Source organism: Manganibacter manganicus, assembly GCF_002075885.1.
Lineage (GTDB): Bacteria > Pseudomonadota > Alphaproteobacteria > Rhizobiales > Rhizobiaceae > Mesorhizobium > Mesorhizobium manganicum.
On sequence record NZ_MDET01000013.1, the window covers coordinates 1 to 54437 of the forward strand.

At 59.3% G+C, this 54437-nt stretch carries 62 protein-coding genes and 6 pseudogenes (1 of these 68 running past the window's edge); 18 read left to right on the forward strand and 50 right to left on the reverse strand.

All coding sequences use genetic code 11. The features are described from left to right. From BFN67_RS10245 to merA, 6 genes and pseudogenes are all read right to left on the reverse strand, one after another. Window positions 1-294: pseudogene (locus BFN67_RS10245) on the reverse strand (IS21 family transposase); the annotation flags it as partial. Between the two features lie 58 nt (window positions 295-352). Next, the gene (locus tag BFN67_RS10250; protein WP_080919545.1) at window positions 353-697 is read right to left on the reverse strand and encodes a heparan-alpha-glucosaminide N-acetyltransferase domain-containing protein; all 345 of its coding nucleotides are present in this window, start codon (window positions 695-697) and stop codon (window positions 353-355) included. A gap of 21 nt (window positions 698-718) precedes the next feature. Then, window positions 719-1279: a L,D-transpeptidase gene (locus tag BFN67_RS10255; RefSeq protein WP_080919546.1), complete on the reverse strand. Its 561-nt coding sequence runs from the start codon at window positions 1277-1279 to the stop codon at window positions 719-721. Between the two features lie 237 nt (window positions 1280-1516). After that, on the reverse strand, window positions 1517-2236 hold the full coding sequence (locus BFN67_RS10260) for a L,D-transpeptidase family protein (RefSeq protein WP_425349770.1): 720 nt from the start codon (window positions 2234-2236) through the stop codon (window positions 1517-1519). Between the two features lie 180 nt (window positions 2237-2416). Beyond that, window positions 2417-2812, reverse strand: coding sequence for a hypothetical protein (locus BFN67_RS10265; RefSeq protein WP_139789119.1), 396 nt, complete (start codon window positions 2810-2812; stop codon window positions 2417-2419). Between the two features lie 283 nt (window positions 2813-3095). After that, window positions 3096-4505: pseudogene (gene merA, locus BFN67_RS10270) on the reverse strand (mercury(II) reductase); the annotation flags it as partial. A 625-nt stretch (window positions 4506-5130) separates the two neighbouring features. Here merA and BFN67_RS10275 point away from each other — a divergent pair. Further along, window positions 5131-5559, forward strand: coding sequence for a MerR family transcriptional regulator (locus BFN67_RS10275; protein WP_080919548.1), 429 nt, complete (start codon window positions 5131-5133; stop codon window positions 5557-5559). A gap of 109 nt (window positions 5560-5668) precedes the next feature. On the opposite strand, the gene BFN67_RS10280 is transcribed toward BFN67_RS10275, so the two are convergent. The 13 genes and pseudogenes from BFN67_RS10280 to BFN67_RS10335 all read right to left on the reverse strand — a co-directional run bounded on the left by BFN67_RS10280 (window position 5669) and on the right by BFN67_RS10335 (window position 16354). Continuing rightward, entirely contained in the window at window positions 5669-6265 is a 597-nt protein-coding gene (locus BFN67_RS10280) for a class I SAM-dependent methyltransferase (RefSeq protein ID WP_080919549.1), read from the reverse strand. A gap of 191 nt (window positions 6266-6456) precedes the next feature. Next, a complete protein-coding gene (chrA, locus tag BFN67_RS10285) occupies window positions 6457-7674 on the reverse strand; it encodes a chromate efflux transporter (protein WP_139789132.1) in 1218 nt (405 codons plus the stop codon). Then, window positions 7643-7957 carry a PadR family transcriptional regulator gene (locus BFN67_RS10290; protein WP_080919551.1) on the reverse strand — a complete coding sequence of 105 codons (315 nt, stop codon included), beginning with the start codon at window positions 7955-7957 and terminating at the stop codon, window positions 7643-7645. Before BFN67_RS10290 ends, chrA begins: the two co-directional genes overlap by 32 nt. Before the next feature lie 339 nt (window positions 7958-8296). Further along, complete coding sequence (locus BFN67_RS10295) at window positions 8297-8758, reverse strand: DUF411 domain-containing protein (RefSeq protein WP_080919552.1); 462 nt, start codon at window positions 8756-8758, stop codon at window positions 8297-8299. Then, window positions 8755-9387: an SCO family protein gene (locus BFN67_RS10300; protein ID WP_080919553.1), complete on the reverse strand. Its 633-nt coding sequence runs from the start codon at window positions 9385-9387 to the stop codon at window positions 8755-8757. Before BFN67_RS10300 ends, BFN67_RS10295 begins: the two co-directional genes overlap by 4 nt. Next, the gene (locus BFN67_RS10305) at window positions 9384-9884 is read right to left on the reverse strand and encodes a copper chaperone PCu(A)C (RefSeq protein ID WP_080919554.1); all 501 of its coding nucleotides are present in this window, start codon (window positions 9882-9884) and stop codon (window positions 9384-9386) included. The genes BFN67_RS10300 and BFN67_RS10305 overlap by 4 nt, the downstream gene beginning before the upstream one ends. Before the next feature lie 10 nt (window positions 9885-9894). Further along, window positions 9895-11323 (reverse strand): annotated as a pseudogene (locus BFN67_RS10310) (heavy metal translocating P-type ATPase); the annotation flags it as partial. Window positions 11324-11398: 75 nt separating this feature from the next. Further along, window positions 11399-11572: a hypothetical protein gene (locus tag BFN67_RS25115; protein WP_342587444.1), complete on the reverse strand. Its 174-nt coding sequence runs from the start codon at window positions 11570-11572 to the stop codon at window positions 11399-11401. 15 nt (window positions 11573-11587) lie between these two features. Beyond that, the gene (locus tag BFN67_RS25120) at window positions 11588-11713 is read right to left on the reverse strand and encodes a heavy metal-binding domain-containing protein (RefSeq protein ID WP_080919555.1); all 126 of its coding nucleotides are present in this window, start codon (window positions 11711-11713) and stop codon (window positions 11588-11590) included. A gap of 438 nt (window positions 11714-12151) precedes the next feature. After that, entirely contained in the window at window positions 12152-13099 is a 948-nt protein-coding gene (locus tag BFN67_RS10320; RefSeq protein WP_080919556.1) for an arsenic resistance protein, read from the reverse strand. 428 nt (window positions 13100-13527) lie between these two features. Beyond that, the gene (locus tag BFN67_RS10325) at window positions 13528-13893 is read right to left on the reverse strand and encodes a c-type cytochrome (protein ID WP_280951321.1); all 366 of its coding nucleotides are present in this window, start codon (window positions 13891-13893) and stop codon (window positions 13528-13530) included. A 119-nt stretch (window positions 13894-14012) separates the two neighbouring features. Continuing rightward, the gene (locus BFN67_RS10330) at window positions 14013-15224 is read right to left on the reverse strand and encodes a ZIP family metal transporter (protein WP_245295218.1); all 1212 of its coding nucleotides are present in this window, start codon (window positions 15222-15224) and stop codon (window positions 14013-14015) included. Beyond that, a complete protein-coding gene (locus BFN67_RS10335; RefSeq protein ID WP_080919558.1) occupies window positions 15221-16354 on the reverse strand; it encodes a multicopper oxidase domain-containing protein in 1134 nt (377 codons plus the stop codon). The genes BFN67_RS10330 and BFN67_RS10335 overlap by 4 nt, the downstream gene beginning before the upstream one ends. Window positions 16355-16551: 197 nt before the next feature. Between BFN67_RS10335 and mntR the strand changes: the two genes are divergently transcribed. Further along, the gene (mntR, locus tag BFN67_RS10340) at window positions 16552-17028 is read left to right on the forward strand and encodes a manganese-binding transcriptional regulator MntR (protein ID WP_080919559.1); all 477 of its coding nucleotides are present in this window, start codon (window positions 16552-16554) and stop codon (window positions 17026-17028) included. A 294-nt stretch (window positions 17029-17322) separates the two neighbouring features. Continuing rightward, complete coding sequence (locus tag BFN67_RS10345; RefSeq protein ID WP_080919560.1) at window positions 17323-17598, forward strand: metal-sensing transcriptional repressor; 276 nt, start codon at window positions 17323-17325, stop codon at window positions 17596-17598. A 584-nt stretch (window positions 17599-18182) separates the two neighbouring features. Here BFN67_RS10345 and BFN67_RS25290 read toward each other — a convergent pair. The 6 genes from BFN67_RS25290 to BFN67_RS10380 form a co-directional block, all read right to left on the reverse strand. Then, window positions 18183-18302 carry a zinc ribbon domain-containing protein gene (locus tag BFN67_RS25290; RefSeq protein WP_483423524.1) on the reverse strand — a complete coding sequence of 40 codons (120 nt, stop codon included), beginning with the start codon at window positions 18300-18302 and terminating at the stop codon, window positions 18183-18185. Window positions 18303-18456: 154 nt separating this feature from the next. After that, a complete protein-coding gene (locus tag BFN67_RS10360) occupies window positions 18457-18894 on the reverse strand; it encodes a YqaA family protein (RefSeq protein WP_080919561.1) in 438 nt (145 codons plus the stop codon). 7 nt (window positions 18895-18901) lie between these two features. Next, window positions 18902-20212, reverse strand: a complete 1311-nt coding sequence (locus tag BFN67_RS10365) for an MFS transporter (RefSeq protein WP_080919562.1) — start codon at window positions 20210-20212, stop codon at window positions 18902-18904. After that, window positions 20212-20487: a metal-sensing transcriptional repressor gene (locus tag BFN67_RS10370; protein ID WP_080919563.1), complete on the reverse strand. Its 276-nt coding sequence runs from the start codon at window positions 20485-20487 to the stop codon at window positions 20212-20214. The genes BFN67_RS10365 and BFN67_RS10370 overlap by 1 nt, the downstream gene beginning before the upstream one ends. Then, window positions 20480-20845: a penicillin-binding transpeptidase domain-containing protein gene (locus BFN67_RS10375; RefSeq protein ID WP_080919564.1), complete on the reverse strand. Its 366-nt coding sequence runs from the start codon at window positions 20843-20845 to the stop codon at window positions 20480-20482. Before BFN67_RS10375 ends, BFN67_RS10370 begins: the two co-directional genes overlap by 8 nt. Next, entirely contained in the window at window positions 20842-21087 is a 246-nt protein-coding gene (locus BFN67_RS10380) for a hypothetical protein (RefSeq protein WP_080919565.1), read from the reverse strand. Before BFN67_RS10380 ends, BFN67_RS10375 begins: the two co-directional genes overlap by 4 nt. 246 nt (window positions 21088-21333) lie before the next feature. On the opposite strand from BFN67_RS10380, the gene BFN67_RS10385 reads away from it, so the two are divergent. Further along, a complete protein-coding gene (locus BFN67_RS10385; protein ID WP_080919566.1) occupies window positions 21334-23874 on the forward strand; it encodes a heavy metal translocating P-type ATPase in 2541 nt (846 codons plus the stop codon). Between the two features lie 50 nt (window positions 23875-23924). Next, window positions 23925-24023: pseudogene (locus BFN67_RS24810) on the forward strand (cytochrome c biogenesis protein CcdA); the annotation flags it as partial. 398 nt (window positions 24024-24421) lie between these two features. Here BFN67_RS24810 and BFN67_RS10395 read toward each other — a convergent pair. After that, a complete protein-coding gene (locus tag BFN67_RS10395; RefSeq protein WP_080919567.1) occupies window positions 24422-24835 on the reverse strand; it encodes a MerR family transcriptional regulator in 414 nt (137 codons plus the stop codon). A 147-nt stretch (window positions 24836-24982) separates the two neighbouring features. On the opposite strand from BFN67_RS10395, the gene BFN67_RS10400 reads away from it, so the two are divergent. Next, entirely contained in the window at window positions 24983-25498 is a 516-nt protein-coding gene (locus BFN67_RS10400; RefSeq protein WP_080919568.1) for a copper chaperone PCu(A)C, read from the forward strand. Between the two features lie 148 nt (window positions 25499-25646). After that, window positions 25647-26303, forward strand: coding sequence for a transglutaminase-like cysteine peptidase (locus BFN67_RS10405; RefSeq protein ID WP_080919569.1), 657 nt, complete (start codon window positions 25647-25649; stop codon window positions 26301-26303). A 208-nt stretch (window positions 26304-26511) separates the two neighbouring features. On the opposite strand, the gene BFN67_RS23970 is transcribed toward BFN67_RS10405, so the two are convergent. Beyond that, complete coding sequence (locus BFN67_RS23970; RefSeq protein ID WP_139789121.1) at window positions 26512-26703, reverse strand: hypothetical protein; 192 nt, start codon at window positions 26701-26703, stop codon at window positions 26512-26514. Between the two features lie 200 nt (window positions 26704-26903). Between BFN67_RS23970 and BFN67_RS10410 the strand changes: the two genes are divergently transcribed. From BFN67_RS10410 to BFN67_RS10435, 6 genes are all read left to right on the forward strand, one after another. Then, window positions 26904-27890 (forward strand): L,D-transpeptidase family protein, encoded by a 987-nt coding sequence (locus BFN67_RS10410; protein ID WP_080919627.1) that lies wholly within the window; start codon window positions 26904-26906, stop codon window positions 27888-27890. 447 nt (window positions 27891-28337) lie between these two features. Then, window positions 28338-29054 (forward strand): L,D-transpeptidase, encoded by a 717-nt coding sequence (locus tag BFN67_RS10415; RefSeq protein WP_245295219.1) that lies wholly within the window; start codon window positions 28338-28340, stop codon window positions 29052-29054. Window positions 29055-29120: 66 nt separating this feature from the next. After that, window positions 29121-29753: a DsbA family protein gene (locus tag BFN67_RS10420; protein ID WP_080919570.1), complete on the forward strand. Its 633-nt coding sequence runs from the start codon at window positions 29121-29123 to the stop codon at window positions 29751-29753. Window positions 29754-29763: 10 nt separating this feature from the next. Continuing rightward, a complete protein-coding gene (locus BFN67_RS10425; RefSeq protein WP_080919571.1) occupies window positions 29764-30639 on the forward strand; it encodes a peptidylprolyl isomerase in 876 nt (291 codons plus the stop codon). After that, a complete protein-coding gene (locus tag BFN67_RS10430) occupies window positions 30629-31240 on the forward strand; it encodes a L,D-transpeptidase (protein ID WP_425349767.1) in 612 nt (203 codons plus the stop codon). The genes BFN67_RS10425 and BFN67_RS10430 overlap by 11 nt, the downstream gene beginning before the upstream one ends. Then, window positions 31240-32298 carry a flavin-containing monooxygenase gene (locus tag BFN67_RS10435; RefSeq protein WP_080919573.1) on the forward strand — a complete coding sequence of 353 codons (1059 nt, stop codon included), beginning with the start codon at window positions 31240-31242 and terminating at the stop codon, window positions 32296-32298. Before BFN67_RS10430 ends, BFN67_RS10435 begins: the two co-directional genes overlap by 1 nt. Before the next feature lie 12 nt (window positions 32299-32310). Here BFN67_RS10435 and BFN67_RS10440 read toward each other — a convergent pair whose 3' ends face one another. The 6 genes from BFN67_RS10440 to BFN67_RS24815 form a co-directional block, all read right to left on the reverse strand. Then, window positions 32311-33051 carry a DsbA family protein gene (locus BFN67_RS10440; protein WP_245295220.1) on the reverse strand — a complete coding sequence of 247 codons (741 nt, stop codon included), beginning with the start codon at window positions 33049-33051 and terminating at the stop codon, window positions 32311-32313. Continuing rightward, window positions 33048-33416, reverse strand: coding sequence for a TFIIB-type zinc ribbon-containing protein (locus tag BFN67_RS10445; RefSeq protein WP_204842138.1), 369 nt, complete (start codon window positions 33414-33416; stop codon window positions 33048-33050). Before BFN67_RS10445 ends, BFN67_RS10440 begins: the two co-directional genes overlap by 4 nt. 178 nt (window positions 33417-33594) lie before the next feature. Beyond that, entirely contained in the window at window positions 33595-34086 is a 492-nt protein-coding gene (locus BFN67_RS10450; RefSeq protein ID WP_080919630.1) for a manganese efflux pump MntP, read from the reverse strand. 194 nt (window positions 34087-34280) lie between these two features. Next, window positions 34281-34505, reverse strand: coding sequence for a hypothetical protein (locus tag BFN67_RS23975; RefSeq protein ID WP_139789122.1), 225 nt, complete (start codon window positions 34503-34505; stop codon window positions 34281-34283). Further along, window positions 34486-34881 carry a methyltransferase family protein gene (locus tag BFN67_RS23980; protein ID WP_139789135.1) on the reverse strand — a complete coding sequence of 132 codons (396 nt, stop codon included), beginning with the start codon at window positions 34879-34881 and terminating at the stop codon, window positions 34486-34488. The genes BFN67_RS23975 and BFN67_RS23980 overlap by 20 nt, the downstream gene beginning before the upstream one ends. A 16-nt stretch (window positions 34882-34897) precedes the next feature. Further along, complete coding sequence (locus BFN67_RS24815; RefSeq protein ID WP_080919631.1) at window positions 34898-36049, reverse strand: cell wall hydrolase; 1152 nt, start codon at window positions 36047-36049, stop codon at window positions 34898-34900. A gap of 478 nt (window positions 36050-36527) precedes the next feature. Between BFN67_RS24815 and BFN67_RS10470 the strand changes: the two genes are divergently transcribed. Next, a complete protein-coding gene (locus BFN67_RS10470) occupies window positions 36528-37343 on the forward strand; it encodes an acetyltransferase domain-containing protein (protein ID WP_245295221.1) in 816 nt (271 codons plus the stop codon). 123 nt (window positions 37344-37466) lie between these two features. Then, window positions 37467-37970 (forward strand): signal peptidase II, encoded by a 504-nt coding sequence (gene lspA, locus BFN67_RS10475; protein ID WP_080919633.1) that lies wholly within the window; start codon window positions 37467-37469, stop codon window positions 37968-37970. Window positions 37971-38363: 393 nt separating this feature from the next. Here the strand turns inward: lspA (BFN67_RS10475) and lspA (BFN67_RS10480) are convergent, their stop codons facing one another. The 12 genes and pseudogenes from lspA (BFN67_RS10480) to BFN67_RS23985 all read right to left on the reverse strand — a co-directional run bounded on the left by lspA (BFN67_RS10480) (window position 38364) and on the right by BFN67_RS23985 (window position 47729). After that, window positions 38364-38870, reverse strand: coding sequence for a signal peptidase II (gene lspA, locus BFN67_RS10480; RefSeq protein WP_245295222.1), 507 nt, complete (start codon window positions 38868-38870; stop codon window positions 38364-38366). 92 nt (window positions 38871-38962) lie between these two features. Further along, on the reverse strand, window positions 38963-39424 hold the full coding sequence (locus BFN67_RS10485; protein ID WP_158083503.1) for a copper chaperone PCu(A)C: 462 nt from the start codon (window positions 39422-39424) through the stop codon (window positions 38963-38965). Between the two features lie 14 nt (window positions 39425-39438). Further along, window positions 39439-40092: a cytochrome c oxidase assembly protein gene (locus BFN67_RS10490; protein ID WP_080919575.1), complete on the reverse strand. Its 654-nt coding sequence runs from the start codon at window positions 40090-40092 to the stop codon at window positions 39439-39441. A gap of 163 nt (window positions 40093-40255) precedes the next feature. Continuing rightward, a complete protein-coding gene (locus BFN67_RS10495; protein WP_192856801.1) occupies window positions 40256-40996 on the reverse strand; it encodes a cytochrome c biogenesis CcdA family protein in 741 nt (246 codons plus the stop codon). Between the two features lie 149 nt (window positions 40997-41145). Further along, complete coding sequence (locus BFN67_RS10500; protein WP_080919576.1) at window positions 41146-41691, reverse strand: TlpA family protein disulfide reductase; 546 nt, start codon at window positions 41689-41691, stop codon at window positions 41146-41148. Continuing rightward, complete coding sequence (locus tag BFN67_RS10505; RefSeq protein WP_139789123.1) at window positions 41688-42227, reverse strand: DsbE family thiol:disulfide interchange protein; 540 nt, start codon at window positions 42225-42227, stop codon at window positions 41688-41690. The genes BFN67_RS10500 and BFN67_RS10505 overlap by 4 nt, the downstream gene beginning before the upstream one ends. Window positions 42228-42686: 459 nt before the next feature. Continuing rightward, window positions 42687-42818: a DUF2474 domain-containing protein gene (locus BFN67_RS10510; protein ID WP_245295224.1), complete on the reverse strand. Its 132-nt coding sequence runs from the start codon at window positions 42816-42818 to the stop codon at window positions 42687-42689. Window positions 42819-42829: 11 nt separating this feature from the next. After that, on the reverse strand, window positions 42830-43837 hold the full coding sequence (gene cydB, locus BFN67_RS10515; RefSeq protein ID WP_080919579.1) for a cytochrome d ubiquinol oxidase subunit II: 1008 nt from the start codon (window positions 43835-43837) through the stop codon (window positions 42830-42832). Between the two features lie 11 nt (window positions 43838-43848). After that, window positions 43849-45258, reverse strand: a complete 1410-nt coding sequence (locus tag BFN67_RS10520) for a cytochrome ubiquinol oxidase subunit I (RefSeq protein WP_080919580.1) — start codon at window positions 45256-45258, stop codon at window positions 43849-43851. Window positions 45259-45388: 130 nt separating this feature from the next. Continuing rightward, window positions 45389-45978 (reverse strand): annotated as a pseudogene (locus BFN67_RS25200) (nitrilase-related carbon-nitrogen hydrolase). A 284-nt stretch (window positions 45979-46262) separates the two neighbouring features. Beyond that, window positions 46263-46889: a pseudoazurin gene (locus tag BFN67_RS10530; protein WP_425349768.1), complete on the reverse strand. Its 627-nt coding sequence runs from the start codon at window positions 46887-46889 to the stop codon at window positions 46263-46265. 519 nt (window positions 46890-47408) lie between these two features. Beyond that, entirely contained in the window at window positions 47409-47729 is a 321-nt protein-coding gene (locus tag BFN67_RS23985; RefSeq protein WP_139789124.1) for a hypothetical protein, read from the reverse strand. A 128-nt stretch (window positions 47730-47857) separates the two neighbouring features. Between BFN67_RS23985 and BFN67_RS10535 the strand changes: the two genes are divergently transcribed. Beyond that, a complete protein-coding gene (locus BFN67_RS10535; protein WP_080919636.1) occupies window positions 47858-49192 on the forward strand; it encodes an Nramp family divalent metal transporter in 1335 nt (444 codons plus the stop codon). Window positions 49193-49316: 124 nt separating this feature from the next. Here BFN67_RS10535 and BFN67_RS10540 read toward each other — a convergent pair whose 3' ends face one another. From BFN67_RS10540 to BFN67_RS23990, 5 genes and pseudogenes are all read right to left on the reverse strand, one after another. Further along, entirely contained in the window at window positions 49317-49787 is a 471-nt protein-coding gene (locus BFN67_RS10540) for a cytochrome c-type biogenesis protein (RefSeq protein ID WP_080919582.1), read from the reverse strand. Beyond that, window positions 49784-51772, reverse strand: a complete 1989-nt coding sequence (locus tag BFN67_RS10545) for a heme lyase CcmF/NrfE family subunit (RefSeq protein ID WP_080919583.1) — start codon at window positions 51770-51772, stop codon at window positions 49784-49786. Before BFN67_RS10545 ends, BFN67_RS10540 begins: the two co-directional genes overlap by 4 nt. Window positions 51773-51801: 29 nt before the next feature. Beyond that, a complete protein-coding gene (locus tag BFN67_RS10550; RefSeq protein ID WP_080919584.1) occupies window positions 51802-52032 on the reverse strand; it encodes a hypothetical protein in 231 nt (76 codons plus the stop codon). A gap of 5 nt (window positions 52033-52037) precedes the next feature. Continuing rightward, on the reverse strand, window positions 52038-53177 hold the full coding sequence (gene ccmI, locus BFN67_RS10555) for a c-type cytochrome biogenesis protein CcmI (protein ID WP_080919585.1): 1140 nt from the start codon (window positions 53175-53177) through the stop codon (window positions 52038-52040). A gap of 225 nt (window positions 53178-53402) precedes the next feature. Beyond that, window positions 53403-53612, reverse strand: a pseudogene (locus tag BFN67_RS23990) (Tn3 family transposase); the annotation flags it as partial. 66 nt (window positions 53613-53678) lie between these two features. Between BFN67_RS23990 and BFN67_RS24330 the strand changes: the two are divergent. Continuing rightward, complete coding sequence (locus BFN67_RS24330; RefSeq protein WP_158083504.1) at window positions 53679-53846, forward strand: hypothetical protein; 168 nt, start codon at window positions 53679-53681, stop codon at window positions 53844-53846. Between the two features lie 395 nt (window positions 53847-54241). Then, on the forward strand, window positions 54242-54437 hold the 5' portion of the coding sequence (locus BFN67_RS10565) for a Fur family transcriptional regulator (protein ID WP_080919586.1). The gene runs 272 nt beyond the window's last position; the window shows 196 of its 468 coding nt (coding positions 1-196); it begins with the start codon at window positions 54242-54244; its stop codon lies off the right edge, out of view.

A 54437-nucleotide genomic window follows, 5' to 3' on the forward strand; every position in this document is an offset into this window, starting at 1 on the left:
GATCGTGTAGCCGCCGGTGAACCCGCATTCGTCACGAAGCCGGTCGAACACACGCTTGGCCGTGTGCCGCTGCTTGCGCGGAACCTTCACGTCCTCATCCAGCCATCGATCGATGGTCGCAACGAACGCGTCCAGCTTCGGCCTCCGGATCGGTGATCGGCGCCGATAGCCCGGCGGCGTCGAATACGACAGCATCTTGGCCACGCTGTCGCGCGATATGTTGAAATGCTTCGCAGCCTGACGCCGGCTCATTCCTTCCGAGCAAGCCAGACGAACCTTCAGATACAATTCCACGGTGTAGATCCCCTAACCCTCCTGCGCTCGTTGCAGAAGGAAAATAGGTGGCCGGGTTTTACGCCGCCCGCAGCGGGATTATCCCGCCGCTACCGTGGACGAATTTTGCACCGCCGCTCTCACACGTGACGGCAGAAACCAGGAAGGCGGCGCCAGCGACTTTGGTGAGGCGCTTCAAGAAGGAGCGGGCACGCAGGCCCCGGCGATGTGCCAGGAACAGGCCGACGCCAACCAGGAAGAGGAAGGCTGAGGCGATCGAACGCGCGAACAGCGTCCAGCGCGGCTCGCGTGTCATCCCGACCGGTGCGTAGCCGAAATACTCCAGATCCCAGGCGAAATGGAAAGCGGCCATCGCGCCCATCGCGACACCGCGGGCTAGATCGATCGCCTCGATCCGGGGCATTGGAGCCGGCGGGCGTGCCCATCAGACCTGGACGCTGACCCGCGTACCGATCGGCACACGTTCGTAGAGGTCCTCTACATGCTCGTTCACCATCCGCACGCAGCCGTTCGATACGGCCATGCCGATCGTCCAGGGCTCGGTCGTCCCGTGAATGCGGTAGAGCGTGTCGCGGCCGTCCCGGTAAAGATAGAGCGCGCGCGAACCCAACGGATTGCCCGGTCCGCCTGGGACCCCGCCGGCAAACCGCTTGTACCTCGCGGGGTCCCGCCGGATCATATTGTCCGTCGGACGCCAATTCGGCCACTTTGACTTTCGACCTATCTCCGCCGTGCCGGATAGCGCAAGGCCAGCCTGCCCGACACCAATCCCATATCGGCGGGCGCGCCCCACATCCTCGATCAGAAAAAGAAACCGGTTCGCTGTATCGATTACGATCGTGCCGATCGGGTGCCCGGCAGGCAACGCAACCGACTGCGGCAGGAAGCGGGGATCGAGCGTGAAAGACGTGTGGGCGATAGCGGGGGAGACAAGCCCGACCGTTGCCACGGCGCCTGTCATCAGAAGCGAGCGTCGGTTGAACATGTCGGCCACCTGGGAGGAGATGATGATGTTGAGGGAGAGCAGGATCCATCTGTCGGAAGCGCGCCTGTGCCCAAAATTGGCCGATGGGCAAGGAGCAGGACGAACGAAAGTCGCCCGTCGTTGTAATCCGAAAGAAGTGGTGGCCATGCGACGCGACGGACCACGCCAACGGCAGCAGTCGTGGTAGCCCACATCGGCTTCTCGATCGTCCGACTATAGGGGCGGGCAAGACTGCGACTACACATTAGCACCAGTACCGCTGCGGACGATGATGGGCGACGGTGTGGGAACACGATCGTAGAGATCAATAATGTCTTGGTTCATGAGACGGACGCAGCCGCTGGAAACAGCCTTTCCGATTGTCCAGAACTCAGGTGTGCCGTGAAGTCTGTAGAGCGTGTCCCTGCCGTTCTGGAAGATATAGAGCGCACGCGCGCCGAGAGGGTTGTCGAGCCCGGGCGCCATTCCGCCGTTTTCTGCGCTGTACTTTTCCAGCTCGGGCTCGCGAGCGATCATTTCCGCAGGCGGGGTCCATGTCGGCCATCGCCTCTTCCACTGAATTACGCCAGTTCCCGACCATGAGAACCCTTCGCGGCCCAAACCGACCCCGTAGCGCAGTGCGCGGCCGCCAGGCCGGACAAGATAGAGGTAGAAGTGGTCAATATCGATTACGATCGTGCCGGGCATCTCGCCAGTCGGATCGGCGACTTCTTGCCTAAAGAACTGCGGAGGTACTCGACTCAGGTCGACTGCCGGTATCGGGAAGTCCTCCTGCGGCATGGCACGGTACATCGTAACGTACTGTAGTTCCGCGCTTTGGGTGGACTGTTGCGGAGCCTCCAGCTCGCTCTCGGTAGTTGTGCATCCAGCAAGCGTCAGCGCACCGATAGCGCCGGATGCAAGCAGGAAGTGACGCCTTGATGGATCGGTCTGCGGTTCGAAAATCTCTTTCACGATTCTACTCCTTGACGTTGTAAGGCTCCCGCTGCTCCTTCCGGTAAGCAGCACGAAGAAATCTAGACGATGCCGAGAGAGACTCGGACGCCACATGGCGGACGACTCGACGCCTTGCAGCGCGTGCGGGTGAGCTGATGCTAACCGGAATGCACGAACAGAGTTGGCGTCGGTTCTATGAGCTCATTGGGGGGGCGGAACCGCGACCGCAAGCAAGGTCGGGAGCATTTGCCGGACGAGTTCGATTTCAGAACCCGATTCGGGGGGCAGGAAGCTTTGAAACGAGATACTGGCGAACCAGTTGCAGTGATCCTGGCAGGGTGCGGTGTGATGGTGCGGGTCAATCTGATTGCCCGCAACGCCGCCTGCTTCGGCGATATCGAACGCCTCGAGATTGCCAATATCCGGGAAATCGGTCGAGACGGCGTGTGTCTCGTCGGCTGTACACGCGCGCGAAGGGGTTGCCGCATGCATGGCAAGCATCACTGTCAGGATGAATGCAACGAACCCTCTAACCATCACATTTGATCCGACACAAATTTGGTGAATGATCGATGAACTTGTTTCGGCAAAGTCCAACCCGTAGCAGAGGGATCGAGAATTGCGGCTGGAATGTGGACTGGGGGTGCGCTCCCCGTTGGGATGATCCCTTTCTTGCTCTTAATCAGCGATCGTGCGCCCTTGTCTGGTCGAGTTCGCGCCCCAATGGCTGGAGAGCATTCTTTACCAAATCCACTCCGATCATCATATCGTTCATCCGCCGTCCCCTCTGTTCTGTGGCCTACACCACATCACCCTTGGCACATCGCGATGCCGTAAGGGGACGACGGCGGCGATCACCCCATCTGCTAAGTGACACTAGTCAGCCCGCGCAGCAGGACAATTTGGCGACATCCTTGTTGAATGCCAGCGCCGCGAGCTTCAAGCCCTCTACGGTGGTGAGATACGGAAAGATCGTCTCCGTGAGGTCATCGACGGTGAGGCCGTGCCGGATCGCGAGCGCTGCGGTCTGGATGCTGTCGGCTCCCTCCGGCGCGAGGATATGCGCGCCGAGCAACCGGCCACTCACGGCATCAGCGACGAGCTTGATGAGGCCGCGGGTGTCGCGCGCGGCTAGCGCACGCGGCACCTGGTCGAGATCAATCTTTGAGACGCGAACCGCATGGCCAGCGGATTGCGCAGCGATCTCCGTCAGCCCAACACTCGCCACCTGGGGATCTGTGAACACGATGGTGGGCATGGCGCTGTTGTCGTAGCGTAGGCTGTCGTCGGTAAAGGCGTTTCTGGCGGCGAGCTTGGCACCATAAGCAGCCATGTAGACGAATTGATCGCGGCCGGTAACGTCGCCGGCCGCATACACGTCGGATCGGGTCGTGCGCATGCGGTCGTCGACGATGATGCCGCCCTTCGGCGAGACGGCGATGTCGTGCTCGGCGAGCCCAAGGCCTTCGATGTTGGGCGTGCGCCCGGTGGTGATCAGCACCTGATCGGTGTCAATCACAACATCCCGACCGTCACGCATGACGGTCAGCGAAACACCGTCCTCGGTCTTGCGGATCGCGCGGTAGGCGATACCGGACACCAGAGTAATCCCTTCCTCCTCGAAATATCCCGTGAGCGCCGCGCCGATATCGGGATCGGCCTCGGGCAGCAGGCGGGACCGGCAGGCGAGCGTCACGTGCACGCCGGCGCGAGCAAACATCTGGGCTAGCTCCGCGCCGATATAGCCGCCGCCAATGACGAGCAGCGAACGAGGCAACTCCTCGAGGTCGAGTGCCGTCGTGCTGGTGAGATACGGCACGGTCTCGATGCCGGGGATGACAGGGATCGCCGGTCGTGCGCCAGTGGCGATGATGATCTTGTCGGCGGGAATGCGCGTGCCATTCACTTCGACACCGCCATTCGCGAGCCGGGCCGGACCTTCGCGATAGTCTATGCCGCTATAGGCCGGTAGCAGGCCTCTATATTTTGCCTGACGCAGCTCGGAAACGAGCGCGTCCTTTTGGCGGACGGTTCCGCGCCAGTCGATCAGTTCGGCCTCCGCCGTGACACCGGCAAAACGGGCTGCCACGCGAGCGTTGTGAAGCGTTTCGACAGCACGGATCAACGTCTTCGACGGCACACAACCGATATTGACGCAGGTCCCGCCAATCGTGCCGCTACCGATAAGAGCGACCTGAGCGCCCTGTTCTGCCGCAGTGATCGCGGCTGAAAAACCAGCCGAGCCAGCACCGATGACGACAAGGTCATAGGTCTTGCCGTTCCCGCCATTGATGGCGGAGTGCCGGGCGGTGTCGGCACTGTCCTGGGACACAGAAGTTGCGCGGTAACCGTTCATGGCTTCTAACTTTCCTTGTGAATCACAACTCACATCTCGTGGTTTTTTTCCTGGCGATGGATGATGTTCCACGCGGCGAGACGAACCCTCCAGCAGCAAGGGCAAGCGCCACCAAACTCGCCTGTGAGCCACGCATCAAGGCCCACCAACCGCAGGCTTACGGCGAGGAGCGGCGCTGCAGCAGATCCCAGCAAGTATTGCTCCGGCAAGGGTTAAGCGGATTGGAACACGGTCGGCCATTCTAGCTACCAGGTGCCTTGCCCGAGCCGGATTACCAGCGTTCATGCTGACGGCCCCGACTGCGTCCGGGTTCGTCGTGGCCGGCGTCGAAGGCCAAGGTCGCGGCCTTCTCCTCGAAAGAGACGGTCACGTTTGCGAGGCCGGGAACCGCTGTGTTCCTGGCTTCGCCTCGGACCGGCGCCGTTAGTTCCGCTGTCGGCGTATCTCTACGGTTTCCGTGTCGCGATGCAGCCATCTCTAGCGTCGCATTCCTTGTTCAAATCCTCATTGAGCTATACGGTAGGGTCTGTAGCAACTACAGGGTCAAGAGGAAATTTCGATGCGCGATCACGCTGGCGTGAAAGGACTGCAGCGGGCCGAGTTCGCGCGGCGGACGGGCTCCAATCTGGAGACAGTGCGCTATTACGAAAAGGTCGGCCTTCTACCCGAGCCCCCGCGCACGGCGAACGGCTATCGTAGCTACGGCAAAACACATGAGCGGCGGCTTCGCTTTGTTCTGCGGGCACGCGAGCTCGGCTTCTCCATTTATGAAATCCGCGAGCTCTTGCGTCTCGTTGACGAGCGCAACCGGCCCTGTGCCGAAGCACGTGACGTCACCGCCACCCACCTTGCCGACGTCAGGGCCAAGATCGCCGATCTACGTCGCATGGAGCGTGTTCTCAAAGACGTCGTCACCCGGTGCGGCGACGGTACATTTCCGGGATGTCCGCTGATCGAGACGTTGTTCCACGGGCCGACAGTCGGCTGATCTTACCTCAGACTTCAGGAAACCATGACATAGGGGCATCGGCTCAGCAGAACGCATCCATCCACGACGGCCAGCCGTAAAGAGTGGGCAGATCACTATGGCGCCGTCTTCAGGGCACAGCCTCGAACACGGCGCCATAGTGATAGGGAGGTAGGTTAACAATCCGGACCATCCGGTACCCTGACGGCTCGATAATAGCCCTGACCGAGTCTGACGACATGCGCATTTCTGTCTGCGGCCCGCGGGGCTGGCCAAGCACGGTTGTTTCTTCTCGTGGCAGCGGAAGCCAGTTCACCACACCGAAAAGGCCCTGCCGGCGAAGCGCCATTCGAACCGCACGCGACAATCCGAATTGGTCTGGCACGCCGTGGAAGGTGTTAGCCATTAATACATAATCAACTGGTTCGGGAAGAAGCTCCGAAATCTCCCGTGCGTCGGCGCAAATCCATTGGCGTACCGCCGTGCCTTGCCGGGCGACTTCCATCTTCGCCTGCTCGAGCATCTCAGGGTCGAGATCGAGCGCGAAGACCTTGCCGTCAACGTGTTTCGCCAACGGTGCGGTGAAGTAGCCATCACCGCAGCATAAGTCGAGGACAATCATGTCGGAATGAATACCGAGCTGCCTCAGAACGATTTCGGGATCGGGCCATAGCACTGCCCACCAGTCGCGGTCGGGCATGGTAGTTGCTGGAAAGCGCGTGCTCATGGGATCGCTCCGCTGCCCGCTACTGGGATATTCAAGTCGAACAGCGTTGGCGCGCCGCAGCGGCGGATTATCGATATCCGCATCAAAATCCCTTTCCCACCATTCTCGTCAGAGCGATTCCTGCCGAACACAATCGCGGAACCGACATCATCGATGATGTAACGTTGACGGTGGCCATATCAATTCCACCTTCAGATCAGACTGAGCGCGGTAGCCGCGGCGGCCAAAAGCGCGACAACGATCCATGGTGGGGTCTTCCACACGGTAAGCAACAGGAATCCAGTAAGCGCGAGCGCGAAGTCGCGCGGTCCGAGAACGGCACTGGTCCATACCGGGCTGTAGAGGGCCGCTCCGAGAATGCCGACGACAGCCGCGTTGGCACCCCGCATGGCCGCCTGCGCGACAGGTCGGGCGCGGAACGCGTCCCAGAACGGCAAGGCACCAATCAGAAGGAGAAAGCCGGGGAGGAAAATCGCGACGAGAGCGATCGCTGCGCCAGCAATGCCGTTCGGTTGCGGCTCCATCACGGCCCCGAGATACGCTGCGAACGTGAAAAGTGGCCCCGGCACCGCTTGCGCCGCGCCATACCCCGCCAAGAATACGCTCTCGTTGACCCAGCCGGAAGGTACGACTTCCGCCTGCAACAGCGGCAGCACGACATGGCCGCCGCCGAAAACGAGAGAGCCGGCGCGAAAAAATGAATCGAACAGTGCGATTCCGTGCGATGTCGCGGCGAGTATCGGCAACAGCACAATGAGCAGGGTAAAAAGTGCAAGCGCAGCAACCCCCGCAAACTTGGACACTCTGAAATACAAATGCCCGCCCGTAGGGTCGGCTCCACCTTTACACAGCAATAGGCCGGCGGCCCCGCCGACAACGATAGCTGCAATCTGCCCGATCGAGCCTGCCGCGAAGATGACGATCAACACCGCCACCAGAGCAATGCTGGCGCGTTTACGGTCGGGGGTAAGCGTCCTTGCCATACCCCACACCGCCTGAGCGACGACGGCAACAGCAACGACCTTTAGGCCATGAAGTAGCCCCGCTCCCACCGGGCCTGCAAAAGCTGTAGCTCCAAAGGCGAACAGGATGAGGAGGGCGGCAGATGGCAGAGTGAAAGCCAACCATGCGGCGAGCGCCCCGAGCGGTCCGCCGCGCAGCAGCCCCAGCGCAAAGCCGACCTGACTGCTTGCGGGGCCAGGAAGGAACTGACAGAGCGCAACGAGATCTGCATAGCCTTCTTCGTCGATCCATTTGCGGCGGATGACGAATTCATCGCGGAAATAACCGAGATGGGCGATTGGTCCGCCAAAGGATGTCAAGCCGAGTTTGAGAAAAGCGCAAAAAACTTCACCCACAGCTCCCCGACGCACATTCTCAGGTAGCGTTATCTCCGGATGCGACCTCACGAAACAACTCCCGGATTTTGTCTTGCGCAAACGCCAAGGCCTCGACGCCAAATGCTGTCGCTCGATAAACGCGACGATGCGATCGGCCGGCACGCTCGGTGCGCGATTGGAGATAGCCTTTGCGCTCCATGGCATGGAGCATGGGATAAAGTGTACCCGGGCTGACGCGGTAACCGTGTCGCGCTAGTTCCTCGATCATCCATTGCCCGTAGAGATCGCCTTCGGTGGCATGATGCAGGACGTGCAGTCGTATGAAACCCGACAACAGCTCCTGATGTTCCATAGTCTGACCGTCCCACAACTACCTCAAAATCGAATCCCGATATCGGAAACCGATTCTACTGTTTGCTAGCTTGATTCACAACGTCAAACGCCTGGAGCATTCTCATGATTGAAACGGATCACGACCCCGGCGAGACATCGCCGAGATCGACTGCATCGTGCGCCGAACCCGCCACTCAGATGCGAGATGGCTAATTAGCCTGTTGGCGCGGACAATGGTGCGTCATGTCCCTCGAGGCAGTAGGGCCCAGCGGCAGGAGCTACCGTGGGCGACGTTTCGAGGACGGCATGCCGGAGTGGAAGTCCACAGGATTACCGGAAGCGGGCGGCTCGAACTCACTCATGGGTAGCTCGCATACACTTCCGTCGTCCCGTCACGGAACACAAGAAGAACGTCATAGGGGTCCGCGTCCGGCCCGACCTCGCCCATGCCCGGCGAACCGTAAGGCATATTAGGAACAGTCAGGCCGATCGCGTCCGGGCGCTCCGCCAGCAGGCGTTGAACCTCCCGTGCAGGAACATGGCCTTCGATCACATAGCCCTCGATCCGCCCAGTATGACAGGAGGTCTGGCCGGGCTTCAGCCCCGCTTTTATCTTCACCTGCATCAGGTCTGCCATCGGCAGGTTCCTGAGTTCCGTCGAAAAGCCGTTCTTCGCCATATGGCGTGTCCAGCCGATGCAGCAGCCACATCCGGAAGTGCTCAGCACCTCGATCGTCTGCGCGGCCGAAGCTATGCCCGAGAGCAGCGTTAGAGCGGCAGTAGTGGTAACCGCCCGCAGAATTGCACCAAGTCGGTTCATATTCCTGTCTCCAATGTCGTGTTCGTAATCAGGCGACGCAGCTTCGCGATCTGGGTTTCCTTCGGCTCGTGCAGATCCAGGGTGCCCTTGAACCTGCCGGCAGCATCCATGAGAATAATGCCCGCCGTGTGATCCATCGTGTAGTCTCCTCCTTCGATAGGGACCTTACGATAGTACGCCTTGAAGGCCTTCATGGCCGCGTCGGTTTCTTCGAGCGTGCCCCGGAGCGCCGTGATTCTCGGGTCAAAGGCGGACATGTAGGCTGCGAGCTGTTCTGCCGTGTCGCGTTCCGGATCGACGGTCATGAACAGGACTTCCAGCCCGTCACCATCCGGGCCGAGCTCCGCCAGAAGCCCTGTCAGTTCGTAGAGCGTGGTCGGGCATACGTCCGGGCAATGCGTGAAGCCGAAGAATACCACATAGGGCCTGCCGAGGAGATCCTTGTCGGACAATGTCCCCCCGCGGTGAGTCGCAAGCCGGAAAGGTCCTCCGACGAGGGCGGTGCCCATCTCCTGCGAGGCCTGCGTCTTGGATTCGGACCAGACCAGTCCAGCGTAGACGGCCATGACTGCAGACAGAATGCCTATTCCTGACCAGGCCGCCACCCTGATGATTCTCAGCCAGCTCATTGCGCGGACGCTCCATGGCTGCCGTGGTCAGGCTCTTGGGCTGCCGCGCCCATTGCCTGGACTGCGAACTCGACGTCCACAGCTCCGGCCTTCTCGAAATGGAGGGTGGCGGGGAATTGCTGGCCTTCGCCAGGGAGGTTCGACGGCTTGATGAACATGATGTGCGTCCCGCCTGGTTTCAGCTCCACCGTCTCGCCCGGAGCGATCTCGATGCCGTCGTCGGCCGGCCGCATGCGGGCAACGCCGTCGTCCACCGAGGACACGTGAATATCAACCCGTTCCGCGACTGGGGAACTGCCGCCAACAAGGCGATCAGGCTCAGAACCATTGTTCGTGATGCTGACGTATCCGCCGGCGACCGGGGCCGCGGGCGGCGCCTTGCGCGACCAGGGATGCGCGATGGCAAGCGAACCCGCCGTATAGTCGTGGGCGAGCGCCGGCTGTGTCCACGACAGGGACGCGGCCGCAGCCGCAAGAACAAACAAGTTTCCGGTCATCGGTTTCCCTTCAGCGCCCCTTCCAGCCAAGGAGACGCATTGCATTGGCAGTCACCAGCACCGTCGCGCCCGTGTCCGCCAAGATGGCGGGCCAGAGGCCTGTCAGGCCAATTACCGTCGTCACCAGGAAGACCGCCTTGAGGCCCAGCGCGACCGCGATGTTCTGCTTGATGTTCGCCATCACGGCGCGCCACAGCTGGACCATATACGAAACGTCTTCGACGCGCCCGTGAAGGATTGCCGCATCCGCAGTCTCGAGTGCGACGTCCGTGCCGCCGCCCATGGCGATGCCGATGTCGGCCGCCGCGAACGCCGGCGCGTCGTTGATGCCGTCGCCGACCTTGGCGACCTTGAGGCCGTCCTTCTGCATCTCGCCGACGATCCGCTGCTTGTCCTGCGACAGCAACTCGGCCCGCGCCTCGACGCCGAGGCCCGCGGCGATGGCTTCGGCCGTCTTCCGGTTGTCCCCTGTCAGCATGACGGTCCGGATGCCCAGGTCCTTCAGCGCCGCCAGCCCGGCCTTCGCGTCTTCGCGAGGCTCGTCGCGCATCGCGATCAGGCCCGCGACGGAATCGCCAGCCAGCAGGACGGAGACGGTCTTTCCCTGCCCGTTATGCTCCTCGACCTTGGAAGCCTGTTCCGGGGAAAGGGACGCGCGCTCGGCCGCCGCCTTGGCGGAGGCCAGGAACAGCGCCACGCCGCCGACATTGCCTTCCACGCCCTTGCCAGAGACAGCCTTCGCGCCAAACGCCGGAGGGATGGGCACCTTTTCCGCCTTGGCCTTGTCGAGGATGGCGATAGCCAAGGGATGGCTTGATCCCTGTTCGAGGGCGGCCGCCATCGACAGAACCTCGCGCTCGGTCCGCCCGTAGGCGACCACGTCCGTGACGACGGGCTTGCCTTCGGTCAGGGTGCCCGTCTTGTCGAAGGCGACGGCCGTGATCTTGCCGAAACCCTCGAGCACGGCACCGCCCTTCATCAGCATGCCGCGACGAGCGCCAGCAGACAGGCCCGCAGCTATCGCGGCCGGAGTGGAGATGACCAGCGCGCACGGGCAGCCGATGAGCAGGATCGCGAGACCCTTGTAAATCCACTCGCCCCATGGCTCGCCGAACAGCAGCGGCGGCAGAGTGGCGACAAGCGCGCCGACGACGAGACCCCCCGGCGTGTAGTAGCGGGAGAAGCGGTCGATGAACCTCTCGGTCGGTGCCTTGCTCTCCTGCCCTCCTCCACCAGCCTGACGACGCGGGCGATGGTGTTGTCCTGGGCCGTGGCGGTCACCCGCACCTTCAGCACGACGTCCGTGCTGATCGTGCCCGCGAAGACCCGTCCTTCTCGGACTTCCGCTTCGGCGTGCTTTCGCCCGTGACGGGGGACTCGTCGACGTCGCTGGTTCCCTCGACGATCTCCCCCTCTGCGGGTATTCGGTCGCCGGGCTGTTGATTTCCACCGAGTTGCGACCCGGAGCATATAATTTTTCCACGGACCACTCGGTGAAAATCCTGGGTCACTTCTCAGCAGAGGTCAACATGCGGCAGCATCGTGTCCGTGCCGTCCACCGGTTCCATTGCCAGACTGAACACCGGGACGGACAGGACCACGCTTACCCGAAAGCGGCCGGAGAAGTCGATCAGCTTGGGGTTCGAACCTTCATCGCCCGTCGGCACGCCCATCGGTTCCAGAGCCATGCCGCAGAGAGGGTGTCATCCGGGCTTGTTGCGGATGATCTCCCGATGCATCGGGCAGGTGTATTGCGTGTCTAGGGCCATCGGTGCGGCCATTCGCTCGACGCCCGCGCCGAGATAGCTCTCCGGCTTCGTTTCGAACATGCCCTGGCAGCCCGACGAGCAGAAATAGAAACCCTCGCCCTCGTGGCGAGTAAAGTGTCTTGCCGACGAGCGGTCGACCTATATGCCGCAGACCGGATCCCGGATGACACCGTCCGCCGTCCCCGACTCCGAGTGGCCGCTGTTCATCGAAGCGAATGGCCGCGCCCGTGATCATGTTCCATGGAGGTCTCTCCTGATGAACCTTCTTGTAAGCCTTCCACCTGCCGGAAGGTCAACATCGAGCAGGTGGAACCCGCATGGTTATCACGGCATTTGACGCGCCATCCAGCCACGGGTGTGCACGGAACCGCAATCGTACGCGGCCGTTGGAAAAGATTGTCAGCGGCCGGGCGGCCTGTAAAGTCCATTTTGGGCCTTCTGGAACGCGCCATGCTGCGAACGACAGCCGCGCGATGATAGATGAATGGATCGTTAGCCTCAGCGTGTCCGCATCATGGGAATGACACGGATGTAGACCAGTTCTGCCACCAGCTCGACCAGTGTTTGGGTTACGATAACGGCTGGAAGAACTGGGATCGCGCCCGGCACCGCAAGGGCCAAAGGCAAAACGACGAGAGAATTTCGGGTTGCAGACGAAAAGGAGACAGCTCGGGCAGCTTCGGTTCGCAACCCAAAAGCCCACGCAACACTCCACCCTATAAGAGGTGCGATAATTGCAAAGGCGATGTAGAGGGGCAGCGCAGAAAGAGCGTGATCGATCGCTGTGCCCAGAACCGGAACTGTCGCCGCCACCACGAGGAACAGGACCAAGCCGGTGGCCGGAACGGGTAAAAGACCCAGATATTTGCCCACCACTTGTCCGGTCTTGGTACGGAATGCCCACATCTGGACTGCTCCGGCGAGGACGAGGGGCACGACAATCAGCCACGCGAACGCATGGAAAAAGGGACCCATGCTCACCAGTTCGGCGGCATCGCTCCCAAGAAAAACGGCGAGATAGATCGGCAACAAGGCCATTTGAACAAGCAAGAGGATCGGGGTTGATGTCAGAAGAAGCCGCGCATCAGCGCGGCCTAAGTGGGCGAAGGTAACCACATAGTCGATGCAGGGCGTCAGCAGGACCATAAGGATTCCGAGACGCAACAACGCATCATCCATCGCCAGCTGGGACAACAGGAAGACCAGCACGGGAATGGCAATAAAGTTGCTGATCAGCAGCGCCGCCAGAAAGCGGGTCTCACCGAAGCCGCTGCGGATCTCGGCAAGCGGAACTTGCAGGAATGTCACGAACAGCATGAACGCGAGCGCCGGATTTATTGTCCCTTCAAGATGCTCTGTCCCTGTCACGGCGAATGCGATCACCGCGCCCAGGGCAACGCATCCAAAGTAAATCCAGACTTGTTGCCGCTCCAAAATGTCCCGCATGTCCACTCCAGTTCAATATTTGCCAACAGATAGACGAAACCTGATAAATAGCAGCGTGTAAGTATCCAAAGACTGGCAGCTCTAGGCACGAGCGCGCCGTTCATCGCCAGGCCCGCCCGGTCGCGCGGCGGCTGCTAGGGACAGCAGGGGACGCAAGTGGCAACGGCCAGCCCGCGCGTCAGATCGGCGGTCGCGCCAGGCGGCATTTGCAGATAGGCGCCGGCAGCGGCCTCAAGGGCAAACTGCTTGACACGGTGGTGGGCGGCGCTGTGCGGCGGGCAAAGAAGCGTCAAGGCGGCGGGAGCTGGGATGATCGACGGCGAGGATGGCCGGTGGGCAGCAGCACGGGGGTCCCCTCAAGGGCCTGCTGGATCCCCGCCCCCCGAGGCGGTCGTTGGCGGCGGGCGGATCGCCGAGTGGAACGATTTCTATTCCGACAGTCGAAACTGCTCATGGCAGCTCGAGCATGATTGACCGACATCCTTGAATGGGACCCTCATTTCATCAAGGTTGTCGGTTTCCGAAGCCGCAACCAGCGCCTTGATCGCAGCATCGAACCCCTCCAGCTCGGCCTTAAAATCGTCCGGCTTTTCCCAGACTGCCGCCGAGGCGCGACTGGCATGATCCTTGGTCTCTGAGGAAAACTGCTTGCGAGCCTGATGGCGGTTCTCGTGAAGGGCAGCAACGCCGGCGCAGACTGCGATCGCGTCAAATTCCCTGCGCCCGTTCAACATCTCGCCGACCGTCTTCATGCTTTCGGCCATGTGCTTCATCACTGCCATGCGCTCGGCCACGACGCCCGTTGCGCCTTCATGAGCGATAGCGGCGACACCGGAAGCGAGAACTGCAATGACAACGGCCGACAATCGATATTTGTGCAGGGCAGGAATATCGCCTTAGAACGAGGATGCCATCAAATCTTAACGAGCATCGCGGTCGCGTACATGAAGCCTACGCCGACGGCGAGACCAGCAAGGACCGGCGGCGAAAGCATCATCGACGAACCCCGCCCGTCCGAGCGCTTGAGATACAGGCTGACCTCGATAACCACCTGCAAGATCGCACCTGCTCCAATGGCGAGCGCCAGCGCCGACCATTGTGGGGCATAGGCGAGGCTGCCTATCCACATGCCGATCACTGCCGGGCCGCCGGCAAGCAGCGCCAGCCCTGCGAATGTCCACAGCGGTGGCCTCACCTTGAGGATCGGCGCGGCAATGCCAATTCCTTCAGTGATATTGTGTAGCGTGAATCCCATCACCAGGAAGGTCCCGAGCCCTGCCGCCCCGGCGGCAAAGGCTGCACCGATCGCAAGCCCTTCGCCGAGATTGTGAAGACCAATCCCGATGGCGATATAGGTCGCGAGCGCCAACCCGCTTGGGCGCCCCCCCCGTCGGGACACACCCATGAGCAGAAGAAAGCTTGCCGCGGCGGCAAGAACAACCATTGCAGGCCCTTGGAAAATCGCAGCGGATTCGCCCGCGAACTCCAGCGCGTCCTCAATCGTGTCTACCAACAGGAACCCAAGCAACCCGATGGTCATTGCGAGCAGGAAGTTCATAGTCGATTGCCCGGCACCACGGAGTGCTGGGTAGAACATCAGACCGATGGCGACGGGAAGAATGCCGACAAAGGCACCGAGCAATGCCTGTGCGACAAGGTTTGCGGATGTGACGGCGGGGGTCGGCACGGCAACGGGAATTTCATGATCGAACGCCGCGCCGGTGTTCGTGACAAACGTCACCTTGTGCGCCTCGCCAAGCATCCAGGGGAAAGGCAAGCTGATCCACGCGGTGTCGCCACGGGCGATCGGCCCCGCCGGCGTTTGCGTGAACTCCCAATAGGCGGCATCGACCTGCACCTGCGCAATCTTCATCGGTTCGGAACCACCAGCGCGAACGAGCAAGCGAAAACCGCTTTGATCGAGGATCGTGCGTTCGACGGTCAGGTTTTCTACTGGCGGCGCTCCATTATTGAAGCTGGAAAGCGGATTCGCCGAATAGAGCCAGGCGATCGCCAACCCAAGCACCACCAACGGCATGAGAAGCCATAGAAGAGTGACCCGCTTTCGCGTCGAGGCGGGAGTTACTCCAGGCTCCAGGCTCTCGGTCGTGACCCGCTCGTTCATGATACAGCCTCTACAACATCGAACATGCCCATCCAGCCCAATTCAGTGAATTCGGATTGGTGCGCGTGAAACATATACAGACCCGGCTCGTGATCCTTGAAGGTGAACTCCAGAATACCGCGTTGCGCTTGGCACTGTGTGATTAGGTCGACCGTCTGAAGCGTCGGCGTCAGCGTCGTACCTTGATCAAAATAGTTGAAGAAGTTCGCGTGCAGGTGGAACGAGTTGATCGGGTCGAACTCGGTGACATTGACCAGGTAGATGCGAACCGGCCGATTGCGTACGATCTTGATCGGCTCTTTGGCGTAGCAATGGGCAACTGTGTTACAGGCGTAAAACTCGTTCTCACCGTCGAACGTCGTGTCGAAGGCGTTCATCACCATCGCCATTTCCTGCCACTCGACGTTTTCGGGTGTACCGAAGAGACGGGAGCGCGCAACGTCCTCCATACCCGGATGGCGAGCGGGGTCAGGATCGACGACGAAGAGCCCATACATTCCCTTGTGCATATGCCGCGCCAGCGGAAAGGCGTGGCAATGATACAGGTGGCAACCGAACGGCTTGGCGTCGAACTCATAAATGAATTCCTCGCCCGGATTGATGAGACCGGCGCCGGGGACGCCGTCCATTCTTGCGGCGTGAATGCCGTGAAAATGCATGGAATGAGGATGCGAACCGTTGTTCTGGAACACGATCCTGAGCCGCTCGCCCTCGACGGCGCGGAGCGCGGGACCGGGCACGCGCCCATTGAAGGTCCAGGCCGGAAACATGACGCCCGGCGCGATCTCGATTTCCTTGTCCTCGGCGGTAACCACAAAGGTGCGTAGCGTGCGCCCATCGGACTGTGTCGACACCGTTCCCCGGTCCCAGTCAGTGAGCATGGCCATCGGATCAAAGCCGTTGCGCTCGCTGCTCACATCACCGACTGTGATCATCGCACCATGGGCGGCGCGGTGAGCAGGCATGGCACCGACATCTGGCGAAGCTGTCGCCTGATGTCCGGGTCCGTGCCCGGATGGATCGGCCTGCCCCGAAGCGTTTTTTGCGCTGAGCGCAGCACCACCGGCCGCAAGAAGTCCCGCGCCCAGAAAGCCGCGGCGGTTTAGATTAAAAGGCAGCCAGTTGCGCATCGGATCCCGCTCTTAATAGCACGTTCGTTAAAGATAAGCACGGGGCCTTAATTATAGCAACGGCTAATTTCTAGGATCAACTGGTAAGCACTTTGGAATTTTGTCTAGTTAGGAAAGATTCCCCGTGTCGTGTTATGACTAATAGCAATAGCTATGATTCCGTGTTATGGTGCATTATGATGAGGAGTAGAACTCGAATGAAAGAAAATGCGGACGTCAGCAACAATCCGACCGCATTGGTGGACGCAGACGCCCAGGTCGAAAGCTTTCGCCAGACGCGTAACAATCGCCGAGCCGAGCTCGTCGAAGATTACGTCGAGCTGATTGCTGATCTCATCGACCATGGGGGTGAAGCACGCCAGGTGGATATTGCCCAACGCCTCGGAGTAGCTCAGCCGACCGTCGCCAAGATGCTGAAGAGGCTTGCAGCGGACGGTCTCATCCAGCAACGCCGTTATCGTGGCGTATTCCTCACCGACGAGGGAAAAAGCCTCGCTGAAAAAAGCCGTGAGCGGCACCAGATTGTCGAAGCCTTTCTCTGCGCGCTCGGTATCAGCCTCGAAACTGCACGCATCGACTCTGAGGGCATCGAGCATCACGTCAGCGGCGAGACGCTGGAGGCTTTTAGAGCGTTTGTAATTGAAAGAAACGGTTTGGCAGACACGGACGTTTGAAACGCAGTAAAGGCGGTGGCGCTTGCCTCCTCCCAGATACCGTAACGTCGAGTTACCTGCCCTGTCCGTGCTATGTAAAAGTACGCACTATTGACGTTCAGGCTGCTGCGTTCCGAAGATCCGGATTGAACGACAATCGTGATCCACCCGACCACGTCCTGTTGATCAAAGCCCGTTTCATGGCGTCGTGTAGGAGATAATCGCGATCACGAAAATGCCATCGAGCATAAGTTCAACGGAAGCTCCGCTAGGAGTTGGCTTGACAATATCCTCACCAGGGGGATAGCAAGAGCCATGACTGATCACATTCACGCTTCGCACCCGGACATCGTCAAGCGCCTGAAGCGTGCCGAAGGTCATCTCCGGAGCGTCATCGATATGTTCGCTGCGGGACGACCCTGCCTCGACATCGCCCAGCAACTCCACGCGGTTGAGAAGGCAGTCAGCCAGGCAAAGCGGACACTGATCCAGGATCATCTCGACCACTGCCTTGAGGAAACAGTCGGCGCGCGACCGAAAGAACGTCGCCAGTCGATTGACGAATTCAAGGACCTCATCAAATACCTGTGACCACTCGCTAGGGCACGCAAACCTCCTGACCTCCAAGCGTCAACGTATCCAGCCTCCGCGATGTAACGGGACATCGTTGCCAGCGCCATCGCGCAGAAGCCGCAGCTAGATCGCGGCGCGCACGCAAACTTCGCCAGGAGCCTGAAGACTGCAGAGAAGCTATACAGCTTGATCCGACCGCGCCTCCGCGATGCCGGCATCAAGCCACCAGGAAAATGTGGACCACACATCTTCCGTCATGCACGTGCGGTCGAGATGCTGCGCGCGTCAGTTCCGCAAAAGGTCATCGGCGACCCGTTGGGGCATCGCAATCGCGCCGACGGTCCCCTACCTCAAGCTTGCCACCGCGGATCTCAGGGCCATCGCGCTTGATGTGCCGGGTGCGGAGGTGCCGGCATGACCGCTCATTGGCCCGATCCCGATCACACGACCATTGGTCGGTTTGACCTGCTGCGAGAAGCAGTTGGGCTCATCCGCCGGGCTAGTCGATTCAGCCGAGGCGAGCGAGGAGATGGTGATGCCAAGCCAGGTGGCGACAAGGTTGGCATCTAGATCGCCGACTGCCCGCTTAAGGGTGGGAGCATTCATCCCGGCCGCAAAGAGTTTGGCAACGCAGCTACGGCGCACCAAGGGCAGCGCACTGCCGCAATTGGAAGCTTGCGTTGGCACGACGGACAAACACGGGGGGACACAGGCGGCTTCATGGACTTAAGACCTACAGTTAGAGATTTAGCAATTACCTTGCTGGCGCATTTTTGAACGCACGCGACTTCTTCCAGCCCTGCTAGCAAGGGCTACGCTCGGCGAAGGCGAGGTAAATCTCGCGCTGAATGGCGACGATATCCTGGAACAGCCACATCATGACATCAGCCCCGCAGTCGCCGCAGCGAGGACGACGTACCGTCCCGTCTTGGCGATCCCCACGAGCAGGAGAAAGCTCCAGAGCGGCTCTCGCATGACCCCCGCCGCGACGGTGAGCGCGTCGCCGCCGAGAGGTGCCCATGACAGCAGCAGGCTCCAGCGGCCCCACCTCCGGTACCAGGCCGATGCCCGGTACAGAGAAGAGGCGGAGACAGGGAACCAGCGCCGATGCCGGAAGCGTTCGACTCCACGTCCGAGCGCCCAGTTCACGACGGCCCCGAGCGTATTTCCTATGCTGGCGACTACCACAAGGAGAACGATGGGATAGCCAGCCAATTGCAGGCCGATCAGAGCTGCTTCCGACTGTGCCGGGAGAATGGTGGCGGCCACGAAAGCAATAGCGAACAAGCCTGATAGCGCGAGAAAGACGTCCACTCGCGCATCAGTCCTTCATCGGCCATGCGGTGTGCAGGTCGTCGATGACAAAGGCATGCACATGACGGTGCCGCTCGGCCTCGACAAGGTGCGGATGGTCGGACGGGAGGTTTTCATGACTGTGTACGACTTCCTCAGGATCATTGGCAGGCCACACCGCGAACGCGATGACGATTGCCCCGCCTGCCAGCAGGGCCAAAATGACAGCGGTAACGGGAAGCCCAATCGTGGCACCCGCCCAACCCGCGACCGGATAGGCGACCAGCCAGCAGGCATGCGACAACGCAAACTGCGCGGCGAAGACCGCCGGACGGTCCTCCGGATGCGCCGAACGCCGTAGCAGGCGACCGGAAGGGGTCTGCGCCATGGAGTACCCCAGCCCCAGCACGAACCACAGCGCGAGCAACCACTGATACGAGGGCAATGCGGCGGCGGCCAGCGTTCCGACTGCCAGCAAGGCTGCTCCGCCGAACATCGCAGTGCGATCTGGGATTCTTTCCAATAGTTGTGGCAGGGCCAGTGCCGCTATCATCGAACCCCCGCCGAAGGCTCCGAGGGCGACAGCCATCGCTTGCTGGTCCAGCCCGAACGCCGCCTGCACGTAGACGACAGTGTTGACGATCACCAGTGCCCCAGCAGAAGCGACAGCGAGATTGACCGCCAACAGACCACGCAGGCGTGGCGTTGCGAGATAGATGCGGATTCCGCGCGTCGTGCGGTCATATATGCCGCGCGGCTTGGACGGCTTAGGGCTCGGCAGAACGACGGAGACGACCAGTGCGGCCGAGCCGAGGAAGCCGAAGACCGTGCCCGCGAACAGGCTGTGGAAGGAGATAACGGTCAGGAGGACCGCTGCTAGCATGGGACTGATGACGCTCTCAAGGTCATAGGCAAGTCGGGAGAGAGAAAGGGCGCGCGTGTATTCCTTCTCGTCCGGAAGGATGTCGGGAATCGTGGCCTGAAAAGTCGGCGTAAAGGCGGCGGACGCGGACTGGAGTGCAAAGATCAGCACGTAAATTTGCCAGACTTCGGTGACGAAGGGCAGGAAGAGCGCCACACCGGCGCGCACCAGGTCGAGCAGGACCAGCATTGCGCGGCGGGGGAGGCGTTCGGCGAAGGCGGATGCGACAGGTGCGACACCGACATAAGCGACCATCTTGATGGCAAGCGCGGTGCCGAGCACAGATCCCGCGTCGGCCCCGGCGAGGTCGAAGGCGAGCAACCCGAGGGCGACCGTCAGTAGTCCCGTTCCGACAAGGGCGATCACCTGAGCGAGGAACAGGTGGCGGTAAATGCGGTGCGAGAGGATGGCCAGCATCAGAGGTACCTCGCGATCTCCTTGAAATCATCGATCGAACCACGCTTCGCCCGTGGCAACGGCCCGACGGATTCTTCAAGGCAATGGTCGAGATGGTCGTGGATCAGGTTACGCTTCGCCTGAGCGACTGCCCTTTCCACCGCGTGCAGTTGCTGGGTGATGTCTAGGCATGACCTTCCGCCCTCGATCATAGCAACGACGCTGCGCATGTGTCCCTTGGCGTGCCTAAGCCGGTTCACGATGTCGGAGTGGGAGAAATGTCGATAATCAGTCATGATGCTTTTCTCCTATCCTCCCCCATGGGATAGTGTCAACATCTCTGGTTGTAGTAGCGGAGCAAATCTGTCGGACCCCCAAGCGTGAGCCACGGCCATGCTCGGGAACGGATTTGCTGGCGTCTCGCCGCGACGTCCGAAAGCCGTGGGTCTCTGGGAGAGCCTTTGGTTCGTCCAAAATGGTGAGGAACAAGTATTTCGGCCTATCGGCGGGCGCGACAACCATGAACGCTGTCAGCACTTTGTCGCTGGAGTAGCGACCGTTCACGATCTTCTCGGACGTTCCGGTCTTTCCGCCAATGAAATATCCAGGAATATCTGCGCGCCTTGCCGAACCGACTTCGGCGTTCAACTTCATGAGGAAGCGAAGCGCCTCGCCTGTCTGAGGGCTGACTGCCGAACCCGCAGATTACCGCGCGACAGCCGGAGAATACGCGAAATGTCCTCGATGCGCCTGTGAAGGATTACCGCATCCGCAGTCTCGAGCGCGACATCCGTGTCGCTCATGGCGATAGCGATGCGGATGCCGGCGGCCGCGAGCGCCGGCGCATCGTTGATGCCGTCGCGGACCTTAGCGGCGTTGAGACCCTCCTTCTGCATCTCGTCGACGATACCCGGTGCTTGATGTCGAGAACAGCCTCTCGGTAGCACGACACAGCTTCGTGCCCTTCAGTGGTCGCCTGGCAGCCGCCGAACACGGTCGAGTAGGACTGGCAGTACTGAGCCATCGCGCCGCGCGTCGGAACGCCAAGCAGACCGTACAAATAGCCTCTTGCCTCTCTAGCTGCTAGAGGAATTAGCATGCTTCATTGATTTGGGCGAAAGGCACCATTTATGAGCACGTCTATGTTGCAAAGCCGTTTCCGGGTTGAGGGGATGGATTGCGCCAGTTGCGCCAAAAAAATTGACACGGCTGCCAGGCGCATCAACGGCGTCGAGGACGTTTCCGTGTCCGTGACCGCAGGAACGATGACCGTGACGCATCGACCCGTTGCCGACTTAGCAAGCATGTCGAAGCGCATCGAAAGCCTAGGCTACAAAGTGAGCCCTGCCGCTGCAAAGCCCTCAACGGCAAGGTCAATGGGGGAGGTCAAGGCTGTTGCTCATGACCATTCCGATCATGATCATAGCCAAGGCGGACACCATCACGAACATGATCACTCTGATCACGACCACGGCGATGACGCACACGACCCACTGCTTTTGCAAAGCCGATATCGTGTCGAAGGCATGGATTGCGCGAGTTGCGCGCAGAAGATTGACACGGCGGTAAGGCGGATCGAGGGGATAGAAGAGGTGACGGTTTCCGTGACTGCGGGAACGATGACCGTCAGCCACAGAACGGAGGCCGACCAATCCCAGATCAAGAAGCGTGTCGAAAGCCTCGGCTACAAGGTTTCCCCCGCTGCGACGGCGAAATACGACGATGCAGGCGCCAGGAATTCGCGCGCGGTAGCCGACTCCCACGAGGGCGACAAGGGCGTTGCCGGGCTCCACGGTCACGACCACGGCAATGAGGAAGGACCGTGGTGGAAGACGACAAAGGCAAGGCTAACGATTTTTTGCGGCCTTGCGCTCCTTGCAGCATTCGTTGTCGGCAAGCTTGTGCCGGCTTACGAGACATGGGCCTTCATCGCAGCTATGGCCGTCGGCCTTGTTCCGATCGCTCGGCGCGCGGTGATGGCCGCACTCAACGGCTCCCCATTTACCATAGAAACGCTGATGACAATCGCAGCGGTCGGCGCCGTCATTATCGACGCCAGCGAGGAGGCGGCTGCCGTTGTTTTCCTGTTCCTGGTCGGCGAGTTGTTGGAGGGCGTCGCAGCCGGTCGCGCGCGTGCCAGCATCAAGGCTCTGGCCACACTTGTTCCGAAAACAGCGCTGGTCGAGGACAACGGCAAGACGACGGAGGTCCAGGCCGAAAGCGTCGCCGTTGGGTCGACAATACTGGTACGGCCCGGCGACCGCGTTCCGGCGGATGGCGTCATCCTCTCAGGGAGCACGTCCATCGATGAATCGCCAGTAACGGGCGAGTCCGTTCCCAAGACGAAGGGCCCCGAGGATCAGGTCTTTGCGGGCACCATCAACCAGGACGCCGCCATTCGCGTCAAGGTTACGGCAGCAGCGGCTGACAATACCATCTCACGAATTATTGAACTGGTGGAACAGGCGCAGGAATCAAAAGCGCCGACCGAGCGCTTCATCGACCGGTTCTCGACCTACTATACCCCTGGCGTCATGGCCGTGGCCGCCCTTGTAGCAATTGTTCCGCCGTTGGCTTTTGGGGGTGACTGGTCGGGGTGGATCTACAAGGGATTGGCGATCCTGCTTATCGGATGCCCATGTGCACTCGTCATCTCCACGCCCGCAGCGATCGCTGCCAGCCTTTCGGCAGGCGCGCGAAGAGGCCTGCTTATGAAGGGCGGCGCGGTTCTGGAATCCTTCCGAAAAGTGACGAAGGTGGCTTTCGACAAGACGGGCACTCTCACCGAAGGAAAACCAAAGGTCACGGACGTCGTTGGCGCGTCCCGCTCGGAAAAAGAAACATTGGAATTGGCCGCCAATCTCGAAATCGGCTCGAGCCACCCACTCGCCGTCGCCATCCTGGCGAAAGCACGGGAGAACGGATACGAGCCGACGTCAGCGAGTGACGCAAAGGCAATTGGCGGCGAAGGAGTCGTCGGTACGGTAAACGGCACATCCCTCTTTCTTGGCTCGCCACAGGCCGCCGAGAAGCGGGCTCAGCTCTCCCAAGAGCTCCGCGAGCGGATCACCAGCCTCAACGATCAGGGAAAGACCGTCTCGGTACTCCTCGCCAATAAACAGGTCGCCGGCTTGCTCGCCATGCGAGACGAACCCCGTGCTGATGCGGCAACGGGCATTGCCGCGCTTAAGGAACTCGGCATTTCTGCTGTCATGCTCACTGGCGACAACAAGAGGACAGCCGCAGTCATCGCAGCGTCCCTCGGAATAGTGCCGCGCGCGGAGTTGATGCCTCAAGACAAGCAGCGGATCGTCAGCGAGATGCAGAAGGCCGGCGAGATCGTCGCAAAAGTCGGTGATGGCATCAACGATGCGCCGGCCCTTGCAGCCGCAGACGTCGGCATCGCCATGGGAGGCGGCACGGACGTTGCACTCGAGACTGCCGACGCGGCTGTTCTACACGGGCGGGTGATGGATGTTGCCAACATGGTGGCACTGTCGCGCGCCACAATGAGCAACATCTTCCAGAACATAACCATCTCGCTTGGTCTAAAGGCTGTATTCTTGGTGACCACGGTTGCCGGCATCACCGGACTCTGGCCAGCGATCCTTGCGGATACCGGGGCCACCGTGCTCGTAACAGCGAATGCGATGCGCCTGCTCGGTTGGCGCGGCATCAAATAAGTCTGTGCCGCTGAAGGCGATCTGCCATCAGAGCGGTGGCGGAAAGAGTAATGCTGATTGACGTGTCGGCGGTTGGATTGGCGACCGCTGTTATAGCAGGCGCTATTTCGTTCGTATCGCCTTGTGTGCTTCCCTTGGTGCCTGGATACTTTCCTTCGTCTCTAGCGGCATTGACCCGGCTTCGACACGCATGATCGACCGTATGCGCGTTGCGGCGGCAGGTAGGTCCAAGCGAGCCGAGCGATATCCTACTCAGACAGACGAAACTTCTGATGGCACCTTGAGCAGGACTGCCAATATCCTTGAAGGGCACTCTCATTCCGTCAAGATTCCCGGCTTCCGATGCCGCAATCAGAGCCTTGACCGCGGCACCGAACCGCTCCATCTCAGCCTTGAATTCATCCGATTGTCCCAGATCGCCGAAGAGGCGCGACTGGCATGATCCTTGGTCGCTGAGGAAAACTGTTCGCGGGCTTGATGACAGATCTCGTGAAGTGCAGCTACACCGGCGCGGGCAACTATGAATCCGAGGGCGAGACCTCCTAGTCTAGTGCTCGCTTACGCACATATCGTGGTTCGCGAGAGACTGCAGAACGTAGCAATCCCTTATACTATCGCCGTGGCAGCAGGCCGCTATGCGCTCGAGCTCCTTTTCCAGGGGCCGGAGCTTTGCGATTTTGTTACGGACGATCTGGAGCTGTCGGATGGCGATCGTATCCGCGTCCGCGCATGGACGTTCCGGATGGGCGCTTAGCTCCAGCAACTCCCGAATGGCCTCAATTGTGAAACCCAGATCGCGCGCGTGCTTGATAAAGGAAAGACGATCCCGGTCTTGAGGTTCGTACCGTCGCTGGTTCCCTCCGGACCGCTCGGCCGCAGCCATCAATCCCATCTGCTCATAATAGCGAATCGTCGGGATTTTAACACCTGTTGCACGTGAGAGCTCTCCGATCGTCAGCATCTTTTTCTCCAGCTACTATAGCTATTATGATTGACAATCTTCCCCAGCCAACGCGTTCAATCGCCGCACCATCCTGGAAGCAGGATCGTAAGTTTGCCAGATTATACTGGAACACGCGATCAACGCTTACCTAGGAGACAAGACCGCGTGAAAAGTGCACTTCTGCCGGCCTCGGCTCTCGCCGCCTTGTTTGCAGCCACACCGCTGGAAGCGTCAAACAACCAGATCGATCATGCGAACCCGCCGCAACTTGTGATTGTTGAACACGCAGAGATCCTAGTACCAGGCCGTGATGGCGCCACCGCAGAAGGCTATCTGACGATCTGGAACGGGACGAATCAGCAGGTGAGCCTTGAGGCGATCCGAAGCGACGCATTCGGCAGAATCTCCATCATGCGATCCAACCTCGGTTCAGATCCAACCAACTCACTGCCAGTGGAAGGAATTATTCCCGTGCCTGGGCATGCCGAATTGACGATGCGTGCTGATGGCACTCGCCTCCTGCTCGAAGAACCGTTACCCCGACCTGACAAACTGGGTAGCATCCGTTTTACGCTCGCCTTCGAAGGCGGCCAGGAACTGGAGGTTATGGCCAACATCGTACAATCCCGTGACCAGCTGACGATACATCATCATGGCCAGGGAGATATCGCTATCGACTGATAGTTGGCGTACCGATCGCATTGGTGAACGGAGTCTTGCAGGAGTCCCAACAATTCGTCGATAGTTCGAACTTAATTTAACCTACTGATTTTGCGTCATTTTGAGGCTTATCTCGTATCTGTTTCCCAAACGTATGGGAGACAGTCAAATGATACGCTTTATTGTCAGCGCTCTGGTGCTTGGGATTTCCTGCGTTATGGCTTCGGCCAACGCCTTTCAATTCAATCCCACCCAGCCGACCAGCGCCCGCAACATGCACACCTTCGGTGCGACAACCATGCCGGTGGGCTACTACGAGTATTGCCGGCGCTATCGAGAAGAATGTGCTCGCGGGCCTGGAAGCACGATGATCAAGCTCACCGAGCCACGCTGGCGTGAGATCGTCTCTGTCAATGCCGAGGTGAATTCAGCGGTCGCGCCGCTGACCGATATCGAGATCTTCGGGGTCGAAGAGCGGTGGGAATACCCGACGACGGTGGGCGACTGCGAAGACTACGCTCTCCTGAAGCGCAAGCGGCTGAACGAGATGGGCTATCCTCTGGGGGCCCTTCTGATGACGGTCGCCCGTGATGCCAAAGGCGGGGGACACGCTGTCCTGACCGTCGTCACCGATCTTGGTGACTTCATTCTTGACAACCTGGAGCAGAAGGTCGTCCTGTGGAAGGATACGGAGATTTACTATCTCAAGCGTCAGTCGAAGGAAGACCTGAACCGTTGGGTCAGCCTTGTCAATGAAGAAGAGCTTCTGATCTCTTCTGGCAAAAGCCAAGCGCCTTCCACAGCCGCGGCGAGCGTAAAGAGGTAAACGGCGGTCCCTCCGTACATCATCTCCAGTGTGTTGTGCCCAAGCACAACACAGACCAGCCAGAACGTTGTGGCGAGGAACACATAGGCTGCCGCACCGACAGCAAAAAACGCAACTATGCGCAAGACCATTGAACCGGGACCGAAGCCGAATACCTGTGGCCGACTCTCCCATCTAGGGCTGCGGAACGCCACTCAAGTGTAGGTGATCACTCAGTTACTTCCGTTCCGGGAGAGGGCTGGGGCGCGCCTGCCTCATTCCGGACGTGGTTGAAGCTGAACAGGTAGACGGCGACGACAAAAGCCGCCAGAAACCCAAACACAATCGAATTCGTCCACTTTCTTCCACGCGCAAGCGTCCGGGTGTCTTCAGCGCTGATGCGTTCCAATGCGTCGGACATTTCGCAGCTTCCTCACTCTTCAGTGCCGTGTCTTCTAGCCGATTTGGAGCGGAGATAGGCATTTTGTTGCTGCGGTTCTTTGACGCTCGCGCATTTGTCAGCGGAAACGTCATTTTAACTATGATAGGCGAACAATACGCAGGGTCGGCGGCATGGTTGGGCCGACGGAATGGCTGGTTGTGGTGCTGACGATTATAAGAATGTGCGGATTCGTGGCGCTGGCGCTCCTTCTGAGCGCATGCGTGTCCACTGTTCTTGACGTCGACGGCAAGGCAACACAACCAATTCCCGCCACCCTCCTGGGGGACATGTCACGCAAGTCGATGACGCCCTCAGAGCCGATTCTGGTCAGGATCTTCAAGCAGGAAAGTGAACTGGAGATCTGGAAACGCGACCGCAGCGGCAAATTCGCCCTGCTCAAGACCTACCCGATGTGTCGGTGGTCCGGAAAGCTTGGACCTAAGAAAGAAAACGGGGATCGGCAGGCGCCTGAGGGCTTCTATCATGTCTCCGCGGGGATGCTGAATCCCAATTCCCAATACTACCTGTCCTTCAACCTCGGCTATCCAAACAAGCTCGAAGCGGCTCTCGGCTATACCGGCGAGGCGTTGATGGTGCATGGGGCCTGCTCGTCGTCCGGTTGCTACGCGCTGACCGACGAAGGTGTCGGTGAGATCTATGCGGTGGCGCGTGAGGCCCTGAAAGGCGGCCAGGGTTCGTTCCAGGTGCAGGCATTTCCGTTCCGCATGACGCCCAAAAACATGGCGAAGAACCGGAATGATCCCAACTTCGCCTTCTGGTCGGACCTCAAGCAGGGGTATGACATCTTCGAGGTCACGCGACGCCAGCCGAAAGTCTCCTATTGCGAGGGGCGCTATGTCTTCGACAAGGAGTTCGAGGGGGCCGGGCCTCGTGACGTGCTTGCCGCGTGCCCGCCGGTCTTGAACGCCGCCGATCCCCTGGTTGCTGCCCGTACACAATCCGATCGCCTTGTGGCGGAAGGCCTCCTTTCCGCGGGCAGCACGCTTTCGGCTCACGCCTACGCCGATGGCGGCATGCATCCGAGCTTCCGCAAACTGCTCGAGCGCAGCGGCCGGTCCGCGCTGGCGAAACGAACCTCACTCACATCGGTGCCGATAAGCCGTCCCGATGCTGCGATGGCCGACCCTCACTCGCCGAACGAATGACGCGATGGCCAGAACACTGCTCGTACTTCTTCTTCTTTTTTTCGTTAACCTCCACGCCGCGCTGCCATCGGCCGCAGCCGGTGAGGAGGCAGTCAATTTCGTCTCTCTTGGGTATGATGTGACCGAGAATGATGGTGACGATGCCGCGCCCGTTTCCCCCGACGCCGCCGCGAAGTGTCACGACAGTTGCAGCTGGCTCGCCGAATGGCATGTGCCCGCCATCCGTGTAGCGCATCCTTCGGCCTCACAAAGGGCTGTTCGCGCCATCCTTCCCGGGCCTATTTCTATAGTCGTTCCACCGCCCAGATAGCGTCACGAGGCGACAACGACGGCGTCGCACAGCTCGGCAGCATGTCCGACATTATGCGCTCGATAGGTCGTTGCATCCCCAACCATAGCGCTTGCCATGCAAACGCTGGATTCCGATGACCTACTGCGAGCGTAACAGTGCCCCTAAGAAACGTAAGAATACAATTCTCCCGGCGACGGTTCCTGAGCCTGAGCGCGGCGACCGCCAGCGGACTGGCTTTGTCCGCCTGCTCGACTAGCGGGAACCAGGATGAGGGGTCGGCGCCGATCAAGCCCGCGATGGACTCATCCTATGTGTCGATGTACCGGGCAATGCCGGAAGAGGATTTTCCAATTCCGGCCGTCGATCTGTCCAAGGTCGACAAGCGCTTCTACAGGCAGCTCGTCGACGATCCGACCGGCGAACGTCCCGGCACAATCGTCGTCGATACGCGATCCTTTTACCTCTATCTCGTCCGCGCTGGCGGCAAGGCGATGCGATATGGCGTCGGCCTGGGCCGACAGGGCTTCGAGTGGTCTGGCGCAGGCGTGATCCAATGGAAGCAGAGATGGCCCAAGTGGACGCCTCCTGCCGAGATGATTGCGCGCCAGCCCGAGCTTGAAAAGTGGAGCGCTGAAAACGGTGGCCGACCGCCCGGGCTCAACAATCCGCTTGGTGCGAGAGCGCTCTACATCTTCCAGAACGGCGAAGACACGCTCTATCGACTGCACGGCACACCGGAATACTGGACTATCGGCAAGGCGGTTTCCAGCGGCTGCGTCCGGTTGATGAACCAGGACATCATAGACCTCTATGACCGCGTTGTTACGCCCACTCCGATTGTCGTCCGTGGTGGCACCCGAGTCTTTGCTTAACAGAAGTCTCTTGCCTCTCAAGTTGCTAGAGCTTGCACAACCTTGTCCTCACGAAAGGACCTCGACATGAAACGTCGCAATCTAATTTTAGGCATCGCTGCCACGGGCGTGGTCGCAAGCTATCCTGCACTGCTATCTGCGCAGCCGACGCCCGAGGCATTGTTGGAGCCGGGACCACTTCCCGAGAAGAGCTTCGGGCCTGACGATGCCCCCGTCACAATCATCGAATATGCTTCTCTGACTTGTCCGCATTGTCGCACTTTTCATGTGAACGTGTGGCCGGAGCTTAAGAAGAAGTATGTCGATGCCGGCCAGGTTCGATTCATAATGCGGGAGTTCTCCTTCGATCCGCGATCGTCGGCTGGCTTCATGCTGGCGCGGTGCGTGGGCGACGACAAATGGTATCCCACCATCGATCTGCTCTATCGAACCCAGGACAATTGGGCGCGGGTAGCTGACGGGACGGGTGCGCTCAAGTCGGTCATGGGCATGACCGGAATGAGCACCGCCGACTTCGAGAAGTGCCTTCAAGACCAGGCACTGCTCGAGCAAGTCACTGCCGTTACGGATGCGGGCAAATCCTTCGGCGTTGATTCCACGCCCACATTTTTCATCAATGGCGAGATGCAGAAGGGTACCCTCAGCATCGAGCGCTTCAGCGAGATTATCGATCCGCTGATCGCTGCCGCCAAGCAGTAGGGAGGGTTCTATGGCCAGCAGGATCAAATGTAGGGGATGGAAGAGCCGCCTTCTTATCGGCGCGACAATCCTCTCGATATCATTGTCTTTCGGGCCGATCGCCCGAGCACAGGACGCCGACGTTGTCGGCCGCGTCAACGGCCTGGACATAACTGCGGACGACCTTTCCATTGCCGAGCAGATGTATTCGCAGCAGCTCGGTCAGATGCCCGAGGATGCGAAACGCTCCGTGCTCGTCGATGCCCTGATCGAGCTCAAGATCGTGGCCGACGCAGCGCGTGCGGCAAACGTGGCCGAACAAGATGCCTACAAACGGCAATTGGCGTTCTTCGAGGCTCAAACGCTGCGCTCACTGTTCCTGGAGCAACGCGTGGCTGCGGCCGTAACGGATGCAACCGTCAGGGCAGCATATGACGAAGAGGCGGCGAAGATCCCGCCGGTTCTGGAGCGTCGGCTTCGACACATACTGCTTCGCAGCGAAAGCGATGCTCTCGAAGTCATCGGAGCGTTGAAGGGTGGGCTGACTTTTACAGAGCTCGCGCAGGAGCGTTCGGCGGACGAGGTCTCCAAAGTCAATGGCGGAGACCTCGGCTTCGTCGCCGAAGGACAAGTCGTGCCCGAAATTGGCGCGGCGGCGGCCCAGCTCCAACCCGGAGAGTTCACGCAGACACCGGTTGCCAGCGCCTTCGGCTTCCACGTCGTTTTGCTCGAGGAGGCACGCAATCGCCCTGCCCCGGCTTTCGATGCAATAGCACCACAGATCCGGCAAGCGCTCGAAGCCTCGGAGGAAAGACGGATCATTTCGGAACTGCGGGGGGTCGCAAAGGTGGAGAAGCTTGTCCCGGACGTAACCCCTCCCGAGGCGGAGGATGGCCATGAACACTGATTGCAAGAACGCCGCCTGCGCAACGTCGTCCGTCGGGATTGGCAGACGGGTGTTTTTTCTTGGCATGATCGCCTTTCTGGCTGCACCAGGGCAGGCTTTGGCGAAGGGGACCAAGCGCAAGTTCGTGCTGGAGGAACGCTTCCTTCCGCAGGTGGTGAGGACGCCTTATGACTACCCGGCAGGAACAATCGTCGTTGTTCCACGCGAGAAATATCTGTATCTGGTCGAAGAGGCTGGCTTCGCTCGTCGCTACGGGATCGGCGTCGGCAAGGCCGGCCTGGCTTTTTCGGGTTCGGCGATCATCGGCCGCAAGGCGAAATGGCCACCTTGGCGTCCGACCGACAATATGATCCGCCGCGATCCCAAGAAATATGCCCGCTATGCGAGTGGCGTGCCCGGAGGGCCGAATAATCCGTTGGGGTCGCGCGCCCTGTACCTCTATCGCAACGGCCGGGACACGCTTTACCGCATCCACGGCACGACGGAACCCTGGACCATCGGCAAGGCCGTCTCGAATGGTTGCATCCGGATGGTCAACGAGCATGTGGAGGACTTTTACGAACGTGTGCCGTCCGGAGCACAAGTCGTCGTTGTATCTTGATGCGTAATCTTGTCCTTGTCATCGGGGCCGGACAGGCTGGCCTTGCCACAGGATTCCACCTGAAGAAAGCCGGGGTGCCATTCGAGATCGTCGACGGCCATCGACGTGTCGGTGACAGTTGGCGGGCACGTTATGATTCGCTCTCGCTTTTCACACCGCGCCAGTTCAGCGCATTGCCAGGACTGGACCTGCCCGGCAACCGGGAACTTTATGCGAGCCGCGACGAGTTCGCCGACTATCTCGAAACATACGCTGCGCGGTTTCAACTGCCAGTCCTACTTGGCCGGCGCGTGACTCGCCTTGTGAACGCCAGCGACGGCGGTTTCGGCGCTGCGCTGGACGACGGCTCAAGGATCATCGCCAGCGAGGTGATCGTGGCAGCTGGAGCGCTTCAGTTGGCGCTTGTTCCCAAGCTTGCAGTCTGGTTCGGGCACGAGGTCCTCCAGCTAACCACCGAAACCTACCGCAGTCCCAGACAATTGCCCTACGGGCCGGTTCTGGTCGTCGGGGATGGGGCAAGCGGACGGGATATCGCCGTGGAAGTGAGCCGACTCCAGCCCGTCATGCTGGCGACGGGCAAGCCGCGCAAGCTCTTTCCCGAACGTCTGCTGGGCAAATCCATCTGGTGGTGGCTAAATCTGCTTGGCGTTCTGAAGGCCCCTGGAGATTCGCGGATTGGCAGGAAGCTTCGACAATCAGACGCCATTCCGGACAGGGACAGAAGCATCGACAGTCTGACGCGACGGGGTATACGGGTCGTGTCACGCCTTGCCGAAGCATCCGGCACAGAGGCCCGGTTTGCAGATGGAACGTCGGCAATCATCCGAACGGTCATCTGGGCTGCTGGCTATCGGGACGATAGTTTCTGGCTTGACATCAAGGGAGCGAAAAGCTCCGACGGAACTTTTCTGCACGAAGCCGGGGTTTCACCCGCAAAAGGCATCTACTTTGTAGGCAGGCCGTGGCAACGCAACCGCGCATCGGCATTAATCATGGGTGCCGGAGACGATGCCGAGATCATTATTCAGCGATTGTTGTCTGATCGGGCGAAGCCGTAACCTGCAAGATGCTCACTTTTGACGGGCGGTTTCGATCGCGTCCGCAAGAGGCTTCTTTCCGACAGCCCCTTGGATTATCTGGTCTCCTGCAATGAACGAGGGCGTGCCTGTAAGGCCAAGTCGCTGCGCCAGTGCGAGGTTTGTCGAGATGATCGCCTCGATCGCCGGGGTAGCCATCTCTTCTGAAATTCGCTTCCGGTCGAGCCCCATGTCCTCGGCCAGGTCCAGGGCGCGGCCAGCGTTTATTTGCCCTTGCATTTCCATCAATCTGACATGGAAATCGCGGGCTTTCGCATTACCTTCCAAGCGCTTTACGGCAAGAGCTACTTTCGCTGCCTCGACCGAACCCGGTCCAAGAATGGGGAAATCCTTCAAGACGATCCGCAACTTGGAATCTTCCGCCACAAGTGCCTTCACGTCAGGCGCCGCGCGTTTGCAGTAGCCGCAATTGAAGTCGAAGAATTCGACCAGCGTGACATCCCCATCTGGATTTCCCAGAATCACATCGTCGCCGGAGCGGAGCAGCGCATCTGCCTCAGCCAATATCGCTTGGGACCTGGCCTGAGCCTGAGTTGCCTGAGCTCGTGTTTCAAGTTCCGTTAGCGCATCCTCGATGATCTCGGGATTCTGCAAGATGTATTCGCGGACGATCTTCTCGACTTCAGCGCGATCGACCGACTGAGCGAACGCTGGCGAGGAAGCGACCAACATGGCGAAGGTGTAGAACCGTCCGATGCGCGCAGCCTTCATCATCCCGCTCCTTCGGTGCTAGTCGAACAACCGACTGAGAAACGACCCATGCCGTCGACCGTGGTGCCGCCATGGCGATCATGATCGCCGTAGTTCCGACGATGGTCGTCGCGGCAATTGCCGGATGTGTCGCGGGGGGAGGCTTGCGCGCGTCCGCGACTTGGCTGCAGCTGACCGTGCTGATTGTCCTCGGCCATATTACGCTCGATGATTTTGTCCAGTTCGCCCCGATCAAGCCACACGCCTCGGCATTTCGGGCAATAGTCAATCTCGATGCCTTGGCGCTCGCTCATAACGAGATCGGTCCTGCAAAGCGGGCAAAGGAGCCCGTGACCTCTCTCGCCTGGTCCTTGCGACGTTTCTAGCATTTATGGTCTCCTAGCAATCAACTTGTATGGGTACGCAAACTGCGTCTGAGTGACCAAAGTAGGACCTCCAGCAGGGTGATGTTCAAGTGTGCAAATGTCGCAATATGCGGTCTGAAAGCGACGGCGCTGCAACGTTGTAACACTTTGCAGGCACCTATCCTGATGCAGGCCCTTCATATTACGACATGTGTTCGATCAGGATCATTGTGCCTAAGCCGCAAAAAACCAGACCTGCTACCAGTTCGGCCACTTTCCCGAGCCGGTTGCCAATCAGCCTTCCGACAAGCATCCCGCCGGAGGACATCGCGAAGGTCGCGAGCCCGATCGCTATCGCGATGACGATAATGTTGACCTGAAGAAATGCGAGGGAAGCACCAACCGCCATCGCGTCGATGCTGGTTCCAACTGCCGTCGCGATGAGGGCGGCGACCGATCTTCCCTTTGGCGCGGTGTCGGCGGAACCCTGGAACGCCACGTAGAGCATATGGATTCCCACGCCAGAAAGGAGGATGAAGGCGATCCAATGATCGATCGTTTGCACGTAGCGGCTGACGGTCACGCCGGCGGTCCAGCCGATGGCAGGCGTGAGCGCCTCAACGATGCCGAAGATCAAGCCCGTTCGCAACGCTTCGCTGACAGGCGGCTTGCCGATGGCCGCTGACCGCGCCATGCGCAAGTGCGCAAGCTTGTTGACGCAGTCCCGCGCGAACGCGGCGACCACTCCCCGATTGGTTGGGAGATAGAATGGGCCTTCGAAAAGTCAAATTAATTCAGATGGATAAGAACTTAATACTCATTTGCATCTGGCGCTCCCTCCCTCCCATCGGAGACGGCGGCAACAACGACAACGTGTGGTCGCGTTGTCTATAACGGGAGTTGCCAGCCGGAAATAACAGCCGCTTGGCGTAGCTCTTCAATCACCTCAATCCCGACGATGGCGACGAGAAACCAGGAAACATCCGTCAGTGACCGGACAAATGCACGCGAATGAACAACGACCGTGTCTTCGCTCTCGGGCGAAACAAGGAGAGGGAAGAAGCGAGGAACTTTGGCCATGTACAAAAGATAATCATCTCCAAAGAGACCCATAAGCCTCTTTTATGATAACCGGCCGATAGTATAAAAGAAATACGCCTGCGCTTACAACCATTAGAAAAATATTCTGCGCAGCGAGACATACTCCAACCAGACCAAGAAAGGAAGAAAAGTAGAGTGGATTTCGGCTAAGGGAATATGGTCCGCTTCGGCAGATATCCAAGTCCTTCCGGCCACCAATATATAAGGTGCACCACAGCCTTCCAAGAACAGCAGCGAAAACCAGAAAGAACCCGAGAAACTCGACAAATCTATAGGCTAGCGTTTCAAACCCTTCGGGTTGCGTTGCTATGAGTATGGTGAGCCACGCCGGAGCCAGCAGCCAGGTTACAAATGTTCTTTTTCGCTCGATTGGTGATTTGGCATGCATCGACTGTAACACTCGTTTAACTCCACCCACCGCCAAAAGTGCGGTAGAAAATATGCGAGCCAATTTGAGTCATGCGCTCCATGGAACGAGCCCAACTCGGATTGACATAAGTCGCATTGTAGTGGGTTGATGATGCCACCTCGGGCAAGAAGATCTTCCCGCCAGTCACCGCCATGGCCACATCCTTGGCGAGGCGATAGGCCCGCCTGTCGGCGATGACATCCGGAATGCCGTCGCAGGCAAAAGAAAACTGGCATTTGTTGATCCAGCTGTCATTCTGGTAGACGACGTCGCAGACACTTGCCGGATATGCAGGGTTGCGGACCCGATTGAGGATCACTTGCGTGACCGCGGCCTGGCCCCTCACCTCTTCGCCCCGCGCCTCGAAATAGATGGCTGTGGCAAGACATTTTTGTTCGGCGGATGAAAAGACCGACGGCGGTAGAGGTTGCTTCATCCATTCGTGGTCACCCTCCGCGATGGGCGGAACGAAGCGACCCGCTTCCCCATCAGTGCCGAGCAGTGCGTCGAAGGCATTCGTGGATGCGTGGAATTCGTCTGTTGGGGCATAGGCAGTGGCGAGGATATCGGCGCCGTCGTTGTTGACCAGATTGGCAAGAATCGGTGGTACACCGACAAGACGGTCGTCCGTGGGGTTATGAAAAGCAGATCGACCCGTCAGCATTTCTGGATCAGGTTGTGTTTCAAATCCTCTGAGCAGATAGGAAACATCGGTTTCCGATGAGAACAATCGAGAGGCTAACCCCAGTTGATCTATCGGCGTGTCCAAGCTTTTCCGGGAAGCCACGCTGATGAGTCTTGGCCTTTTAGCCTCTTCAACTACACGCTGAACCGTCGGAAATACCTCACGTTCGTTGCGCAGACTGACGTGTTTATCCCCACGTGCAAGATCGAAGTTGCCTACTTGGTCCAAAAAGGCGGGAGCAGGCAGCCGGAGTTCCTGCAGATGGGAGCAGTCGTCAGCTCGCTCGACATTCGTCGCCCAGCGCTCCAGTGTGGTGCCGATCGCTATTGCGGATTTCGTACCTTGGATCCCGGTAGGTGAGGCAAAGCCGAACACGAACCAGCTTGCGCAGAGAACCGCCAGTGCTCGTCGAGGGCCGCTCGATGATCGTCGCCCCGAAGCGACCTTCGACTTGGTCTGCAATACATCATTCTCCGGATGCCCCACGCACAAGGAGAATCGATTGTTAACCTTGATGAAATGTTAACGCCACCGTGAAGTGCGCGTCGCAATGTCACGGTGGGTCTGGTTTCGCTCCCATTGAACCTCATGTCCCTTGAGCATTTAGTTCGGTGGCCAACAGCTTGGGCATTCGGATCGCAATCAGGAAATGGAAGGACGACAAGCGTGGTGATCGATGTTTCAGCCGTCGGGCTCCTAACGGCGATCGTGGCCGGAGCCCTCTCTATTGTCTCCCGGTGTGTCGGCGGCATCCTTCTGCGATACGTCGACGCAAATTTCTTCGGCGGGGCGTTGCTTATTTGCTTTGGCCTCGTGATGGCAGGTCCGATCGCGGTACCGGTGCTTCTCAGGGATTTCAGGCTATTTGGCCGCGGACCATGTCAGGGCCGGCTCGCCCTTATACCCTTGGACTTCCGTTCGCTTTTGGCTGGACGCCCCCATGGGCCCGGCCCTTGGTTCAATCCTTAAGATGCTGTCGGGGCTCCCATCAGGAATGGTCTCTGAAGGAAAGAGCGTTGTCGTGTCGAAATTGAAGCGTTCGCGCCTGATCATTGTTGATGTGGTTCGCGGACTGGCAATCGCCGGAGTCGTCATTTTCCATCTGGTCTGGGATCTCGATTTCACCGGGCTTCTTCCTACCGGGCTATCAAGGCATTCGTTGTGGCTGCTCTTCGGCCGCACCCTGGCGGGAACGTTCATGGCGCTGGTTGGCGTCAGCCTCGTGCTCGCCCATCGAAATCAGGTCCGCTGGGGGCCCTTTGCGAAGCGACTTGCCGTCATAGCGGCGGCCGCTCTGGCGATCTCGATCGTCACAAAATTCGTTTTCCCGCAAAGCTTCATCTATTTCGGCATCCTCCACGCGATCGGCGTGGCCAGCCTGATCGGCGTCTTCTTCCTTCCGCTTCCGATGAAGTTGACACTCGTCGTCGGCATCGCAATGGTTGGTTTCTCCTACTCTTACAGCAACCCGATGTTCGACACGCGCTGGCTCGCCTGGATGGGATTTGCCCAGCAGCCGCCGGTCAGTAACGATTTCGTGCCGATCTTCCCTTGGGTCGGGCTCACCCTCATAGGTGTCTCGCTAACCAAGCTAGCGATCGGACTGTCAGCCGATGAGTGGCTCAGAACTCGAGAACCGTCTGGAAAGGGCACTCGGTCACTCGCTTGGCTAGGCCGTCACAGTCTTGCGATCTACTTAATTCACCAGCCTGCTCTGCTCGCCATCATTCTGCCGCTGGCGGCGTTGCTAAGGTAGGCGGCCGAACCACATTCTTGATCAGCATACTTATCGAGACTGACCCCGACGCCTTGCACCTCGAGCTACTGGAGACTGCAAATTGTGGGCCGCTTATTCCCGTTGACCCAGAAGGTCCATAAAATGGCAAGATATCAGTTCCAACCAGCAAACTTTGGGCTGGCTTTCCTCATCATCTTGTCCGTTGTCTCTTTCGATCTCCTCTCGAAAATGATCATCGTCGATCTTGTAATGCAGCCGCCGCGTTTGATTTCTTTAACCAGCTTCCTCAATCTCACCCTTGGCTTTGATTCGGGAGTCTCGTTCGGGATGTTCTCGAACTTCTTTACCGAATACCCGGCGCTGCTGATGGGCGTCAGCATGGGGATTGCCTTTCTGCTCCTAGCATGGGCGTCCGGGACAAAAAGTTTGATGAAGGCCGCTGCATTGGGTCTCGTTTCCGGCGGTGCGATCGCAAATATCTGGGACAGAATACAAAGGGGCGCTGTCACGGATTTCATCGACTTTCATGTCGGAGATTGGCACTGGCCGGCCTTCAATCTTGCCGATATCGCGATCGCGCTCGGCGCTGCGGGATTGGTGATCGCCTCTCTTCGCAAGCAAACAAAACACGCCCACAACGGATAAGAGACCGCTGTAAGGGACACTGATCATGCAAAATGTTTGTGCGGAAATGTCCGATCAGGAGCGCTCCGGTTTCGACAGACACAGAATAATTGATCCTCCTGGTGCTGGTCCTCTCTCGCTGCTCGTCGGCGTACGTTTGGCACCAGCCGCATCCATATAGCAAAGAAACCGAAACCGCCGCTTCCGTGGAGCTGCACCTCTCATCACTGAGGCGCTCTATGGGACGGCAGCAACATATATTTTGCCCCTTGTCGCTGCGGGAAAGGTTGTGCTGACTTCCGGAGTGCACTGGTGACAGGGAAGTGTGTCGTGATCGGCGATCCGCATCCGAGACAGTCCGTGATAGGGGCGCACGCAGCCTTCCGACCACGATAATCCACAGTCCGCAGCTCGTCACGTCCGAGAAGGCTCGGTCTGCTTTACAGGTAGGAAGCTTTCCAACAGGAGAAGCCCGGCGCCGCAAACGATTCCGACGTCCGCCATATTGAACGACGGCCAATGCCACTGGCCAATATAGAAGTCCAGGAAGTCCGTCACGCCGCCGTGACGCAGCCGATCGACAACGTTGCCGATAGCTCCGCCCGCGATGAGGCCGAGGGCGCTTGCGGTCAAGCGATTTTCGGCGCGGCCCATCCAGACTACAAGGGCGAGAACCATGCCTATCGCGATCGCCACCAGAACCCCGGGCCGCGCTTCACCGAACAGGCCGAAGCTCACGCCCGTGTTGCGCCCAAGGACGAGATTGAAGAACCCGGTTACTGGAATCACGCGTGGCGGGTTCATGACATAGTTCAGGATCCACCACTTCGTCGCCTGATCGACGGCGAACCAAAGGAGTGCGATGGGAAGTCCAAGCCTTAGCACGCTAAAAAGGGTCTCCCTATAATATTCTCGGATCATTGATCGGCACCGGGAAATGCATCCCGATGATCATCCACCCCGTGGCATTGCCCTAGAAAATTGCCCTTCAGCATTCAGTAGAACTTCCTGGATCAATGGCCGCCTTCGGGCTCGATTTCGACCTGCACAGTCAAAGTTCCTGCTCGTCCGAATTCGAGGGTCAGCTCAAATGAATCGCCTTCCTTCAACTTCCGTTTCAGGCCTGTGAGCCACAGATGCTGGCGCCATGGAGCCAAGGCGACTGGTTTGCCGGGCTCCAGCTCAACTGTATCCATCCAGCGCTCGGTTTCCTCCGTCGCCACGCGGATACGCACTTCTTCGGCAACCGGCGTTGTAGCACCTGTCAATTCGGATACCGTATCCCCCTGGTTCAAGATCGGTCCATAAACGGCAATGCTCTCGCCGCTCCCAGGCGGAGCTGCCCAGATATGGCCAACGGCAATATCGCCGAGCTTGTAACTGTGTGCTGTCGCCACGCCCGGAGCAACAATCAAGGCGAGTGCTGCCAAAGCTAATAAACGACGCCTCAAGCTCAACTGGTCTTGCGTTTTCATGGAAGGATACGCCTTCATCGCCGAGGCGCATCATTGTCGAACCCGGCTGGGCCGTCGTTCTCCAGCGAAGCGTCGAGGGATTGCGATCCGGCTTTGAGATTACGGGCCGAGTCGACCTCCTCGGACGAAAGATCCTCCTGCTTGTAGAACGTGTAGGAGAGCGTGACTGCCCGAAAGCCCGACGTGTCCTTGTCCTTGAGCATCTGCTCATCGATGTAAAGGACGAGCGGCATGCGCGCGCTCTCACCTGGTTCCAGTTTCTGGTTCGTGAAGCAGAAGCACTCGATTTTGAAAAAATAGGGAGCTGTCTGATACGGCGTTACGTTGAAAACGGCCCTGCCGACTACGGTCTCGGACGACAGGTTCTTTGCATAATAATAGGCCTGCACGGGCTCACCGAAGCGGGTCTTCACCTCGCGCTGTTCAGGTCGGAACTCCCAGGCAAGTCCGGAACCTACATTGGCGTCGAAGCGGACCGTCACGGTCTCGTTTGATGTGGATATTGGACCTGCGGCGGCATCGGTTCGCTGCACCGTCCCGCCGTAGCCTGTCAAGTCACAGAATAGCCGATAGAGCGTTGGAGAGTAGGCGACGAGTCCCGTCATGAACGCCAATACCACGCTCAGGGCGGCCACGACGCGGATGTTTTTCGAAAGTCTTAGGTTCATCGCTCAGTCTCGCTCGCTGCTTCGGACTACCGACCACGCCAGCAGGCTAGCTCCGGTTATTTGGCCGACTGTGCTACCTCTACCACCTATAGGTTCAAGCATCTGGCGTGCTGCAGGTTGCCGCACGTGGCGGTGAGTCGCGGCCACGTGCGCCGGAGCGGCATCATCCGATGCGCGATAGGACAGGAAAACTCTCGAGCAGCCAGAATGCAAACGCTGAAAGGTACCCGGTAATCATGGCGACACCCATCAGGATCATGACTGCGCCGGCGAGAATCTGTAAAATCCTGCCGATCCGTCCGAAGGTCTTGATGCGCGCGGTAAGCACGTTGGTGAACACAGCTGCAAGCAGGAAGGGAACTCCCAATCCGAGTGAATAGACGGCCAGCAGCAACACGCCGTCAGCTACGGTGGCCGAGGTCGCCCCGACCGTCAGAATGGCTCCCAGAATCGGACCAATGCAGGGCGTCCAGCCGAAGGCGAAAGCAAGGCCAAGAACATAGGCCGACGTCACGCCGCCACCCGGCAAGCTCGCGTAGAAGCGCGCTTCCCTCATCATCCAGGGCGGCTGGATAAGCCCCGTTACAAAAAGGCCGAACACGATGACGATCGCGCCGCCGGCCAGATTCAGTTCGTAGCGGTAGCTTATGAGTAGTTGACCCAAGACGGTTGCGCTCGCGCCGAGCACGATGAAAACGGTGGAGAATCCCAATACAAAGAAAACGCCCAGGCCAAGCGCGGGAAGGCGAGAGACCACCGCGCCGGCGGGCGTCACGCCCGGGGGAGATTGACCGGCGACATAGGAGACGTATCCCGGCACCAGGGGCAGGACGCAGGGGGAGAGGAAGGAAACGATGCCTGCAGCGAAGGCGGTCAGCAGACCAACGTTGGAGATTTCCAGCATCAATTAGCGGCTCCAGTTGAACGCGAGGCCTTCAGCCACAACCGCAACCCCTGCCAAAACAAGGCCGCGTTGGCCTTCGAGATCATACTTCGTGGCATTCATGACATCACGGCCAGGCGGCCTTTCACTAGTTCGACCCGACGTTGCTGTCATTTCATTTCCTTTGCCCGGTCTCGGGTGATTTTGCTGCGGATGAATTCGGCCATCTCCGGCGAGTCCCATTCGGCAGGGCCGACGAGTCGGCCGAGTTCTCGGCCCTCCCCGTCGATCAGAATCGTCGTCGGCAGTCCGACCACGCCGAGGGCGAACATGGATTTGGCCGAGGGATCGATATACAAGGCAAGATTTTCGATTCCGATTTCAGAAAAGAACCGTCTCACCGCATCCGGCCCCGCCCGGTCCATCGAAAGCGCCAGTACCTCGAAGTCAGGGCCGCCCAGCTTTGCCTGAAGCCTGTCGAGCGTGGGCATCTCCTCGCGGCATGGCAGACACCACGTCGCCCACACATTGAGCAGGACCGCTTTCCCTCGGAAATCGGCGAGTGTCTTATCATTCCCCTCGCCATCCTCGAAACGGATGTCGGACACCGGCTTTGGAGATTCATGGACGGCGAAGTTCGACGGCGCCCCGGTTGCCGCCACTGACCACGCGGAGTAGAAAATAGCGCTCAGCAGGGCGATCACAAGTTTCTTCATGGCCGCTGCTCCCTTGCTTCTGACTGAAGGCGCTCCACAAGCGGTAGAATGGTCTTGTCCAGGGTTTCACGCGTCACCGGACCGATATGCTTGTAGGCTATTCGGCCGTCAGACCCGATGACGAATGTCTCTGGTACTCCGTAGACGCCCCAATCGATTGCTACCCGACCGTCCAGATCCGCTCCGGTGCGCGTATAGGGATCGCCCAAGGTGTTCAGCCACTTCTCCACGTCTCGGGCCTGATCCTTATAGTTGAGACCATAAAGCGGAACTATTCCTTCCTGTGCGATCTGCATGAAAAGCGGATGTTCCTCGCGGCAAGGCACGCACCAGGACGCGAAGACATTCAAGAGGGAGACCTGACCCCTAAGGTCGGCGCTCGAAAGGCCCAGTGTTCGGCCCTTGACCGGGGATAGGTTGAATTCGGGTAGCGGCTTGCCAATCAAAGCGGAAGGAATGTCATCGGCGTTCCGCGTCAGTCCCCAGCCGAGCACAACGGCGAGCGCAACGAACACGGCCAAGGGAAGCGCAACCATGAGCCCGCGCCGCTTTTCCGATCTGAGCCGCGGCTGTGCCTCCGAGGAAGTAGTTTTGTTACCTGCCACACCGTCTTCCATTTTTGGGGTTCTCGCCTATCCGTCTCCAGTTCCTATGATGACTAGAGGAATGGAGGCTACCTTGAAACTCGTCAATCGATCGCAGAGGCTTGGGAGGATTTGCCGCAGTGAAAACTGGCGGGTTGCCGTATCGAGAGCAGCCGCAGGCTGGCTTCGAATTTCTCTCCGGCAGGCGCGCCGTTTGGCCGATTGGCTTGAACGCTCATTGCTTGCATTTCTTCATTGACGTGAATGCGGCCGGTGATGCCGGGCGCCTCGTTGAGATCGTGGTCGTATGGACGGGATATTCAGCCATTGAGAAGCCGCTTATGCGGACATATGTGCGGGAAGCACCGCGAGTTTGGCGTCAGCGTATGCACAACTGGAAGCGGGCAGACCTCAAACTGTTAACCCGGCAGCTCCCATCAATACGCGAAACAGCAGCGCCACGATGGCGAGCACCGCAATGCTCGCCGCCCAGATCAGGATCAGCCACCCGATGCGGCTGAGCCAGTTTTTTCGCGGGGACATATCGCCCCCCATCAGTGATAGCCCTCGCCCACCTTCACCTTGCCGCGGAAGACATAGTAGGACCAGCCCGTATAGACGAGGATGAAGGGAATGATGAACAGCGCGCCGACCAGCGTGAAGCCCATGCTTTGCACTGGGGCAGCCGCTTCCCAAATCGAAATTTCCGGTGGAATGATGTTGGGCCAGAGGCTGATACCGAGGCCGGTATAGCCCAGGAAAAGCAGCAGCAGGGCCAACAGGAAAGGTGCGGTATGGCTATCGCGGCGCAGCGTCTTCAAAAGACCCCACGTCGCTAGAACCACAAGCGCCGGCACTGGGGCGAACACAATCAGGTTGGGCAGGACGAACCAGCGCGCCGCGACCTCTGGGTGGGCCAGGGGTGTCCAAAGACTGACCACGACGATTGCCACAAGAAGCGCGATCGTGATCGGCCGGCCAATCTCGCGCATGCGGGCCTGAAGCTTCCCTTCTGTCTTCATCACCAGCCAGGTCACGCCGAGGAGCGCATATCCGACCACTAGGCCGACTCCGGTGAACAGGCTGAACGGCGACAGCCAGTCGAGCAGTCCTCCGGCATAAGCGCCGTCCTTGACCTCGAAGCCATCGATGAACGCCCCAAGCGCCACGCCCTGCGAAAAGGTAGCGATGTAAGACCCCCACATGAAGGCTTTGTCCCAGAACGGCTTGTGCCCCTCGTCGGCCTTGAAGCGGAACTCGAACGCAACGCCACGCCATATCAGACCCGCAAGCATCAGCATGAGCGGCAAATAGAGCGCACTCAGGATGACGGCATAGGCGAGCGGGAAGACGGCCAGCATTGCAGCACCGCCAAACACCAGCCAGGTTTCGTTGCCGTCCCAGACCGGCGCGACAGTATTCACCATCGCGTCCCGATCTTCGCGGTTGCGCACAAACGGAAAGACAATACCTATCCCAAGATCGAATCCGTCCATGATGACATACATCATCAATCCAAATCCGATGATGATGGCCCACAAGAGAGGAAGGTCGATACCCATGGTCGTGCCTCCTAGCGGCTCACTGGATCGATATTGTCCGGCGCGGCCGACAACGGCCGAGCCGGACGCTGCACCTGGCCTTGGCCATCGGCATCGCCTTCACTCTCATCGGGCCCCTTGCCCACAAGCTTGAGCATGTAGCTGATGCCAGTTCCAAACACGATGGCGTACATGACGATGAACACAATCAGCGTCGTCGACAGCGCCAGCGCCGAGTGGTTGGAAACGGCATCCTTCGTGCGCATGACACCGTAGACGATCCAGGGTTGGCGGCCGATCTCCGTCGTGTACCAGCCGGCAAGAATAGCGATCAGGCCGGACGGCCCCATCCACATCGAAAACCGCAGGAAGAGCTTCGACTGGAATAGTCCACCGCGCCAGCGCAACCATAGGCTCCAGACACCGAGCACCAGCATCAGCACGCCGAGCCCGACCATGATGCGGAAGCTCCAGAACACCACAGGCGAATTCGGGCGGTCCTCGGGAGCGAATTCCTTGAGCCCCGGAAATTGGCCGTTCCATTCGTGCGTCAGGATCAGGCTGCCGAGATTGGGTATCTTCACGGCGTAGCGCGTGGTCTCGGCCTCCATGTCCGGCAATCCGAACAGGATCAGCGGCACACCCTCGCCTGGCGTGTTTTCCCAGTGTCCCTCAATCGCCGCGATCTTGGCCGGCTGGTGCTTCAGCGTATTCAGGCCGTGCAGATCCCCGATAAATATCTGGATCGGCGCGACGACGAGAAGCATCCACATCGCCATGGACAGCATGGTGCGCACACGCTGCGTGTCGTTGCCGCGCAAGAGATGCCAGGCCCCGGATGCACTCACGAAGAGTGCGGTGGCAAGGAAGGCGGCAACCGTCATATGTGCCAGACGATAGGGGAACGAGGGATTGAAGATCACCTCGAACCAGTTCACCGGCACCACGACGCCGTTGATGATCTCGAAGCCCTGCGGCGTTTGCATCCAGCTGTTGGAGGCAAGAATCCAGGTGGCAGATATCAACGTGCCGAGCGCCACCATAAGGGTGGAGAAGAAGTGCAGCCCCGGCCCGACCCTGTTCCAGCCGAACAGCATGACGCCCAGGAAGCCTGCTTCCAGAAAGAAGGCGGTCAACACCTCGTAGGCAAGCAGCGGGCCGGTGATGCTGCCGGCGAAGGACGAGAAATAACTCCAGTTGGTGCCAAACTGATAGGCCATGACCAGCCCGGAAACGACGCCCATCGCGAAATTGACGGCGAATATCTTTGACCAGAAATGGTAGAGGTCCCGATAGACCACGTCCTTCTTCCACAGCCAGAGACCCTCAAGCACCGCCAGATAGCTGGCGAGCCCGATCGTGATCGCCGGGAAGATGATGTGAAACGAGATCGTGAACCCGAACTGGATGCGGGCGAGTTCAAGGGCGGTCAATCCAAACATGCCTTGTCCTTCCGCGGTTTCGACTTCGGATCGGGTTCCTCGCCCTGGACGGGGAAACAGTCCTTCGGATCATCACCGCGCGTAAAATACTAGCAGGTCGAGATCACGAAGCATCGTCCTTCCAGGGCAATCATGCGCATCGTAGGAAGCCTGGCGTCGCGGTCATCCACCGTGGGCGCGCAATAAAGCTCGATGCCTTGCGCTTACCCGCGCGTAGAAGCAGCATATAGTTTTCCCAGCAGATGACGCTGCCAATCCGAACAACGGGCGTGTCGACCACCCCGATGGTCGAGCGACCACCAAAGCCCCAGACCAGCCTCTCCAAACCCGTTGGCATCAGCTTGCGCTGCTTGGAAAGCAGCCAGCCTGAGTGACCATAGGTCAGCGCCGTGCAATAGAGGATTCCGCCGTGCGCTCGATAACGTCGGACCACGAGATGGAGCCGTTGTCGCCGGCGATCTCACCGAGACGCGACGCTTCAGGTCCAAGCAGATCGATGGCGCTCTCGGAATAATGGCGAAAGTCCTCCCGGCCTTCGGTACCGCGCAGCCCAAGCCTCGCGCCGTAGTCGAGGCCCCTGAGATACCCACCAACGAATGCCTCGGAAAACACGACGAGATCGGCTCCCGTCGCAGTTGCACCAAAGCTTCGAAAATCCAACAACGTCATCGCACCGAAGCTTCCGACGACCGACGCCTGCTCCGGCAGCATCGACGTCATGAACCTGAAAACCTGCCTGGCGAAATCCAGATCGATTATGGAGTGGCGTTACGCACAACCTCCCGCGGTATCCTCCTGAGTTCCGAGCCGCTCGTCCCATCGCCGGTCTGCTCTCCAGAGCTATCTCGTTCAGTACTGTTCATCGCCATCCTCGGCGCTTGTCGGTCAGCGGCTTTACAGTCGCTGACCACTTGGAAGCATGGGCAAGGGCCCCGTCTCTCGGAACCAGTAGCGTTATCCATCTAGTCAGCGGGCGCTGTGGAACCGCCACCCGCTCTCTCGGCTCATTCAGCGCCGCCGACCTGACCAATCAATTCGGCCATGCGGGTCTTGGCTTTGCCGGGCAGTTTCACGGTTTCGGCCGCATCGAGATTTGCGGGGCTTTCACCGACCTGGACCAGGCCCACCATACCCATGCCGAAATGGGGCGCGCATTTGTAGCCGTAAATCCCTTCAGCATCGAAGGTCACGGTGATTTCCTCGTTGATCTTGCCCTTCCAGGTTTCTGCGCCCTCGGGAACCATTGCAGGGATCGCCTCTGAGTTGTGGCCCTTGTCGGTTGCCACAAATTTCACCGAGTCGCCGGGCGCTATCTTGAGATATGCTGGTTCGAACTGCATAGGCCGTCCTTCCGACCCCTTGTTGAGCATCTGCACTTCATGCGTCTGGGCGGCGGCGCCTGAGGCCTGACCGGTACTAGTGTCCTGTGCGAACGCCCGGCTGCCGCCAATCGCCGTCGCCAGCGTTAGACCCGCAGTCCCGGCAAGCAGGCTGCGACGCGAGATGCCTCGAGACGCCACTCCCGAACCGCTAAACGTTTTTTTCGACATACTTGATCCTTTCATACATAAGTCAGCGTAACTGATACGCACGGTCCTCAACATTTCTCTCACGGGGAAAGTCCTCGCCATTTTTGGTCCCCTGGCAGCCCACTTGTGCGTGTAGGCCAACTGCACCCGCTCGGAACAACGTAAGATCTCTAGGAGACTGAGGTTCAAGTGTGTAAATGTCGCATGCCAATCGACATGTCTGAGCTTTTCCAAGAAGCTAGGCTAATAAGGCGTCGCTTCTTAGATACTCGCTGAAAAGTCGGAGAACCATCGCGATTGCCGCGTTTGCCGACGAGCACAAGATCGAAGTTCCCAGCGTCACCTGGAATTACGGGACTATACAGTCGGAGTTCTGCAGATAAGATCGGTCGTCGGCTCGCTCCACGTACGCCGCCCACCGTTCGGTTATGACGCTGATCGCGTGTTTGAATCTGACGCCTAGGATTCCGGTAAGCGAGTCGAAGCCGAGTGCGAACCGGCTTGTAGCAGAGAAACGCCAGTACCCATCGACCACCACTCGATAACCGCCCCCCGAAGCGACCTCGAATTGGACCGCGATATCTCATTTACGGAAGCCCCACCCAGAACGAGAACCGATTATTAACCTGGATGAAATGTTAACAAAGGCGGACGACAAATGTCGCTCTCATTTGGCGGCAAACTCCTCGTCAAAATTGAAGTTTTCTTATTCGGCAGGAAGATGATCCGGCAGATTCGCAGGCAGGCCCCCATCGACCGTGACAGGTACAGGCTGATCACGGTCATCGCGCTTTTTTGCGCCATCTTTTGAATCATTGCTGCAAGGCTTGTCTTCCTGGGCTTCGTGCCCGACGCGGCGCCTTCAGGCGAATGGAGCGAAGCGACCGTTGCATCGCGGCCCGATTTGGTCGATCGAAACGGCGAGTTGTTGGCGACCGACATCAATACCGGGCCCTACTCATTCCGGGCCAGTTGGCGTCGATGCGACGATCTTGTGCAGAGCCCCTGTCTTGCTAGGCCGGCAAGTTTCGCTTATTGCAAATGCGTTGCAACTGCGATTGAATGTAAAAGTGGATCAACATGTTGACAAATTGGGCTGGAACCAGGCCCGTGGCGAAGCGTCTCTGTCCGACGTCCATCGCACCATCGCAGTCCGGCAGTCGGGTTCCGCCTGGCGTCGCGGCGCTGCCTTCGTCGGTCCCGGCTACTTGGTCGCTGTCGGCTACATGGATCCCGGTAACTGGGCAACCTCGCTCGCCGGCGGCTCCAAGTTCGGCTACACACTGCTAGTCGTCGCGCTAGTCTCCAATATGATGGCGATCGTTCTGCAATCGCTCTGCGCCCGCCTCGCAGTCGCGTCGGGACGCGATCTCGCCCAGGCCTGCCGCGACGCGTTCCCAAAGCCGGTCGCCTACGCGCTGTGGGTGCTGGCCGAGATTGCCATCATCGCCACCGATATCGCCGAGATCGTCGGCACGGCGATCGGCCTCAATTTGATCTTCGGCATCCCGCTCGAACTTGGCGTCACTATCACCGCGCTCGACGTCTTCCTGATCCTCTACCTGCAAAAACTTGGTTTCCGCTGGGTGGAAGCGCTGATTATCACACTGCTCGGCGTCATTGCTGTGTGTTTTGCCGTGCAGATCGCGCTTGCCGATCCGAACTGGAGCGAGGTGATTCGCGGCTTTGCGCCGACCACCGAGATCCTCACTAATCCCGAGATGCTATATTTGGCGCTAGGCATACTCGGAGCCACCGTGATGCCGCACAATCTCTATCTGCACTCGGGCATCGTTCAGACCCGCTCCTATGGCGAGAGTCTTCAGGAAAAGCGCGAGGCGCTAAAGTTCGCCACCATCGATTCCACTGTGGCGCTGATGTTCGCGCTCCTCATCAACGCCTCGATCCTGATCCTCGCCGCCGCCACCTTCAACGTCACAGGCCAGACGGAGGTGGCCGAGCTCGGCGAGGCGCATTCGCTGCTTGCGCCGCTGCTTGGTCTGGCCATCGCACCAACTTTGTTCGGCATCGCCCTTGTGTGCTGCGGCATCAATTCGACGGTGACGGCGACGCTCGCCGGCCAGATCGTCATGGAAGGCTTTCTAAACATTAAGCTGGCGCCTTGGATGCGTCGCCTGATCACGCGCGCCGTCGCCATCGTGCCGGCAGCGATCGTTACCATCTGGTATGGCGAGAGTGGCACTGGGCAGCTCCTGATCCTCACCCAGGTGGTGCTGTCGTTGCAGCTCTCCTTCGCCGTGTTCCCGCTGGTGATGTTCACTGCCGACAAGGCCAAGATGGGCGCGCTGGTGGCGCCGCGCTGGCTAATCGTACTCGCTGCCTCCGTCGCGGTCGTCATTGCCGCGCTAAATGCTAAGCTACTCATCGATTTCCTGGCGGGCTAGCAGGAAGCGGACAGCCGAAAGCGTTCCACAGCGCGTTACCGACTTGCATTGACCGCTGCAGCGGCTATGCGCGGGGTTAGGCTGGCGAGCTGTGCCATGGTTGATTGACCTTTCGTTTGATGCTTCAAGCATCCTTGCGTAAAATGGCGTCCAGCCTGTGCTTTTCTTCGGCGGTCAGCGCCCCGACCTCGCTCCCGCGTTTTTTACGCGCGGCGCCGATCATGAATGCGCCGCCACAAAGCAGCAGTATTACCGGCGCGCCCCACAACAAGGCATTGCGCAAATTCAGGCGGGGTTTCAGCAAGACGAATTCGCCATAGCGAGAAACGATGTAGTCCAGCACCTGACTATCGCTGTCTCCTGCCACCAGCCGCTCGCGTACGAGCACGCGTAAATCGCGTGCCAATTCGGCATCCGACTCGTCGATCGACTGGTTTTGACAAACCATGCAGCGCAATTCTTCCGACAGCAGTCGCGCGCGGTGCTCAAGCGCCGGATCGCGCAGCACTTCATCCGGTTGCACGGCATAAGCGCCATGACCAAGCATCAGCGCGCATAGAAGCGAAGCCAGTGCAGTGACGAACCGCCTGTTCATATGGTGGCCGGCCGTGTCTTGTCCGCACCCTGCCGGGCTCGACGAGACGGCGCACCGACCCGCAGGCGCCGGTCGGTCAGCGACACGGTTCCGCCCACCATCATGACCAGCGCGCCGAGCCAGATCAGCGTCACCATCGGTTTCCACCACAGCCGCACGACAACGCCATCGGGTGTTTCATCGCCCAGCGATATATACAGTTGGCTGAAACCCATCGTCTTGATGCCGGCCTCTGTGGTCGGCATCTGCCTTGCGGGATAAAATCGTTTAGAAGATATGATTTGCGCAGAAACGCTTCCATCCTCGTCAAGGAGTTCGAAGCGGCCGCGATCTTCGGTGAAGTTCGGCCCCTGGAAAGGATGAAGCCCGTCGAAACGAAGCGTATATCCGGAAATCTCCACGGTCTCGCCAGGCTGCATCGCCAGTATTTTTTCTGTCTCGAACGATACGACCCCGACAACACCAAGGACAGTGAGCCCGACTCCGAGATGGGCAAGGGCCGTTCCGAACATCGAGCGCGGCAAGCCCCGGAAGCGACGAAAGGCCACCCCGGCGGCAACATTTCCGACGCCCGACTTCAACGCCAGGTCCACCAGGGCGCCGACGATCAGCCAGAAGCCCAGCCCGATCCCGAGTGAGGCAAAGACGCTTGCCCCATCGATGAATACCATTGTCACCAGCACAGCAAGCAGCGCGGCAGCGAACGCCGTCATCAGCCTTTGCGCCGCACCGTAAATATCGCCCCGCTTCCACGCCAGAAGTGGTCCGAACGGAACGACGACCAGCAGCGGCACCATCAACGCCCCGAAGGTCAGATTGAAGAATGGCGCTCCCACCGAAATCTTATCGCCGGAAATGGCCTCCAGAACCAACGGATAGAGGGTCCCGATCAACACGGTGGCGGTGGCGGTTGTCAGGAAGAGATTGTTCAAGACCAGTGCGCCTTCGCGCGAAATCGGCTGGAACATGCCGCCGCTGGCCAGGCTTCCCGCACGCAATGCAAACAGCGCCAGAGAACCACCGATGAACAGGATCAGGATGCATAATATGAAAATGCCCCGGCTGGGATCGGTTGCAAAAGCATGTACCGATGTCAGCACTCCGGAACGAACGAGAAATGTGCCCAGCAGCGAAAGCGAAAATGTCAGGATCGCCAGAAGCAGCGTCCAGATTTTCAGCGCGGACCGCTTTTCCATGACAATGGCCGAGTGAAGCAAAGCTGTGCCGGCCAGCCACGGCATGAAGGAGGCATTCTCAACCGGATCCCAGAACCAGAACCCGCCCCAGCCGAGCTCGTAATAAGCCCAGTAGGAACCCATGGCTATGCCGCCAGTCAGAAAGACCCAGGCCGCCAGCGTCCACGGTCGCACCCAGCGGGCCCAGGCCGCGTCGATCTTGCCTTCAATGAGCGCCGCCACCGCAAACGAAAAGCATACGGAAAAGCCCACATAGCCAAGATAGAGAAGCGGTGGATGAATGGCGAGCCCGACATCCTGGAGGATCGGGTTCAGGTCCCGCCCTTCGATGGGCGCTGGAACGAGCCGCGCGAACGGATTCGACGTCGCGAGCACGAACAGGAAAAACGCGGCGCCAATCCAGCCCTGCACCGCAAGCACGTTGGCCCGCAGCGTGGCCGGAAGATTGCCGCCGAACATTGCCACGAGACATCCGAAAAATGTCAGGATCAGGATCCATAAAAGCATCGAGCCTTCATGATTGCCCCATGTTCCGGTGATCTTGAAAAGCATGGGCTTCAGCGAATGCGAATTTTCCCACACATTGGCGACGGAGAAATCCGACTGCACATAAGCCAGCGTCAGCACGAGAAACGAAAGCGCGGTCAAAGCAAAACCGGCTATCGCTACTGGTCCGCCCACGGCCATCAGGAGTTCATTGCCCGTCCGGGCGCCAGCTAGGGGCACGATCGACTGAACCAGCGCCAAGGCGAAAGCAAGAACCAGCGCGAAGTGACCTATTTCAACCATGGCGATACAATCTGCCCAATTCAGTTTTCCTACCAGACACCTTTTGCCTTCAGACCGTCGGCGACCTCCTTGGGCATATAAGTTTTGTCATACTTGGCCAGCACGCTGTCAGCAACGAACTCGCCGCTCGGATCGAAACTGCTTTCCGTGATCCCGCCCTGATCCTTCTGGCCGAGCGCGTAGAATGTCAACGCTGTCGCCACGACAAGGAACCCTGCACCGGCTGCGATGATCGACAATCTCTTCGGCTTGCGGGTCATGCAGTTCACTCCGTCGCCGAAAGACCAAGGGTCGCCGCGAATTCAGCAAATTTCCGGCCGTCATCACTCGTCGCGCCCAATGCTGCAAGACCCCGGTCGAGTGCGGCACGCGCTTCGCCAGCCCGGCCAAGCACCACATAAGAACGCATGAGACGCATCCAGCCCTCTGGGTCGCTCGGATTTTGGCGCAGTTTTTCATCGAGCCCGGCCACCATCGTCTCGATCATTGAGTTTCTGTCCGCTGGCGCCATCGCGGCTGCGGCATCAATATTATCCGTCGTCGGGCTGGGTGTGCCTGTATCGGTGCTTGACGCAGTCACGCGGCTCGTATTCTCAGCCAATGCTTGGGAAACTGGTTCTCGCCATGGTGAATTGTCGGGCAAATCCGTTAGCATGGCCTCCCACGCCTTGATCGCTTCAGCCGATTTGCCATCCTGGACAAGAGCCGTCGCCAGGTAGAATTTTGCCTTGGGCTGATCCTTGTCCAGAACCAGCGCTTGCTCGAAGGCGAGTTGGGCGTCGGCGGAAACAACACCGCTCCCGGCATTGGTCAGCGCTTCGCCAAGCCCCGCCGCGCGGATGGCGGTTGAGCCTTGCAGCCTTGTCGCATTGCGGTACGCCGTGGCCGCCTCATCAAATCGGCCCAGCCTTAAATAGATCGGTGCCAGAACATCCCAGCCCCGGCCATCCTCCGGGTTTTCGGCGAGATGACCTTCAGCCCGCGCAATCAGATCATCGACCGAGCTGTCGCTCGGATTTTGAGCAAGCCGCTCCTGCAAAGACTGGGATGGCAAGTCCGGCGAACCAATTACCGCATAAAGGCCCCAGCTGATCAGCGGAACGGCTAAGACCGCGACGGCGCCAAGACCTCGTCCGGCGAGCGCCCAGCTTTGGGTGCTCGCCAAAGGCTCTTCTCCGCCCGCCCTGATAATGCGCCGCGCAATCTCCGTCTTCGCCTGTTCGGCATCCTCCGGCCGGATCAGACCGCGTAACGCATCGCGATCAAGTTCAGCCAATTGGTCGCGATAGACCTCTATGTCATGCGAGCTGCCGGCGGCCAGACTCTTTGGCCGGTTGGCCAACGGCAACAACACCGCCAAGCTGGCACCGAGTGTAAGCAGAGCGGCAAAGAACCAGAAAACCATGCCTGTCTAAATAGACCCGGGAAAGCTACATGCCAACATCAGGGGCCTGCGGCTGATTGACGGGGCAGTCTCAGGTAAGAGGCGTCCAGCTTCCATCCGCATTGCGGCAAGCCGTGCCTCTTGCGCTACGCGATTGACCACTCTGGAATATCATGTAGTGCATTGTCGGCAGTCCTGCGACCCGACCCGATAGGGCTGTCCGGCCACCACTTGGCCGGCACGACCGCTCGCGCCGCCGGTATCAGTAAATAGCTCCTCTATCTCCAAAATCGTGTCGTGGTCGAACAGGCTGTCGAGCACATAGACGACCTCGCTCTCGGTCGGGCTGATCGGCAGGATGCTGTAATAGCCGTATTGGTCGGAAAGACCGCTGTAGAATTTCGATCCCGGCTCGCTGCCATAATGCAGGTTGATATCGCTGAGCCTGGCGGCCCGTTAGGTTTCGGAGCGGGCATGGAAGGCGACGGCACGGCGCATCGATGAGAAAGCCGGGACAGGGGAATGACGCAGCTACCAGCACGATCTCCCGAACCCGAAATCCTGCTGTCCAGCAAGGGACGGGGCTGGAACGGATTGATGGCCGATTTCGTGCTCTTCCCGCAGGAGGGAGTTCAGGATCGCCCCGGAACCGAGATACACGGCATAGCGCGGTTCTCCAGCCCGGCCTAACTTCTCGGTCGGTAGAGGTAGAGCGATGGAGATCAGAGCTTTCACCGATTTGGCTGCGACACTATGTGGTTGCTGCCTGCCACACTATCGAGAAATTTGTGTCCCAGTTGAAAGGCTCATTATTACCAAGGCTGGAGAGTCATCCTATGAAGCCACGCGCAGCTCCGCATGTTTGCGCCTCATGCCAAAGAGAACTCCCTCGGGCGGCTGTTCGTTGCCCTTGGTGTCTCGAAAAATCAACGGAACTCGATGAGCGTCGGAAATAGCCGACTCCAACTGGAGCCTTGTCCGAATGGTTGAATGGTTCAACTAACCCTATGCTTTAGCGATCGTTTTGCAATTGCGATGCAACTGGCCTAGATTTGCAACATTGGGAGCTAGCGATGTGAGCGACAATGACTATCGATCCAAGCGACATCAAACGGATTTGTAGGGACAATGGTCTCCGCCTCACCGCCCCCCGCAAGATTATTGTCGAAACTCTCTTGGAAGCAACGGATCATCCTGACGCCGTGGAATTGCATCGACGTGTGACGACTATCTCTCCCCGCATTGCGCTCTCGACGGTCTACAGGACCTTGGTGGCGCTGA

What these genes read in the sequence shown, in the direction of transcription:
- BFN67_RS10450 (WP_080919630.1), bottom strand. Translation starts at nt 34,086, where the DNA reads ATGGCGCGGTCAGCGGCCATCGGCAAGCCGCCTGTCAGCGAAGCGTTG.
- BFN67_RS24330 (WP_158083504.1), top strand. Translation starts at nt 53,679, where the DNA reads ATGACGCAGCTACCAGCACGATCTCCCGAACCCGAAATCCTGCTGTCC.
- BFN67_RS10410 (WP_080919627.1), top strand. Translation starts at nt 26,904, where the DNA reads ATGTGCGGATTCGTGGCGCTGGCGCTCCTTCTGAGCGCATGCGTGTCC.
- BFN67_RS23975 (WP_139789122.1), bottom strand. Translation starts at nt 34,505, where the DNA reads ATGGGTCTCTTTGGAGATGATTATCTTTTGTACATGGCCAAAGTTCCT.
- BFN67_RS10370 (WP_080919563.1), bottom strand. Translation starts at nt 20,487, where the DNA reads ATGACTGATTATCGACATTTCTCCCACTCCGACATCGTGAACCGGCTT.
- BFN67_RS10470 (WP_245295221.1), top strand. Translation starts at nt 36,528, where the DNA reads ATGGGCCCGGCCCTTGGTTCAATCCTTAAGATGCTGTCGGGGCTCCCA.
- BFN67_RS10545 (WP_080919583.1), bottom strand. Translation starts at nt 51,772, where the DNA reads ATGGTTGAAATAGGTCACTTCGCGCTGGTTCTTGCTTTCGCCTTGGCG.
- BFN67_RS10500 (WP_080919576.1), bottom strand. Translation starts at nt 41,691, where the DNA reads ATGAAGAAACTTGTGATCGCCCTGCTGAGCGCTATTTTCTACTCCGCG.
- mntR (WP_080919559.1), top strand. Translation starts at nt 16,552, where the DNA reads ATGAAAGAAAATGCGGACGTCAGCAACAATCCGACCGCATTGGTGGAC.
- BFN67_RS23980 (WP_139789135.1), bottom strand. Translation starts at nt 34,881, where the DNA reads ATGCATGCCAAATCACCAATCGAGCGAAAAAGAACATTTGTAACCTGG.
- BFN67_RS10380 (WP_080919565.1), bottom strand. Translation starts at nt 21,087, where the DNA reads ATGCAGAAGGAGGGTCTCAACGCCGCTAAGGTCCGCGACGGCATCAAC.
- BFN67_RS10435 (WP_080919573.1), top strand. Translation starts at nt 31,240, where the DNA reads ATGCGTAATCTTGTCCTTGTCATCGGGGCCGGACAGGCTGGCCTTGCC.
- lspA (WP_080919633.1), top strand. Translation starts at nt 37,467, where the DNA reads ATGGCAAGATATCAGTTCCAACCAGCAAACTTTGGGCTGGCTTTCCTC.
- BFN67_RS10385 (WP_080919566.1), top strand. Translation starts at nt 21,334, where the DNA reads ATGTTGCAAAGCCGTTTCCGGGTTGAGGGGATGGATTGCGCCAGTTGC.
- BFN67_RS25120 (WP_080919555.1), bottom strand. Translation starts at nt 11,713, where the DNA reads ATGTTCGAAACGAAGCCGGAGAGCTATCTCGGCGCGGGCGTCGAGCGA.
- BFN67_RS10530 (WP_425349768.1), bottom strand. Translation starts at nt 46,889, where the DNA reads ATGGCGAGGACTTTCCCCGTGAGAGAAATGTTGAGGACCGTGCGTATC.
- ccmI (WP_080919585.1), bottom strand. Translation starts at nt 53,177, where the DNA reads ATGGTTTTCTGGTTCTTTGCCGCTCTGCTTACACTCGGTGCCAGCTTG.
- BFN67_RS10300 (WP_080919553.1), bottom strand. Translation starts at nt 9,387, where the DNA reads ATGAGCTGGCTGAGAATCATCAGGGTGGCGGCCTGGTCAGGAATAGGC.
- BFN67_RS10365 (WP_080919562.1), bottom strand. Translation starts at nt 20,212, where the DNA reads ATGCTGGCCATCCTCTCGCACCGCATTTACCGCCACCTGTTCCTCGCT.
- BFN67_RS10420 (WP_080919570.1), top strand. Translation starts at nt 29,121, where the DNA reads ATGAAACGTCGCAATCTAATTTTAGGCATCGCTGCCACGGGCGTGGTC.
- BFN67_RS10445 (WP_204842138.1), bottom strand. Translation starts at nt 33,416, where the DNA reads ATGCTAGAAACGTCGCAAGGACCAGGCGAGAGAGGTCACGGGCTCCTT.
- BFN67_RS10425 (WP_080919571.1), top strand. Translation starts at nt 29,764, where the DNA reads ATGGCCAGCAGGATCAAATGTAGGGGATGGAAGAGCCGCCTTCTTATC.
- BFN67_RS23985 (WP_139789124.1), bottom strand. Translation starts at nt 47,729, where the DNA reads ATGTCGGTCGCCAACAACTCGCCGTTTCGATCGACCAAATCGGGCCGC.
- BFN67_RS10495 (WP_192856801.1), bottom strand. Translation starts at nt 40,996, where the DNA reads ATGCTGGAAATCTCCAACGTTGGTCTGCTGACCGCCTTCGCTGCAGGC.
- BFN67_RS10330 (WP_245295218.1), bottom strand. Translation starts at nt 15,224, where the DNA reads ATGAACGAGCGGGTCACGACCGAGAGCCTGGAGCCTGGAGTAACTCCC.
- BFN67_RS10520 (WP_080919580.1), bottom strand. Translation starts at nt 45,258, where the DNA reads ATGTTTGGATTGACCGCCCTTGAACTCGCCCGCATCCAGTTCGGGTTC.
- BFN67_RS10290 (WP_080919551.1), bottom strand. Translation starts at nt 7,957, where the DNA reads ATGGAACATCAGGAGCTGTTGTCGGGTTTCATACGACTGCACGTCCTG.
- BFN67_RS23970 (WP_139789121.1), bottom strand. Translation starts at nt 26,703, where the DNA reads ATGTCCGACGCATTGGAACGCATCAGCGCTGAAGACACCCGGACGCTT.
- BFN67_RS10490 (WP_080919575.1), bottom strand. Translation starts at nt 40,092, where the DNA reads ATGAACCTAAGACTTTCGAAAAACATCCGCGTCGTGGCCGCCCTGAGC.
- BFN67_RS10405 (WP_080919569.1), top strand. Translation starts at nt 25,647, where the DNA reads ATGATACGCTTTATTGTCAGCGCTCTGGTGCTTGGGATTTCCTGCGTT.
- cydB (WP_080919579.1), bottom strand. Translation starts at nt 43,837, where the DNA reads ATGGGTATCGACCTTCCTCTCTTGTGGGCCATCATCATCGGATTTGGA.
- BFN67_RS10550 (WP_080919584.1), bottom strand. Translation starts at nt 52,032, where the DNA reads ATGACCCGCAAGCCGAAGAGATTGTCGATCATCGCAGCCGGTGCAGGG.
- BFN67_RS10250 (WP_080919545.1), bottom strand. Translation starts at nt 697, where the DNA reads ATGCCCCGGATCGAGGCGATCGATCTAGCCCGCGGTGTCGCGATGGGC.
- BFN67_RS25115 (WP_342587444.1), bottom strand. Translation starts at nt 11,572, where the DNA reads ATGGCTCTGGAACCGATGGGCGTGCCGACGGGCGATGAAGGTTCGAAC.
- BFN67_RS10430 (WP_425349767.1), top strand. Translation starts at nt 30,629, where the DNA reads ATGAACACTGATTGCAAGAACGCCGCCTGCGCAACGTCGTCCGTCGGG.
- BFN67_RS10540 (WP_080919582.1), bottom strand. Translation starts at nt 49,787, where the DNA reads ATGAACAGGCGGTTCGTCACTGCACTGGCTTCGCTTCTATGCGCGCTG.
- BFN67_RS10345 (WP_080919560.1), top strand. Translation starts at nt 17,323, where the DNA reads ATGACTGATCACATTCACGCTTCGCACCCGGACATCGTCAAGCGCCTG.
- BFN67_RS10375 (WP_080919564.1), bottom strand. Translation starts at nt 20,845, where the DNA reads ATGAAGTTGAACGCCGAAGTCGGTTCGGCAAGGCGCGCAGATATTCCT.
- BFN67_RS10275 (WP_080919548.1), top strand. Translation starts at nt 5,131, where the DNA reads ATGCGCGATCACGCTGGCGTGAAAGGACTGCAGCGGGCCGAGTTCGCG.
- BFN67_RS10485 (WP_158083503.1), bottom strand. Translation starts at nt 39,424, where the DNA reads ATGAAAACGCAAGACCAGTTGAGCTTGAGGCGTCGTTTATTAGCTTTG.
- BFN67_RS10280 (WP_080919549.1), bottom strand. Translation starts at nt 6,265, where the DNA reads ATGAGCACGCGCTTTCCAGCAACTACCATGCCCGACCGCGACTGGTGG.
- BFN67_RS10505 (WP_139789123.1), bottom strand. Translation starts at nt 42,227, where the DNA reads ATGGTTGCGCTTCCCTTGGCCGTGTTCGTTGCGCTCGCCGTTGTGCTC.
- BFN67_RS10510 (WP_245295224.1), bottom strand. Translation starts at nt 42,818, where the DNA reads ATGTCCCCGCGAAAAAACTGGCTCAGCCGCATCGGGTGGCTGATCCTG.
- BFN67_RS10305 (WP_080919554.1), bottom strand. Translation starts at nt 9,884, where the DNA reads ATGACCGGAAACTTGTTTGTTCTTGCGGCTGCGGCCGCGTCCCTGTCG.
- BFN67_RS10255 (WP_080919546.1), bottom strand. Translation starts at nt 1,279, where the DNA reads ATGTTCAACCGACGCTCGCTTCTGATGACAGGCGCCGTGGCAACGGTC.
- BFN67_RS10320 (WP_080919556.1), bottom strand. Translation starts at nt 13,099, where the DNA reads ATGCGGGACATTTTGGAGCGGCAACAAGTCTGGATTTACTTTGGATGC.
- BFN67_RS10395 (WP_080919567.1), bottom strand. Translation starts at nt 24,835, where the DNA reads ATGCTGACGATCGGAGAGCTCTCACGTGCAACAGGTGTTAAAATCCCG.
- BFN67_RS10440 (WP_245295220.1), bottom strand. Translation starts at nt 33,051, where the DNA reads ATGATGAAGGCTGCGCGCATCGGACGGTTCTACACCTTCGCCATGTTG.
- BFN67_RS10295 (WP_080919552.1), bottom strand. Translation starts at nt 8,758, where the DNA reads ATGAACCGACTTGGTGCAATTCTGCGGGCGGTTACCACTACTGCCGCT.
- BFN67_RS25290 (WP_483423524.1), bottom strand. Translation starts at nt 18,302, where the DNA reads ATGAAGCCGCCTGTGTCCCCCCGTGTTTGTCCGTCGTGCCAACGCAAG.
- BFN67_RS10335 (WP_080919558.1), bottom strand. Translation starts at nt 16,354, where the DNA reads ATGCGCAACTGGCTGCCTTTTAATCTAAACCGCCGCGGCTTTCTGGGC.
- lspA (WP_245295222.1), bottom strand. Translation starts at nt 38,870, where the DNA reads ATGATCCGAGAATATTATAGGGAGACCCTTTTTAGCGTGCTAAGGCTT.